This window comes from Bradyrhizobium sp. AZCC 1577 (genome assembly GCF_036924575.1).
Taxonomy (GTDB): domain Bacteria; phylum Pseudomonadota; class Alphaproteobacteria; order Rhizobiales; family Xanthobacteraceae; genus Bradyrhizobium.
The window spans coordinates 4944973-5001102 of record NZ_JAZHRQ010000001.1 but is presented as its reverse complement, the minus strand read 5'-3'; the positions used below and the strand labels follow the sequence as shown (position 1 = coordinate 5001102).

Below are 56130 nucleotides of genomic sequence, written 5' to 3'. Positions count from 1 at the left end.
CTTCGGATGAGCTGGACACCAAACGCGAACTTCAGAAGCGCAATCCCGGCATCGTCCCGCAGCGTGACATCGAAAAGCTCGAGGTGCTGCTTGCGGGTCGGCAAGGGGGCCTTGACTCCGCGACAGCTTCGAAACAATCAGCAATGACTCGCGTGAGCGCGCTTCTGCCCGCGGAGAAGGCAAGCGCGGAGGCGGCGTTGGCCGATGCGCAGGTGGATATGGACAAATCATACATTCGAGCCGGTGTCGCCGGCCGGGTAGAGCAGTTCACGCTGCGTGTGGGAGATGTCGTCAATCCTATGATGCGATCGGCTGGCGTTCTCATTCCGGAGGGGGCAGGACAACGCGCGCTTTTTGCGGGCTTTGGACAGATCGAGGCGCAGGTCATGAAGGTTGGAATGGTCGCCGAGGCCACATGCATCTCGAAGCCCTGGACTATCATTCCGATGGTGGTGACCGGTGTGCAGGATTACATCGCAGCAGGTCAGGTCCGCGCCGGCGAGCAGTTGGTCGACGCGCAGCAGGTGATGCGTCCAGGCACCATTCTCACCTACCTGGAGCCTATCTATAAAGGCGGCCTTAACGGCGTGACACCCGGAAGCAGTTGCATCGTCAACGCCTATACCAGTAACCACGAGCGGATTGCCTCGAACGAGACTGGCGTATTCAAGCGGCTTGCGTTGCATGCCGTTGACACCGTCGGCATCGTGCACGCGATGCTGTTGCGCATCCAGGCCCTGCTGCTTCCGATCAAGACACTTGTGCTGAGCGGACACTGAGTTGCTCGTTTTGAAACGCTTTTCGTGATCCCGCTGGCCTTCACCGGCCAAACCTAGCGATTGTGGCCGCGTTGGAGATGCAATTGTAGGAAGGGAGATCGCACGTGCGCCAGACGCTTGGACATCCTCTTGGCTGCGATTGCCTGGGTCGCCGTGGTTTTCTCAAGCTGGCTGCTGGAGCTGCTGTAGTCGGCATTGGCGGCGGCAGCGTCTTCCGTGCAGATCGCGCACGTGCAGACGCGCTTACCAAGGAGCTGCGCGACAAGCTGACGCCGGAGCAAATCATCCAGGCAATGAAGAACGGTAATAAGCGTTTTCGTATGGGAATAAGGAAGGAACGCAATTACCTCCGCGAACAGAAAGCGAGTGCAAAAGGTCAATACCCGGCGGCCGTCTTGCTGACGTGTATAGATTCGCGCGCGCCTGCCGAGGTGATCATGGATCTTGGACTTGGCGACATTTTCAATTGCCGGGTTGCGGGTAACGTTAGAAACGCGGACATCTTGGGCAGCATGGAATTCGCCTGCAAATTGGCGGGGGCAAAGGTCGTACTCGTAATGGGCCACACGGCATGTGGCGCCATCAAGGGCGCCATTGACAATGCCGAATTGGGAAATTTGACGGGCTTGCTGACCAAGATCAAACCAGCAGTGGAGGAGACGACCTATACCGGCGAGCGCCTGGCAAAGAACTACGCCTTCGTCGATGCTGTCGCTCGAACGAACGTAGAAAAGAACGTTGCGGGTATCCGGAAGGACAGCCCCGTACTTGCCGAGCTGGAAGCGAAGGGTGAAATCAAGATCGCCGGCGCAATGTACAGTCTCGAAACAGGTGCGGTGGAGTTCTTTGACTGAAGCGCGTGCAGGTCGCTTGTCGGGTAAAGCTGATGGATGAAGCACCTTTTACGACGGCTCGAAGCTTGGTCGCCTTCTCGGCCAACCGCCTCCCGACGGCGTAGCCGGACGGGTAAATTTGAGAGCCGCTATCTGATTGTAATATCTGCCGGTTTGCAGTAGGCCTCCTGCTGAGATAGTTCTGGCATAATGGGTGCCAGACCTAGAGGGGCCTGGTTTTATCTGTGAAAGAGAGAGTATGGCGCGCAACATTTTGATCCTCGGGGCCTCGTATGGCTCCTTGCTGGCGACGAAGCTTTTGATGGCCGGTCACAACGTGACGCTGGTGTGCCGGAAGAAGACGGCCGAGCTCATCAACCGCGACGGCACCGAAGTACGCATCAAGCTGCGCGACGAGGCGGTGCACCGCGCGATCTTTTCGCGCGACCTGCCGGGCAAGCTGGACGCGACGACGCCCGCCGAGGTCGATCTTTCCCGCTATGACCTGGTCGGTCTTGCGATGCAGGAGCCGCAATACACCAACCACACGATCCGCGTTCTGATGATCAAGATCGCCGAGGCGAAGCTGCCTTGTCTGTCGATCATGAACATGCCGCCGTTACCTTATCTCAAGCGGATTCCGGCGCTGGCGGACATGGACCTCGAGGAGGCCTATACCAACGCGCAGGTGTGGGAACGCTTCCAGCCTGGGCTGGTGACGCTGTGCTCGCCCGATCCGCAGGCTTTCCGTCCGCCGGAAGAGGCAGCAAACGTGCTGCATGTCGGCCTGCCGACCAACTTCAAGGCCGCCGCCTTTGCCGACGAGAAGCACAACAAGCTGCTTCGAGAGCTGGAAGCTGATATCGATGCGGTGACGCTGGATGGCCACGACGTCCCGGTGAAGCTGAAAGTGTTCGACTCGCTGTTCGTGCCGCTCGCCAAATGGTCGATGCTGCTGACCGGCAATTACCGCTGCATCACGCCGAACGATCCGCAGTCGATCCGCGACGCCGTGCACGGCGACCTGAAACTGTCGCAGTCGATCTACGATCACGTCGACGGTATCGCACGGCGCCTCGGCGCCGATCCGCAGGACCAGGTGCCGTTCGCGAAATACGCCAAGGCGGCCGAAAGCCTGCTCAAGCCGTCATCGGCGGCCCGCGCGGTTGCCGCCGGCGCGCCGTTCATCGAGCGCGTCGACCTGCTCGTGAAGCTGATCTCGCACCAGCTCGGCGCGCCGAGCGCCGAGATCGACCGCACGGTCGAGACCGTCGACCAGAAGCTGAATGAGAAGATCGTGGCGGGCGGTTCGGGTTCGCAGTAGGCGGAAATGGCGCGTCCGCTTCGGCGCAGCAGAACTCGACATCGATCAGCGCCAACCCAACCCTTCTGGTGCGGATCATGCCTCTACGGCAACTTGTTTCACCAATTCGGGAATAAGTTGTCTGAGCTTGCCGTGACTGATCAGCGGCGTAGCGGCGATCTCGGCAAGCCGTTGTTCGACGTGCGGCCATTGATTGGTCTCGCGCGGGTCGGTGTCGCCCTTGGCGAGATTGCAGGGGTAGCAGGACAGCACGCGGTTGCTCCTGCCATTCTGGCCTCCCTTGGAGAGCGGGATGAAATGGTCGATGCTGGCCTTGACCTTGCCGCCCGTCTTTTGCCGGGGCAGTCCAACGTCGCAGTAAGCGCATCGTCCGCCCCAATCGAAATAGCAGCGCTTGTAGATCACGTCGGCCATTAGCCTTGGCTCTTTCCCCGAATCTCTTCGTCCAAGTCTCGCCCTTTCATACATCAGTTGGCATTGAAAACGACGCCGCAGGAGGGAGGCTTGCGCCTTGTTTATCCCGACAGCGCGCGGCGGACCATGTTCGCCAACTGCGACTTCCGGTACGGCTTGGTCAGCAGCAGCACGCCGGGATCGAGGCGGCCCTGGTGCACGATCGCGTTGTCGGTATAGCCGGACGTATATAGCACCTTTATGCCGGGCCGGAGCTTCAGCACCTTGTCCGCGAGTTCGCGTCCGGTCAGGCCGCCGGGCATGATGACATCGGTGAACAGCAAATCGAACGCCTGACCGCCTTCGATCAGGTTCATCGCCGCCGGTCCGTTGGCAGCGGCCACCGTCCGGTAGCCGAGGCTCTGCAATTGCGCGGTGACGAAGTTGCGCACGAGCGCATCGTCTTCCACCACCATGATGGTCTCGTTGCCATGCGGCAGCGGCGCTGCCGCCGGCGGCGCGGCCTCGGCCTGGCCGCGGGCAGGAGGCAGATAAAGCTTGATCGTGGTGCCGTGGCCGACCTCGCTGTAGATCCGGATGTGCCCGCCGGACTGCTTGACGAAGCCGTAGACCATGCTCAAGCCGAGGCCTGAGCCCTTGCCGACCTCCTTGGTGGTGAAGAACGGCTCGAACACCTTGTCCAGCACGTGCTGCGGCATGCCGGCGCCGGTGTCGCTGACCGCGAGCATCACATAGGGACCGGGCTTTGCGTCCGGGTTGGCCTGCGTATAGGCCTCGTCGAGCACGACGTTGCGCGTCTCCAAAAGCAGCTTGCCGCCGTTCGGCATCGCATCGCGCGCGTTGATCGCCATGTTGAGCAGGGAGTTGGCGAGCTGCGATGCGTCGATATGGGCAATCGCCACTTCCTGTTCGAGAATGGAGTTGACCTCGACTTGCTCGCCGAGCGTCGGGCGAAGCAGTTTTGCGATATCGAGCACGGTCGCGTTGATGTCGACATTGCGCGGCTGCAGCGGCTGGCGGCGGGCGAAGGCGAGCAGATGCTGGATCAACTCACTGCAGCGCTCCGCCGCCTGGTCGATCAGTTCGGCGGTCTTCTGCAACGCCGGCTCATGCGCAAGGTTGGTTACCAGCGTTTCGGTGGTGCCGGTGATCACGGTCAGCATGTTGTTGAAGTCGTGCGCGACGCCGCCGGTGAGCTTGCCGATGGCGTCGAGCTTTTGCGCTTGCTGCAGCTTGTGCTCGGTTTCGCGCGATCCCGTGATGTCGTGGTAGACCAGCGCCGCGCCGCTGATGGCGCCCGAGGCATCGCGCAGCGGCCGGCCGCTGATCACGAGGTGAACCGGCGGATCGCCGCTAACCGGGCGCAACACGATTTCGCTGGCGTCGAACGCTTCGCCGCGCAGCGCGCGCGAGGCGGGCATGTCATGGAGAGGCAGCGGCGTGACGCCGTCGGCATGGAAAACCGCGCTGAGCGACCGTATGTGCTCGACCGTCATGCCCGGCCGGTAGCGCAGCATCTTCTCGGCGGCCGGGTTCGAGAGCAAAACCTCGCCCCTGGTGTCGATGACGAGCACGGCCTCTGCCATGCTGTGGAAGGTGCTGCGCAAGACGGCGGCCGAAAGCCTGAGTTCCTCATGCGCGGCGACCAGATGTTCGGTGCGCTCAGCGACCGCGGCCTCCAGCGCCTCGTTGGTGGCCTTGGTGGCGCTCAGCGAATCCTGCAGTTCCCGGCGCGAGCGGCGGGTTGAGACCGTCAGCAGAGTGGCGAGGAACAGAATCAGCAGGACGCCGGCGAGATCGATCGCCAGCAGGAGCGTCCCGTTGGTTTCGGATTCGGCGCGTCTGGCAAAAAGCAGCCTGCGCTCTTCCGCGACCGCTTTCTCGAGGTTTCCGGTGATTGCGGCTGTCGCCGCACGGTCCTCCTGGTTGACGAGCGCCGCGACAGCGGCGCCATCTCCCGCGGTCCGGAGCCTGATCAACTCGCCATTGACGGCAATCTGCCGCTCGACCAGTGCCTTGGTTTCCTCGATCAGCCGCTTTTCGGTGGGATTGTCCTTGACCGCCTCGACCAGAGCCGCCAGCGCCGGCACGGTCGCGTCGCTGGCCTCGCGGTATTCCCTGGCGAATTCCTGATCGCCCGATAGCGCAAAGGCACGCGCCGCGCTTTCCGTCCGGCGCAGCAGCGGGCGCATATCCGAGATTTTGCTGAGAATTCCAAGCGCACGGTCGACCGAGGCTGCGTCGGACCGCGACTTGAGGTCGAGACCGATCGAGGCAGCGCCGATAATGAGGAGGATAGCGAGGCCACTTCCAAGAATGATACGCTGCGAGGGCATTGCCAGTTGTTTACTTCACGATTTCGACTGCTGCGCGGAAGCTTTCGGTTTGGTGATGCATTGATTGACCGAGGTCAACAACGCGTCCGGCGTGAACGGTTTGCGCAGGCAGCATGCCGCGCCGAGCTGGATGGTCATCCGCAGGAAATCCGGTGCGCGTTCGGTGTTGGCGAAGGCGTAGCCCGACATCGCGATAACAGGTACGTCCGGCTTGCGCTCGTGGAACATCCGGATCGATTCGAAGCCGCGCATATGCGGCATGAACACATCGATCAGCATGACGTCGAAATCGGAAGTTTCGAGCGCGCGCATTCCCGCTTCACCACCGTCGGCAACGGTGACCTCGAAACCCTTGCGCGTCAGACAAACCTCGATGGCAACGCACACCATCGGGTCGTCATCGACCACGAGAACGCGCGGCACGATGATTCCTTCTTCCTCGGGGCGGCGGCAGGTCGCACGTCCCATGTGACGATTAAGTCGAAACGCCGACAAGTCGTCTACATGGCAGAGTGCCCATAAAAGTTGCCGAGGGCAATTCCGTTTCGCCGTATCAGAACGATAACAAGTTCAACCGCCGGTTCCGGACCCAATCCCGTCATGTCGCCGATCAACCATGGCGCGCATCGTCGGCGCCGCGGCATTGGCGCTGTGCGCGCTCGTGCGGCGGCAGAAACTTGAGCGTGCTCTGGCAGGCGCGGTGTGCGTTGGGCTTGGCTCCGTATTGACCAAGCATTGCCTGCGCGAGGTCGCGGCACTGACGTTTACGCTTGGCGGCGTCGCGGTGGCGTTGCGCGCCTGGCAAACGCTCTAACTCTGGAACGAAAAAGGGCGGCACACTGTGGAATGTGCCGCCCTTGAACTCACGCTATCGTGCTACTGCGCCGGGCAGGGGTGACGCTGCCCGTCATAGCCGAGATACGTTCCCGATGCCGGATCGTAGGATTTGTACCGCCGCATGCAATACGCCACGGCATCATCGTCGGCCACGGGCGCTGCGGCGACTACGGTGTCGTCGTAATAATAGGGGTCATCGTAATAGGTGCTACCGTAATAGCCATAGGCCGACCCGATACCGGCACCGATCGCGAAGCCCGGCCAGAAGCCGTGACGATGGCGATGAAAATGACCGCCGTGCCAGCGGCCAGCATAATAATTCCCCCGACCGCCGCCGCCCACGACGGCTGGGCCGCCGATGCCTGGACTGGGGCGGAATCCAGCAGAAGGTGCGCCTGGGGCGACAGCTCTACCGCCCCCAATCGCGGGGCCGCCGGCTTGAACGCCACCGCCACCGACCGCCACGCCGCCACCTCTGATGCCGCCGCCACCGATGGCTGCACCGCCACCGCCGCCGCCCCTGGCGCCACCGATAGACGGAACGGCACCGCCTCTATCCTGCGCCTGAACGGCGCTGAGGCTTGGCGCGACCACCGGCAACACAAGCGCCATCGCTGCCGCGGCACTCAAAACCTTTAGACTGATCATTCTAGGCTCCATTTGCGGGATATAGGCCCTAACCCGCTCAAGGGGCGGACGTTCCAGAGCCCGCGCGTTGATTGCATGCGGATTCAGCCTGCCGGATCGGAACCGTATCCGGGATGAACGGATTGCGCCGATTCCGCGACCATGGACGGGCGGCAAGCCGCTGTCCGGCAGGGCCGCAGTGTCAGCCTCTGCTGGACAATCCGTCCGGCCGGTGGCATCAGAGCGGCACGATATCTCGAACCGGCCGAGCCCTCATGAAGCTGTTTCTGCTGAAATTTTTCACTTGGTGGAACGGCCAGACGTTCGGCACGCAATTGTGGACGTGGCGGTTCGGCGAATTGGTCGGCCAGGACGAGCAGGGCAACCGCTACTACCGGACCAAGGGCGGCAAGATCGATCCGACGCTGGGTTTCGAGCGGCGCTGGGTGATCTACAACGGGCTTGCCGAGGCGAGCCGGGTGCCGCCGTCATGGCATGGCTGGCTGCATCACGTTGTCGATACCGCGCCGACCGAAGAGAGCTACACGCCGCGCGAGTGGGAGAAGCCACACGTTCCGAACCTGACCGGCACGCCCGCGGCCTACCGCCCCTCCGGCTCGACGCTGGCCAGCGGTCGCCGCCCCAAGGCGACCGGCGATTACCAGCCCTGGACGCCGGGAAGCTGATTTCACGTTTATTTTAGCGGGAACAGCTTCGGGTTGCGCTTGCGGATGCAAATAGGTGTAGATACACTTATATCATGAAGCAAGCAAGCGACCCCGACACCGCTCACTACATGGCCGCTGCCGGCTGTTTCTGTCTGGCGTCGCGGCAGGCTGCACGAAAGATCACGCGGCTGTACGATTCGTACATGCAGGAATCCGGAATTCGAATCACCCAATTCACCATCCTGTCGCAGTTGATGCTGCGAGGGGAGATGCCGATGGGCAGGCTGGCCGGCATTCTCGGCATGGAGCGCACGACGCTCACGCGAAATCTCGCGGTGCTCGAGCAGCAAAAGTGGATTTCGATCAAGGCCGGCGACGACCCGCGCGCGCGGATGATCGGCATCACCGGGCAGGGCAGGAGCGTGGTGCGCCGCAGCTTTCCGTTCTGGTCGAAGGCGCAGGCGCATATCGGCAAGCTGCTCGGCGCTGACGGCCAAGCCGCGCTGAAGCTGCTGGAGTCCCGGAATTTGGGATGAGACGCACGGGCTTTCGGCCACCGCTTCGTTCATCTCGATAGGTGTAACTACACACAAGGAGAGATGTCATGCTCGATTTCATCGGAACTATCGTGCTCGTTGCCGCCATCATCGTTAGCATCAATGCGCTTGCCGGAACGATGCCGATCAGCACATCGCAGCGTGTCGCTGTTTCCGTCGGCGCCGGTCTGTGGACGGGGCTGGCTGCCGCACTCGCGGCCGCCAACCAGTTCCGCGGCACCAGTCCGCTGGGGCCGCTGATGATCGGCGCAGTCATCGCGCTCCCGCTGGTGGCGACTGCGGTTGTCACCGCGATCTCTGCGCCGGTGCGCGCGTCGCTGCTTGGAATGTCGATGCCGTTTCTGATCGGTCTCAACGTCTGGCGCGTGGCGGGAGGATTCTTCATCCTGCTCGCGGCCGAAGGCCGGCTTGGCGGACCATTTCCATATTCGGCAGGCTGGGGCGACATCATCACCGGCGTGCTCGCGTTGCCAGTGGCCTGGCTCGCGCTACGCGGGCAAGGCAAAGCGCTGGTTTGGGCCTGGAACGCATTCGGCATGCTCGATCTCATCGTCGCGATCGCCCTCGGCGTCATCTCGGCGAATGGCTCGCCCCTGCAGGTGATCCACGCAGGACCAGGCTCGGAAGCGGTGCAGATGCTGCCGTGGTCGCTGATTCCGACGGTGTTGGTGCCGATGTTCCTGATCGTGCACGCTGTCGTGTTCGCACAACTGGCCCGCGCCCGCGCGGGCAGCGAGGTCTCGCAACCGTGATCGTGCGCCTGGAATCCGGTGGTCCGCGCATGCGCGGCGAAGTCTGGTAGTGTCTCAGCGATAAGCTTGGCAAGGCAGTGACGGAACCGAATAAATGAAAGACGCCTGGATTCCAGTTATCGGGGTTGCAGCAGTGGCGATCATTTCGCTAGCGGGTGCGATCTACTTGAGAGGCAAGACTGAAAGCCCGATACCGCTGTGGTGGAATAGAATCACTGCGATCGTCATTGGCGTAGCGGTTGCCATTATCGCTGACCGTTTCGGGCACCTCGACTGGTATTTTGCGATCCCGCTAGGCGCACTGGCCTATGCCTGCGCCCGCTTCCCGGCGTACCGCCGCTATTTGAAGGACGAGGCGGCAGAACGCTCCAGCTCTCGCAAGCAAATTTCAAACTGAGAGACTACCGGAAGTCCGATTTGGTCGTGCTGGGGTCTGTGGATAACGGGATCAGCGGGGACATCCGCCGCAGCCGTCTTGCGCCATCCGCGTTATCGCGGCTCAATGTAGCCATCTTACGGAGATGGGAAACCATCGCGTCGGTGCCGGGCTCCAGTTCGCGACTGCCCCGGCGAGCAGCGGCCACCGAGTAGGACACGGCCGGGAGATAGGCCCCCGGTGCAGAGGTTCTGAAATCGCCCGCTAATGTGTGGCTGCCGTAGGACAGGAAAGGCCGTCTGGGAAACCAGGCGGCCTTTTTCTTGTTGCTGCCATTTGCTCCATGTTCCGGACGCGGTGCAGCGTTCTCCCGGCGATGCGAAGCATCGTCCGGTACGCTGCGCCGCAGAGCCGGGACCTATTCCGGTGGGTCCCGGCTCTGCGTCGCGTCACCATAGCGCGTCGAAGACGCGCGTAAACGCGCTGATGGTGCCGCGCCGCGTCCGGGACACGATTGCAGAGGCGCAGCGCTACCCCAGCCGTGCGGCGGCGCGGTCGATCATCTCGCCGCGGCGGATTTGCGCTGGCGCGATCCTGTCCTTCATGAAGGCAAGCACTTCCGGCGGCGCGGTGTCGGGTGAGCCGGAATTGAATGGCGGCGCCGGGTTGTATTCGAGCCGGAGCTGGATCGCCTCCGCGGTCTTCTGATCGTGCAGTAGCGAGACCAGCGTCAGCGCGAAATCGATCCCCGCGGTGACGCCGCCGCCGGTGACGCGGTTGCCGTCGACGCAGACGCGCGTCTTGGTCGGGATTGCGCCGAACGCGCTCAGAAAATCCATCGCCGTCCAGTGCGTCGCTGCGCGAAAACCCTTGAGCAGGCCGGCGGCGCCCAGCACCAGCGATCCCGTGCAAACCGAGGTGATGTATTTTGCACCTGGCGCCTGCTTGCGCAGGAAGGCCAGCATCTCCTCGTCGTTGATCATGTCGTCGGTGCCGAACCCGCCGGGCACGCAGATCACGTCGAGTTGCGGACAGTCGGCAAAGGTCGTGGTCGGCGTCAGCACCAGCACGGAATCACTCGTCACCGGCTCAATCCGTTTCCAGATCAAATGCACGTTGGCGCCGGGCAGGCTGGAGAACACCTGCAAGGGACCGGTGAAGTCGAGCTGGGTGACGTGCGGAAACAGCACGAGACCGATCTGAAGTAGCGTGGACGGTTGAGATGGCGCGGACATCGTGACCTCCGGAAAATTTGGCTTGACGAGGGGCATCCTGCCATGGTCGCTTCTTGTCCGAAATGGCATAATTCCCTCATTTCAGGACATCTCATTCATCGGCCCAAAACAGGCAAGCATAAGACAGGCGAGCATCATGATCGGCGTTCTCGTGTTTCCGGATTTCCAGTTGCTCGACGCGGCCGGGCCGATATCGGCGTTCGAGATCGCGGCGCGCTTTGCCGAGGGGGCGTCCGCGATCCGGGTTCTGGCGGTGACGCCGGGGCCGGTACGCTCGTCGTCGGGCGTCGAGATCGTTGCGCGAGGATTAAAGTCGGCATCTGCGATCACGACGCTGATCGTCGCCGGCGGCGAGGGCGTGCGGCAGGCCGCCGCCTGCGAGAAGACGATCGGCTTCGTGCGCACGATTGCCAAACGCGGCATCCGCATCGCCAGCGTCTGCTCTGGCGCCTATGTCCTCGCAGAAACCGGCCTGCTCGATGGCCGCCGCGCCACCACGCATTGGCAGCGCACGCGGCATTTTCTGAAAACCTATCCGCAGGTGAAACTGGAGCCCGATCGCATCTTCGTGCGCGACGGCGACGTCTGGACCTCGGCGGGAATATCGGCCGGCATCGATCTGTCGCTGGCGATGATCGCGGAGGACTATGGCGACGAGATCGCGCAGAAGACCGCGAAGCAGCTCGTGCTCTATCACCGCCGCAGCGGCGGCCAGTCGCAATTCTCCTCGCTTCTGGAATTGAAGGCGCCGAACGGCCGCTTCGGGCCGCTGCTGGCCTGGGCGCGCGAAAACCTCGATGCGCCGCTCACCGTCGAGGATCTCGCCGAGCAGGCCGGCATGAGCTCGCGGCATTTCACCCGCGCCTTCATGGCCGAGACCGGCACCACGCCGTCAAAGGCGGTGGAGCGGCTGCGGATCGAGGTGGCACGGCAACGCGTGCAGTCCTCCAGCGAGGCGATCGAGCGCGTCGCGGAAGCCACCGGCTTCCGCGACCCCGAGCGGATGCGCCGCGCCTTCATCCGCGCCTTCGGCCAGCCCCCGCAATCGCTGCGTCGCGCGGCGCGGGCAGGGTAGGTGAACGGAAGCCGCTACCTCCGGAAATCCACCCGGCCTTGCGCAAAGTAACCGTCGATTCGCTGATCGCTCACCACCAGGCCGACCCAGGGCACCGTGATCTCCGGATTGTTCAGGTTGATATACTTGCCCACCAGCCGCCGCGGACCTTCGCGCCGTGCCTCGATCAGCCCCCGGCGCGCGCCGGAATTCCAGTCGAACAACAGGTACACGCGGTCTCCCACGGTTCTTGCTTCGCCCCGGCCCTGTTTCCATTTTTCGGGGGCATCGCCCGGTATGGTGGGGTCTGCGGCACCCTTCCAGCGGCTCGACCACTCACCGTCGATCGTGCCGCGCTGGTAGCTCGCATCTCCAGGACTCCATGGCTTTGCATTCTCGTCGGTGGCGGATTCTTCCGGCATCGTGATGCGGGCGAACTGCATCACGTCGTCATCACCGGGATTTGGAACGTCCATGACGCCGAACGGATTTCGGGTCGTCAGATCGCTTTCGGCTTTCATTGGCTTCTCCAACTGCAATCGCCTTGCCTTGGTTCAGCGGCACGGCCTGGTTCGAGCGTTCGGGATCGCAGGATGAAGGCGTCGCCGCCACCCGATTCCCGAAGGAACCGTGGTGACGATGCTGCCAGAGCCGATTTCGAACAGTGCCCGGCTGCAAGGCCCAGGGTAACCCTCACACGGAGGGAGCGGCGCTGATTTCCAGATCGGCCACGACGCCGAAATGGTCGCTGGGCCAGATGCCGTCGACCGCCAGGTCGAATGCGAGCGAGGCGGCCTGAACCTCGCAGCTCGCCTTCGGGTGGGCGTCCCAGGAGCCCACGAAGACGTAATCGACCCTGCGCCGATGACGCGACTGACGGACGATCCTGCCGATCTCCGACTGTGCATTTGGATTGTCGACGCTCCAGGTGTACCCCTGACCTTCGCCTGCGACTTCCCAAGCGTCGTGATACTTGACGCTTCGTCCGCCGAGCGACTGCAGTCCGGCGAGGTAGCGAATGCTGGCCGCGTCAGGCGTTGCGTTGAAGTCGCCGGCGATGATGGTGGGAAGCGGCTGCCGGTGACGCGCGTCGAGATCCGTCAGCGCAACGACCTGCCGTTCCCGGGCCGATTCCGCGGCGAGCCGCCATGAGGTCGTAGCGGCGATGAACAAAAGATCGCCTTCGCCGGGTAGCGGCACCGTTACTGCCAGCGAACACCACGGGACATCGTTCGCATCCGACATGCGCAGATCAAGGACTTCCTCGACGCGATGCGGCCATCGCGTCGCGACGGCGCTTCCGCCAAAACGATCGGCATCGGGCGGTACGGTGCGCAGCACGTCAGCCTGATGTGTTCCATGCAGACCGGTGTCGTGGATCAACTCGTCGAGTTGCGAATGGTCCGGCGATTTGACCACTTCCTGGAATGACACGAGATCGGGAGCCAGCCGGCGCAGTTCCAGATTGATCAGACCGATGCGTTTCGGATCGCCTTGCCGATTCCAGACGTTGAGCGTGACGACGCGTAGCCGCATCCTCGTAAGCCGGCTTCATGAACCAACCCGGACAACGTCCGCTGGAGCGGTTGGTTCAGCGCTTGTCGGCGGCCGTCTGCGCTGGCTCAGGCAACGTCGGCTTGGGCGCTCTGCGTTTCCTCGGTGAGCAAGGCATCCAGATCGACAAGCTGCGGATCGTCGTCCTGTGGTTCGCCGTTTCCTGCGCTGCCGTGAAGATGCATCAACGTCTGCACGCGGCGGGCATTGAGATGGTCTACATGCTGATGCTGCAGCGCTACCGGCAGCAGCGCCTTGGGCAGCCCGACCAACGCAAAGGCGGGAACTTTGCGCACCTTGCCGTCCTCGCGCCAACGCAGGGGATGGAGGGTGTACATCAATTGCCGCTCGGTCTCTGCCGATGGCGGCTCCTCCGAGAGGGATGGCGCGGGGTTGGCGAGGTTGGCGTTGCCCGCGCGCGTGCGCACCGCGGCGGAACGCAGCTCCCAGCAGATCAAGTCCGCCGCCGCGCGGACTTCACTACGCACCGCATCCACGCTGGCCGAGAACCGGGTGGCTTCGGGTATCGACAGCGAGCTTTTTGTAACGGCTTCGACGAGCGTTGTGGCGCCGGCTTCGAATCCGGGCGCAGCCCGCTCGATCGCCGCAGCCATCGCCTCGATCTCGTCAGCCAGCGCGTCGCGGTCGCGCTGGGTCTTGGCATCAGCGAGCGCGCGCTCGGCCGAGGCCACCTGATCGTCAAATTCCACCAATTCGGCGCGCAATGTCTTGGCGCGGTCTTCAACGGCGCGCATGCTGGCTTCGGCTCGATCGAGCCGGGAATTGTCGGCACCGGCTACCGCCAGCCGTTCGGCAGCGGCACGCTTGTCTGCAAGTTCCGATTCGGCGACGCTCAACCGCTCGGCCAGTTTCTGCCGCGCCGTCAGCTTGTCCTTCAGCGCAACCTCGAAGCGCTCGATCGGGCCGAGCTCGCGCCTGAAAAATGCCATTGCAATCACCTCGCGGATTGCTGCCGAATCACCGGCAGAGTTGTTGCGTGCGAGAGCTAGTCGGAAACTTGGATAACATTGCGGCCTGAGTCGGTACAGCCTCGCCAGCCAAATGGATGATCGCCGGCACGAGGCCGGCAATCCCCTTCGACCGCGCTAAAGCCGGGCGTCGGGGCGCCAGCCAAGGATAGCGAGCATCACCAGGAAACCGACGACGTAGGCCACCGCCACAGGCCAGCCATGCCTGAGCCAGCGCCCGACGGACTTCGCCTCCGGATACATGTTCGACAAGGCGACACCGGCCGATGAGCCGAACCAGATCATCGAGCCGCCGAACCCGACGGCGTAAGCCAGGAAGCCCCAGTCATAGCCGCCTTGTTTCAGGGCGAGCGCGGTGAGGGGAATGTTGTCGAACACCGCGGAGACGAAGCCCAGTCCAAGCGCGGTCGGCCATGACGCCACCGGCAGCCGCTCGACCGGCATAAGGGAGGCCGCCGTGACGAGGGCGAGCAGGAAGATGGTTCCCTTGAAGGTTTCCGGCATCACCTTCCAATCCGGCGCGCGTAATCCTGCCGTGAGCAGGATGGCCGCCCAGACCGCGAGGCCCAGAACCGGAACGGTATCGAGCAGCGCGGGAAATTTCAGGTTTGCCGTGACGTTTGCCACCAGCGCTGCAGCGAGGATGACCGCGACAATGAACACCCGGGTCGGGTCGATCCTGAGCCCCCTCGGCGCGTCTTTCTGAATTGGCGAATAGCGGTGCTGCTGGATCGACGCCGGCACCGCAAAAATCAACATCGCCACGATGGCGGCGATGTAGGCTTCGACAACGGCGAGCGGACTGACGCCGGCGATCCACATCATGGTGGTGGTGGTGTCGCCGACGACGCTGCCCGAGCCGCCGGCGTTCGAGGCTGCGACGATCGCCGCGAGATAGCCGATATGAACCTTGCCGCGGAACACGTGGCGCGCGACGGTGCCGCCGATCAGCGCGGCGGCGATGTTATCGAGGAAGCTCGAGAGCACGAACACAAGGCCGAGCAGCACGACGCCGCCCTTCCAATCGTCCGGCAGCAATGCCGGCATCTCGTCAGGAATCCGGCTGTCTTCGAAATGCCGGGACAGCAGCGCAAAGCCCATCAGCAGCAGGAACAGATTGCCGAGCGTAACCCATTCATGGGCCATGTGGTGGCCGAGGCCATTGAGACCCGCACCGTATTTGAAGCCGGTGAAGATCAGCTTGTAGATCACGATGGCGGCCAGTCCCGTCAGCGCAACGGGCAGCGTGTGATGATGGAACAACGCGACGCCGAGCAGCGTCAGCGCGAACAGCAGAAAATCGACGGGTATGCCAAATAGGAGGATTGGTTCGGTCACAGCGGCCCCAAATGTGCGCAGGAGAAATTCACGGTTTACCGATAGCGTTGCGCAATGTGCATTATTTCAAAGTTTTCAGCCAGCCGGCGATTTCGCTGACGGCGACGTTGGCCTGCTGCAGCAGCTTGCCCATGGTGAAGAAGCCGTGGAATTGGCCTGGGAAATGCCGGTAGGTCATCGGCACGCCGGCTTCCTTGAGCCGCGCGGCATATTCGGCGCCCTCGTCGCGCAGCGGATCGGCGCCTGCGGTCAGCACATAGGCCGGCGGCAAGCCGGCGAGCGTTTTCGCGCGCGCGGGCGAGGCTTTCCAATGCTCGATGTCGGCCGCGCCGTTCAGATAATGGTTGCAGAACCATTTGATCACGGAGTGCGTCAGCAGGATGCTGGTCTCTGGCTCGCTGTGCGAGGGATGCGTCATCGCAAAATCGGTGGCGGGATAAATCAGCACCTGGCCGGCGAGCTTCGGGCCGTCGCCGTCGCGTGCGGCGAGCGCCACTACGGCGGCGAGATTGCCGCCGGCGCTGTCGCCGCCGACCAGTAAGTGGCCAGCGTCGATGCCGAGCCGGCTGGCATTGGCGGCAACCCACTTCGTCGCCGTGATGGCGTCGTCGGCGGCGGCGGGAAATTTGTGCTCCGGCGCCAGCCGGTGTTCGACCGAGATCACGATCAACTCGCCCTCGTGGGCAAGCTTCTGGCAGACCACTTCATGGGTATCGAGATCGCCGATCACCCAGCCGCCGCCGTGAAAGAATACCAGGCACGGCGCAAGGCCGTTGCTCTTGCGCAGCGTCTTCGGCGTGTAGATGCGCGCCGGAATCGTGCCGTGCGGCGCGGGGATCGCGAGCGGTTTGGTCGATTCGAGCGCGGGCGGTTCGGGATTACTGACGACGCGGGCGCTTCGATAATATTCGCGCGCTTCCGGCGCAGTCAGCGTCTCATAGGCGGGACGGCCCGCCTCCTGGAAAGCCTTGTAGACGGCGGCGGCATCGGGATCGAGCGTGACGGGCATGAGACCTCTCGTTTTGAGTTGTCATCCCGGGGCGCGCAGCGAACCCGGGATCTCGAGATTCCGGACTCGGTCCTTCCGGACCGCCCCGGAATGGCGGTGCTAGGCCGCGGTGCGGCCGCCATCGACGGTATAGGCCGAGCCGGAGACGTAGCTGGCCTCGTCGGAGGCGAGGAACGCCACGATGGAGGCGACTTCTGAGGCTTGTCCGAGCCGCCGCGCCGGAATCCGGTCGACGATCTTTTCGGTCGGCGGCGGCTCATTGCCGGGATTGCGGCCCTGCAGGATCGTGCTCAGCATCCGGCTGTCGATCAGGCCGGGGCAGACGCAGTTCACCCGCACGCCGGTGCCGGTGCACTCCCATGCGGCGCTCTTGGTGAGACCGATCACGGCGTGCTTGCTGGCGCTGTAGACGGCGATCATCGGCGAGCCGATCAGGCCGGCGATGGAGGCGGTGTTGATGATGCTGCCCTTGTTCTGCTTCAGCATCACCGGCAGCACGTGCTTCATGCCGAGAAAGACGCCGACCACGTTGACGTCGAGCACGCGCCGAAAACTCTCCAGCGAATATTCCGGGATCGGCTTGATATCGCCCTCGACGCCGGCGTTGTTGTAGAGGACATCGATCGTGCCGAACCGGTCGACGCTGGCGCGGACATATTCCGTGACTTCTTCCTCCCGGGTAACGTCCGCCGCGACCGCGAGCGCTTCGGCCGAGGCCGGCAGGTCCTTGATGGCGGCCGCAAGATCCTGCTTCTTGCGGTCGATGGCGACGATGCGGGCGCCGCGCTCGGCCAACAGCCGGATGGTCGCGGTTCCAATGACACCGGCCGCGCCGGTCACGACGGCAACCCGGCCATCGAGGCGAATTCGATCGGGCATAGCTTGAGGTTTCCTCTGGCTCGTCCGGTTATCCCGGATTTTGGTGGTTTTCGCGCGTGGCCGCGCGATCAGGCCACTATTCCATCTGCAGGCGGGGCTGACTAGATCATGGAGCGATGTTCCGAAAACCGGCTTCCGCCTTCCAGGCCCATGATATTCACTGCGGCAGGATGAGGGCAAACCGCCCTTTCCCCGCCGTATTCACCGTGTTAACCGGGAGGGACGCGAGCGGCGGACAAGTCTGTACTATGTCGCGAGCCCGATTCGCCTGTTAAAGCCGCGCGAGATGCTTCGAACCATTGCCATGACCGGTCTTGCGGCCCTGATTGCCGCCACCACGACCTCGCTTGCGCCGCCAGCGCAGGCGCAGATCGGCAATATCTTTTCCGATCCTCCGCTGCGGCCGCCGGGCGCCATTCCCCGCGGCAATCAACAGCAGCAACAATTCCCCGACGACGACGAGGAAGTGCCGGAACTGCCGCGCGGCCGGCTGCTGCCGACCCCGAACCGTCCGCCGCCGGGGCAGGGCGCTCCACCGCCGGGAAGCTTCCAGTCGCAGCCGCTGGCGCCGCCGCCCGGCACCACCGCTCCTCCGCAGGGGACGCAGCCGGGCGTCGCGGTTCAGCCGCCGCAGCCCGGAGGTCCAGGCGTCGCCAACGCGCCATCGGGTCAGCGGCAGCCCCCGGCCAAGGGCGTGCCCAATTCGCCGGCGACCCTGCAGCCGGGCGACGAGGTCGTGTCCGAACCGCCGGCCACCAAGATCACCAACAAGAAGGCGAGCTTCTCCGGCCTCGACAAGATCACCGGCCGCATCATCAATTTCGACGAGGACATCGGCGAGACCGTGCAGTTCGGCGCACTGCGCGTGAAGACCAGCGCCTGCTACACGCGCCCATCGACGGAAGCTGCCAACACCGATGCGTTCGTCGAGGTCGACGAGATCACGCTGCAAGGCGAGGTGAAGCGGATCTTCTCGGGCTGGATGTTCGCTGCCAGTCCCGGTCTGCACGGCGTCGAGCACCCGGTCTACGATATCTGGCTCACCGACTGCAAAGGCCCTGACCAGACCATCGTCAGCGCGCAGCCCGATCCGGCCAAGTCGGCCGCGCCGCCGCAGGCTGCGAAGCGTCCGCCGCCGCCGAAGCAGGCGGCGCCGCGCCCGCCAGGACCGCCGCCGCAGCCGCAATTCCAGCAGCAGCCGCAGCAGGCCCCACCGCCTCCGCCGCAGCAGCGGCCGGGCGGGTTGTTTGGTGGATTGTTCGGGAATTAACGGCGTCCATGCCCCGCGGGGCACTTCTACACCTAGCATCCGTATCCGCCGTGCAGCTTCCACTTGCCGTCGGCCGTGCGCCTTAGGGTGGGGTCGCCCATCCGGATGTGCGTTGCGAGGAAATCGATGAAAGTGCGCACGCGCGCCGGCAGCGGTCCGGCGTGGCCGACGTAGATCGCATGAATGTCTTCGCGGTCCCCGGGATTGTAGTTCTGCAGCATCGGAACGAGGCGCCCGGCCTCAATGTCGGGACCGATGTGGAATAGAGCCAAGCGCGCGCAGCCAACGCCGCCGAGAGCGAGCCGGCGGACCGCTTCGCCGTCGCTGGCGCGCGCGGCTGGCGGCGGCAGCACCTCCTCGATCCGCTCGCCGCGCCGGAACGGCCAGCCGCGAATGCTGCGCGGAAAAGTCCAGCCGATGCCGCGATGACTGGCGAGTTCGGCCGGCGTCTTCGGCTCGCCGAAACGGGCAAGATAGGACGGCGCGGCTACGACCGCCATGCGGCTGGTTCCGAGCTTGCGCGCGACGAGGCGCGAAGCCCCCAGCGGCCCGACGCGGATGGCTACGTCGGCGCGCTCCTGCATCAGGTCGATGATTGTATCGGTGAAGACAATGTCGACCGTGATCTCCGGATGCTCGACGAGGAAGCGCGGCAACAGCGGCATCACGTGCTGCATGCCAAAGGGGATGTTGCTGTTCACCATCAGATGCCCGCGCGGCGCTGCGCCGGAGCCGGCCTCGCGCTCGGCCTCCTCGATCTCGCCGAGGATGCGCAGCGAGCGCTGGTAGAAGGCTTGGCCTTCCTCAGTCAGTTGGAGTTTGCGCGTCGTCCGGTTGACGAGCCGCGTGCCGAGCCGGGCTTCCAGGCGGGATACCAGCTTGCTGACGCCGGATGGGGTCAGGCGAAAGCTCTTTGCCGCGGCGGTGAACCCGCCGAGGTCGACGACGCGGACGAAGACCTCCATCTCGGCGGAACGATTGGTGTCGAGTCGAGCCATGTTGATTTCACGTCACAAATGATTGGACTACCGGCACTCTAATTCTTCTGCCGCCCTTTCGCTATTTGCGTTGCAGCGACCCTGTCCTGATCCGGAGCAACGCATGCCTGCCGCCGTCCTTGCGCTGACCGCCGGTGCCTTTGGCATCGGCACCACTGAATTCATCATCATGGGTCTCTTGCTGCAGGTCGCCGCCGACATGCAGGTCTCGGTCCCCGCGGCAGGTCTCCTGATTTCCGGCTATGCGCTCGGCGTGTTCGTGGGTGCGCCGATCCTGACGCTGGCGACGCGGCGGATGCCGCGCAAGGCGGTGCTGCTTTCTCTGATGGCGATCTTTACCTTCGGCAACGCCGCCTGCGCGCTGGCGCCGGACTACGGGCTGTTGATGGCGGCGCGGATCCTCACCTCTCTCGCCCATGGCACATTCTTCGGCGTCGGCTCGGTGGTGGCGACGAGCCTGGTCACTGAGGACAAGCGTGCCTCCGCAATTGCCACCATGTTCATCGGATTGACGGTGGCTACTCTGCTCGGCGTGCCCTTTGGTGCGTGGTTCGGCCTGATGCTGGGATGGCGTGCCGCGTTCTGGGCGGTGACCGTGATTGGGCTGGTCGCCTTCGCTGTATTGGTCGTTCTGGTTCCCGGCAACGTGGGCGGCAATGAGAAAGCCACTTCGCTGCGCGAGGAGCTGGCGGTGGTCGGCCGTCCGCGAGTCCTTCTCGGCCTCGCCATGACGGTGTTCGGTTTTGCCGGCCTGTTCGTCGTCGTTACCTATGTCCAGCCGATCCTGACGCGGCTGACCGGCTTCTCTGAAGCGGCGGTCTCGCCGATCCTTCTCGTGTTCGGCGTCGGACTGTCGATCGGCAACGTTGCAGGAGGGCGGCTCGCCGACCGTGGTCTCGGACGCGCCCTGATCGGCACGCTTGCCGCGCTTGCGCTCGTCCTCGTCGCGCTTGCGGCGGTGCTGTCGATCAAGGGTCTCGCCGTGGCCTTCATCTTTCTGCTTGGCACCGCCGCCTTCGCCACCGTGGCGCCGCTGCAGCTTCGCGTGCTCGAAGCGGCCGGCGCGGAGGGGCGCACGCTCGCATCCAGCCTCAACATCGCGGCCTTCAATCTTGGCAATGCGCTCGGCGCCTGGGCCGGCGGGCTTACGATCGATCGCGGCTTGGGCCTTGCCGCGCTTCCGCTCGTCGCGGCGGCGATCACCGCGGCGGGACTCCTGCTGGCGCTATGGAGCATGTATCTGGACCGTCCGGTACCTTCCGCCGCGGCGTGCCCGGCGGAATGAAAGCAAAGGATCAAAAGGGAGCACTGATGGAATATCGCAACCTCGGCGCCTCGGGCCTGAAGGTCCCCGTTATCAGTTTCGGTACTGGCACGTTCGGCGGACAGGGGCCGCTGTTTTCGGCCTGGGGCCGGAGTGGCGCCGAGGAGGCGAGGCGGCTAATCGACATTTGCCTCGAGGCCGGCGTCAACCTGTTCGACACCGCCGATGTCTATTCGAACGGCGCGTCGGAAGCGATTCTGGGCGCCGCGATCAAAGGCCGCCGCGACAGGGTGCTGGTCTCTACCAAGACGAGCTTGCCGACGGGTGACGGTCCATTCGACGCCGGCTCATCGCGACATCGCCTCGTGTCGGCGGTGGACGCCGCCTTGCGGCGGCTCGGAACCGACTACATTGACTTGCTGCAGCTCCACGCCTTCGATGCCTTCACGCCAATCGAGGAAGTGCTGTCGACGCTTGATGGGCTCGTCCGTGGCGGCAAGTTGCGCTATGTCGGCGCCTCCAACTTCTCGGGCTGGCAGTTGATGAAGTCGCTCGCCATTGCCGAGCGTCACGGCTGGACGCGCCATGTGGCGCACCAAGTTTATTATTCGCTTGTCGGCCGCGACTATGAGTGGGAGCTCATGCCGCTCGGCCTCGATCAGGGCGTCGGCGCGCTGGTCTGGAGCCCGCTGGGTTGGGGGCGTCTCACCGGCAGGATACGACGCGGCCAGCCGCTGCCGGCTGGTAGCCGCCTGCGCGAGACGGCGCAGTTCGGTCCGCCAGTCGACGAGGAGCGGCTCTATCGCGTCGTCGATGTCCTGGATGCCGTCGCGACCGAGACCGGTCGCACTGTGCCGCAGGTTGCGATCGCATGGCTACTCACCCGCCCAAGCGTGTCGTCCGTGATCATCGGCGCGCGCGACGAAGCGCAACTGCGCGACAATCTCGGCGCCGTCGGCTGGTCGCTGACCGCCGAGCAGGTCGCGCTCCTGGACAAAGCGAGCGCGGTGATGCCATGCTATCCCTATTATCCTTATCGTGTCCAAGAAGGCTTTGCGCGATTGAACCCGCCGCCGGTTTGAGCCAATTGGAAGCGGGCGACACAACGAGCCAGTAGCTCTCGATTTGCCCGGCGCCGCGCGCACAAGGTTTAGACCAAATCAACTGCGTTTGGCGATGATCGCGAGTGCGTCGGCACCGCTGACGCTGAGCGGCAAACGCATAAAATCCGCTGGCTCTCCCGCAATCGCCTTGTCGAGCAAGGTGCGATAGCGGCGCCTTGGAATTTCAACCGCGCCGAAGCTGCGCAGATGTTCGGTGACGTATTGCGTGTCGAGCAGCTCGAACCCGCCTGCGATCATTCGCGCCACCAGATGCACCAGCGCCACCTTGGAAGCGTCGCGGGCGCGGTGAAACATGCTCTCGCCGAAGAAGGCCCGCCCCAGGCTGACACCGTAGAGGCCGCCTGTGAGGTCGCCGTCCTGCCAGACCTCGACGCTGTGGCAGTGTCCGAGCTCGTGGAGCCCGAGATAGAGATCGCGGATGCGCTTGTTGATCCAGGTGTCGTCGCGGCCCGGCTGGGGCGCCGCGCAGCCCGCGATGACCGCCTTGAAGGCGGTATCGACGGTAACACGGAAAGTGTCCGAACGCACGGTGCGGGCAAGCCGCGAGGCGATGCGGAAGCCGTCGAGCGGAATGACCCCGCGCATTTCCGGCTCGACCCAGAACAGTGTCGGATCGCCGGCACTCTCGGCCATCGGGAAGATGCCGCAGGCATAGGCCCGCAGCAGCACTTCGGGCGTGATTTCGGAAGCAGCAGACTCGCGCGAGGTCATGTGTCGATGATAGCAGGACACACGGGGCGTATGCTACGTTCCATAACAAATTGGTGCGCAGCATAGCCGCATCCATACGAAGCGGATGACGACGGGGTATTCGCCCGGCCGAATTTCCAAGATGAGTGCGGCATGAGCGCAGTATTGATCGTCGTTCCGGTGTTCGCCTTGATTGCGGCGGGTTATGCGGCAGTCGCGCTGCGTTTCATCTCGCCGACGGCGCATAAGGGCATTGCCGAGTTCGCCTTTAGCATCGCCATTCCGGCGCTGCTGTTCCGGATCGTGGTTGTCGCGGAATTCCCCGCCGTGAGCGCCTTCTCGGTGTGGGGCGCCTATTATGGGGCAACGGCGGTCACGTGGATCGCCGCGCTGCTGGCGTCATCGCTTCTCCGGCAATCCCGGGCGGATGGCGTGGTGCTTGCGATCGGCTCGATCTACGGCAACATCGTGATGCTCGGCATTCCCCTGACGTTGTCGGCGCTGGGAAGTCAGGCCGCCGGCTCGATGGCCTTGATCCTGTCGGTCAACACGCCGCTGCTCTGGCTCTGCGGCACGCTGCAGATGGCGTGGGCGGAACGAAAATCTTCCGAGACGGCGCCGCTGCTGGTGCTGCGGGCCGTGCGCGAAATCGCGCGCAATCCGATCATGCTCGCGCTCGGCTTCGGCTTTCTCTGGCGCCTCACCGGCTTGGGGCTGAACCCTGTCGCGGACAAGACTCTGGAACTGCTGGCGCAGGCGGGCTCGCCCACGGCCCTGATCGCGCTCGGCATCAATCTCTTCGGATTCAGGATCAAGGGCCAGGCGCTCGGCATGGCGGTGATGTGCGCGCTCAAGCTCTTGGCGATGCCGGCCGTTGCGGCGGTCCTCGCGTTCCATGTTCTGGCGTTACCGCCGATTTCCGCGGCCGTGGTCGTTGTTTTCGCCGCGATGCCGACCGGCGCCAATGCCTACATCTTCTCGGCTCAGTACGGACGGCTCACCGAAGCCGTCTCGGGCGCCGTCGCGCTCGGCACGACGTTGGCGGCGGTGACGTTGCCCGTTGTCGTGTTATTCGTGACGGCCGCCCCGCGCTAGTCCTCGTAGCCGAACAGCATGGCCGGGTTGGTGACCAGGATCCTCTTCAGTTCCGCTTCATCGGCCACATAGCGGTAGAGAAGTTCGAGCAGGTCGGCATCGTTGGGCGGCTGCACCACCGAAACCGGGTGCGGCCAGTCGCTGGCCCAGACGCAACGGTCCGGCGCCGCCTCGATGTAGGCGCGCGCGATCGGAATGACGTCGTCCCAGGGCGGGCCCTTCTTCGAGGTCTTTTCGCCGAGCGACAGCATTACCCAGAAATTGCCCTTGGACAGGAGCTCCAGCATCTTCTGCAGGTTCGGGTCGTCCTTGCCGCGCGTCGGGTCGGGCCTCGCCATGTGATCGATCAGTAGGGGGACGTCGAGATTTTCGTACTTCGCGACGCTGGAGACGATACCGTCCTTCTCCGGCTGGATTTTTGCATACCAGCCGAGTTCACGAATCTTCGCGATGGCGCGGGCAAAATCCTTGTCCGAGAGCACGGCGCCGAGTTCCTGGCGGAAGCTGAAGCGGGCGCCGCGGACACCGGCATCGTGCAGCTTGGCGAGATAGGCGTCATCGGCTTCGGCAAACACCAGCGCGTTGGCACAGCCGCGATAGTTCGGTCCCATCGCGGCGAGGCCATCGAGCACCACCGAATGATCGGCGCCATAGGTCGTGGTCTGCACGATGATGCCGCGCTCGATGCCGAGCGCCTTGTGGACGCGAAGCGCGGCCTCCCAGGTCGCAGTCGGCATCTGGTAGGCGGCACCCGGCCGCACCGGATATTTTTCCAGCGGCCCCAGCACGTGAAACTGGCTGTCGACGCTCTTCGGCGGCGGCAGTTTTGAGGGACGGCGCGGGTTCGGATCGAACGGAAGATAGGTCGGCATCTCGGGTTCCTTGTCTGATCGCGGTCAGCCGATTACGGCGGTGAAATCGCATTGCACGAGCGCGCCATTCTCCATGTCCATCTGCAGCGCATGGCGGGCAGGGCGGGAATGCTCGTCGGGAAACATCTTCAGCCATTCGGTATTGACCGGCGCGCGCTGCTTTCGATCTTGCAGCCATACCGTCATCTTGATGATGTCATCGGTCGTACCGCCGCCGGCTTCGACGATTGTCTTCATATGCGCGAACATGTTGGCGCACTGGTCCTCGATGCGCTCGGGCATTGCGCCGGTCGCGGGATCACGGCCGAGAATGACGCCGGACATCAGGAGATGGCCGATACGGCAGGCGTTCGGAATGGGATTGGCGTGCTTGAATTCGCCGATGTGAATGCTCTTGCGCCTTGTCATCACTGCTCTCCCTCCGGGATGCTCTCGTTCAGACGAACTGGCAGGACACCGATCCGAACCGGCCGTAATCGGCATGAAATGTATCGCCCCTGATGATCTCGACCGGGCGCGTAAACGATCCCGCCAGCACCACTTCGCCGGCCTCGAGATACTCGCCTTGGGCAGCCAGCCGATCGGCAAGCCAGGCCACGCCGTTGGCAGGGTGGTTGAGCACGCCGGCGGCGATGCCGGTCTCCTCGATCTGGCCGTTGCGAAACAGCAGCGCGCCGATCCAGCGCAGGTCGGCGTCGAGCGGACGAATGGGCCGGCCTCCGACGACCAGCGCCGCATTCGCGGCATTGTCGGAGATCGTATCCATCACCTTGCGCGGCGCCTTCGTCTCGGGATCGACGCGATGCATCCGGGTTTCCAGGATTTCGAGCGCCGGCGTGACGTAATCGGTGGCGTTGAGCACGTCGAACAGGCTGCAATCCGGGCCCTTCAGCGGCGTCTTCAGCACGAAGGCCAGTTCGACCTCGATGCGGGGCGCACGGAAACGGTCGAACGGGATCGGCGATGCATCGGGGTAGAACATGTCGGCGAACAGCACGCCGTAATCCGGCTCGGAAATGCCGACGGCGTTCTGCATCGCTTTCGACGTCAGGCCGATCTTGTGGCCCCTGACAATGCGGCCGCGGGAGAGCTGCAACCTGGTCCAGGCGCGCTGAACGGCGTAGGCGTCCTCGATCGTCAGATCAGGAAATTCGCGCGTGAACGCCGGGATCAACGACTTGCTGCATTCGGCGTCATCGAGGCGCTGCGCCAGCCGTTCGACGGTTTGTTGATCGAGCATCTTCTATTGCTCCGCCGCCACGGTGTTGCGAAGGATGCCGATCTTTCCGGACTCCACCTCGACGACGTCGCCGACCTTAAGCCAGCGCGGCGGCGTGAATCGGGCGCCGGCCCCGGTGGGGGTACCGGTGGCGATCATGTCGCCGGGTCTTAAGGTGGCAAAGGTGGAGAGGTAGGCGATCAGGTAATCGAACGGGAACATCAGCCGCTCGGTGGAGTCGCTCTGGCGCACCTCGCCGTTGACACGGGTGATGATGTCATGCGGGCCACGCGGATCGCATTCGTCTGACGTGACGATCCACGGCCCGATGCTGCCCGAGCGGTCAAAATTCTTGCCCTGGGTGACGTTGAACTTGCCGTGGTGCAGCCAGTCGCGAACGCTGCCCTCGTTGCACAGCGTCATGCCGAAGATGTGCTCCCACGCGCGCTCGCGGGGAATGTGCCGGCCTTCCTTGCCGATGACGATTACCAGCTCGCCTTCATAGTCGAGCTGTTCGGAGACCTTCGGCTTCTCGATCGGCTGGCCGGAGCCGACGACGGAGGAGGGGTTGCGCACGAACAGGCTCGGATATTTCGGCAGATCCGAGTTGTCCTTGTACTCGGCGTTGCGATCCCTGTAGTTGACGCCGATGCACCAGAGCTTTTCCGGAGCCGGGATGGGCGGCAGCAGCACGAGGTCATCGAGCGCATGGTCCGGCTTCTGCCCGGCAATTGCCTGGCGCGCGATGTCAAGCCCGCCTCCGGCGATCAGCGCCCGCAGGTCGGCAAACTTCGTCCGTTCGGTCAGGTCGACGACCCCGCTTCGGATGCGCGCGCCGAAGCGCGGCTTGCCGTTTGCAAGATAGCTCAGAAGATGCATGCGATCGGTCTCCGGATCAGCGCGGCGCGCGATGGCGCGGCACGCTTCAGGATTCAGTTTTGGACGTCTGGAATACGGGTTTTAAGGTGACGATCTCGCCGAGCTTGGCGTAACGCGGGCCGGCGATGCGGGCGATCGGGTCGAGCGCCTCGGTTTCGATCTTGCCGTTGTTCAAAAGGCCATCCCTGATGTGGAAGACCAGTACTTCGCCGACGATCAGCCGGCTACGGGTCTCGCCGAATTCGAGGCACTGCCGGAAGCGGCATTCCATCGCAATCGGTGCGGCCGCGAGACGAGGCACCTTGATGCGCTCTCCCGGCAGTGTCGAAAGCCGCAACTCCTCGACCTCGCTGACGTCGGGCGGATGTTCGGTGGAGCTCTCGTGCACTGCCGTCATCAGGCTGGAGTCCGCGATGTGAACGACATATTCCTCGTTGTTGAGGATGTTCTGCGCGGTATCCTTGTAGATTCCACCCTTGCGGCCGACGCTGATGGCCAGCATCGGCGGCTTCGGGGAGACGAACGTAAAGGCAGAGAATGGCGCGAGGTTGAGCACCCCGCCGCTCGACAGGCTGGTCACCCAGGCGATCGGGCGGGGCACCACGACGCCGGTGATCAGCCGGTAGGCCGTTTCAGCGTCGAGATATGCAGGATCGATCCGCATCGGGATACGCTTCAATCAGCCTTGATGTTCGCCTTGCGGACGACGGGAATCCACTTCGCGTCCTCGCGTTCGAGGTAGCTCGTGAACTCTGCCGGCGTCATCGATACGGCCTCGGCGCCGAGCGCGTTGAACTTCTCGACGACGGCGGGATCTTTCAGGATCTCCGCGAGGGTATCGTGGAGCTTGGTCACGATTTCGGGCGGCGTGCGTGCGGGCGCGAACAGGCCGGTAAAGGTCTGGCCGTCAAATTCCTTGTGGCCGAGTTCGGTGAAGGTCGGGACATCCGGTAGCCAGGAGGCGCGGCGGCTGCCGGTGACGGCGAGTGCACGCAGCATGCCGCTCTTGATCGAAGGCAATCCGACCGAGATCTGGTCCAGGGCAAACTGCACCTGTCCGCCGATCAGGTCGTTGAGAGCGGGCGCGTTGCCGCGGTAGTGCACCGTCAGCCATTGCAGGCCCAGCGTCGACTGCATGAGCTCGCTGAGCAGATGGTTGGTGGTGCCTTGGCCGGGCGAGGCCATCGTCAGCTTGCCCGGATCGCGGCGCGCGAGCTCGATGAATTCCTTCAAGTCCTTAGCCTGAACCGACGGATGCACTTCGAGCACCAGCGGCGTCATCGTGATCGAGGTGATGGGAACGAAGTCCCGCTTCCAGTTGTAGGCCTCGCGCTTGGCGATCTCGGGTGCGAACAGCACGGGACCATTGGCGCCGACGAACAAGGCGTAGCCGTCGGCCGGCATTTTCGCGAACGCCTCGCCGGCGATCAGTCCGCCGGCGCCAGCCTTGTTTTCCACGATGAACGGCTGGCCCAGCTTCGCCTGCAGCCTGTCGGCGATGACGCGCGCGGCGCTATCGACATTGCCGCCTGCCGGGTAAGGGACGATCAGCTTAACCTGACGCGCCGGCCATTGCTGGGCGCCTGCCGGTGCGTTCAACGCTGCCGTGAATAGTGCCGACAGAGCGATGCCTGCGATCGCGAAAAATTTCATCGCATTCTCCCGAAAAGCGGCACATCTGCCGCTACATTCTTGTTTTGCGCGAGCCCCGTCCCGAGCGGCATGCGCATGTATTGTTCCGCGGCAGCGATCTTGCGCGCAGCCCTTCCGCTGTCGACCAAATTGTGGTGTTTTTGTCCACATTGTGGACAGCGGGCGGGGCGTATGACGAATGGTCGGTTAAAGACAGGAGGGCCGCGGCAGGGTGGGCAGGCGATCCGCCGCGCGTTGGCCGTGCTGCGGACGCTCGCGGTTGGTGGGGAACGAGGCGTACCGTTGGCTGAAGTCGTGCAGGCGACCTCGCTCGCTCGCCCGACGGTACATCGCATCGTGCATGTGCTGATCGAGGAGGGGATTGTCGAACGCAGCGAGCGGACGGGAAATTATGTCGTCGGCCGCCAGGTGCCCGAACTGGCGCTGGCGCGTCCATCGCGTTCGCCCCTGATGGTTGCAGCCGAGCCGCATCTGGCGGCAGCATCGGCGCAACTCGGCGATACCTTGTTTCTCACGGTGCGCACCGGCCTCGATACGCTGTGCGTGGCGCGCCGCATCGGTAGCTATCCGATCCAGGTGTTGTCGATCGAGGTCGGCGTGCGGCGTCCCTTGGGCGTCAGCAGCGCTGGCGTGGCGATCCTGGCCGCCATGCCGTCAGCGGAGGCGCGCAAGATCGTGCTCGCCAACGAAACGCGTTTTGGCGCCTACCGGACCGATACAGCCACCGTGCTCGGACAGATCCAGCTCGCGCGGCGCCGAGGCTACAATCTGCGTGATGTCGGCCTCGTGCAGGGAACGAAGTCGCTTTCGGCCTGGATCCGGACTCCTGACGGCCAACCCGCCGCCGCGATTACGCTCTCCGCCATGCGCAACAGATTGGGCCCACGCCGTGCGATCGAGGTGGCGGACGTTCTTGTCTCGGCTGCGCGGGCGATCGAAGCGGCGACGGCGAGGGACTAGCCTAACTCGCCGCGGCGTTGGTCGACTTCGGCACCGCTGCTGGGATGCGGCGGAAACGCAGTACGATCCTGGTGCCGTGGTGGTTGGGATCGCGCTCGGCACTGGCATCCAGTTTGGCGGCCATGGCGCTCACGATGCGTTGTCCCATGCCGGTGGAGCGCGGGTCCGACTTGGCGTTGAGGCCGACGCCGTCGTCCGCGATCGAGACCACGAGGTCTTCGCCCTCGGGCTTGAGCTCGACGTGAATGGGACCGGCGCCGTCGGGATAGGCGTATTTGACGGCGTTCATCACCAGTTCGTTGACGATGATGCCGATCGCCACTGCGCGGTCCGGGTCGATCTCGATCGGTTCGGCCTTGAGCGTCAGCCGCGACATCCTGTTGCCCTCGGCCGAACGGCGGAGATCTTCCAGCAGAGCTTCGAGATACTGGTTCAACAGCACGCTCTTGAGATCGTGCGAGGTGTAGAGACGGCGGTGGACCTGGGCGACCGCCGCGACGCGTCCCATCGCATTGGTCAGTGCCGCCTTGACGTCGTCCTGGGTCGCCGAATTGGCCTGCAAGTGCAGCAACGAGGCGATGATCTGCAGGGAGTTGCCGACGCGGTGGTTGACTTCGCGCAGCAGCACTTCACGTTCGGCGGCGAGCGCCGCATAGCGGTCGCGCGAGGAGTGAACCTCGGCTTCGGCTTCGTCGCGGGCCCGTTGAAGCTCGGCCTGCCTGAGCGCGCCGGAAATCGCGACCTGAAGCAGCGGAATGAAATCGCCCCGCGTGTCCTTGACGAGATAGTCGGCAGCGCCGGCCTTCAGCGCCGTGACGGCGATCGCCGAATCCTGCGCGGCCGTGACAAACACCACCGGCGGGGCGTCCGGTATCGCCATGATGCGTTCGAGCGTTTCGAGGCCGTCGAGACCCGGCATGTACTGGTCGAGCGCAATCACGTCGATACCGCCTTGCGCCAGCCGCGCCAGGCCTTCTTCGCCGCCCGCCGCGTGCACGACCTTGAAGCCTGCCCGCGTCAGGCCGCGGTCGACCAGCCGGGCGAGGCCGGCGTCGTCGTCGATATAGAGCAGCGTCGGCGTCGCGGGTTTCATACGGCGGCCGGAGGGACCTGAATGACGGAGAAGAACAGACCGAGTTGGCGAATGGCGTTGGCGAAGCTTTCGTAGTTCACGGGCTTGGTGATGTAGACGTTGCAACCGAGTTCGTAGCAGCGCTTGATCTCGTAGGAGTCGTCGGTCGTGGTCAGTACCACGACCGGCGTGGTCTTGAGATACTGGTTTTCTTTCACCCGCTTCAGAATGTCGATACCGGACGTATCGGGCAAGTTGAGATCGAGCAAGATCAGGAGCGCGCCGCCCTTGTGGTCGAGGCCCGTCCCGTCCTTGCCGAACAGGTAGTTCAGCGCTTCTGTACCGCTGGTGAACGGTACTATCTCATTGTTTACGCCGGATCGGCGTATATTCCGTTCGATCAGGCGAGCGTGGCCCTCGTCGTCCTCGATCATGATGATGGTGACTGGATTACTCATATCCGTATGTTCCGGTTACCTGCTGGCCAATTAATGGGCAGTGTTATCGTGAACGTGCTGCCCTGGTGAAGTTCCGATGCGACCGACATGGTTCCCCCCAAGCGGCGCACCAATGCGCGGACATGAGCAAGCCCGATGCCTTGTCCCGGCTTGTCCTGGGTTCCCGCGCGGCGGAACAAATCGAAAATGCGCTGATGGTCCTTGGGATCGATGCCGCGGCCGTTGTCTGATATCTCGAATACCGCAAAGCCGAGCTTGGTGCGACCGCGAATCGTGATTTCGCCAGGCACGCCGGTTTTGAGATATTTGAGCGCATTATCGATCAGATTGGAGAATATCTGCTCCAGCGCAAGGCGATCGGTGACGATATTCGGCAATGCGTCGATCCGGATCTCGGCCTGGGCCTCCGCGGCCTGGTGCGCCACGGTCGCCGCAATGCCCTCGATCAGTTCTTTGGTATCGATCCGGACCGGCTCGAACTCGCGCCGCCCCTCGCGGGTGAGATTGAGGATCGCCGATATCAGCCGATCCATCTTGCCGATCGACGATTTGATGAAGCTGAGCGCTTCGGAGAAATCCTCCGAGAGCTTCTGGTCGGGACCTTCGAGTACGGGCTCGGCGGTATCGGTGGCATTTTCCGGGGCGGGCGGCGCTTCGGATTGCACGCGGGAAAGCGCTGCGATCCGCTTGAAGATGTCGCCGCGCAATTCCTCCAGCTCGCTCGTGAAGCCCATTATGTTCACCAGCGGCGAGCGCAGATCGTGGCTGACGATGTAGGCGAAACGCTGGATCTCGTCATTGGCTTCACGCAGATCCGCCGTGCGCTCGTCGATGGTGGCCTCGAGGTTGAGGTGGCTGTCGCGCAGCCTGGCGTCGGCCTCGTCGCGTGCGCGCGACGAACGGCGGACCAGGAAGATCGCAATGCCAGCCAACACGACCACGAAACCCGAGCCGATGCCGGTGATCGAGGCCGCCAAGGTCTGGCTGCGATCGGCGTTGGTCGTGCGCTCGACAAACAGACGGTCCTCCTCGGTTCGCATCCGCACGGCTAGATCGTCAATGTGTTTCATGGTGTCGCGCCCGATGCCCTCGCGCACGATCTTGGAGGCATCGTTCAGGCGCTGGGACCGGGCCAGCTCCATCGTCGTACGGAATTCATCGATGCGCTGGTCGTAGAGCGGCATCATCTCGTTCATGAGCCCCCGTTGAACCGGATTGTCGCTGACAAGCCGGCCCAACCGCGTCAGCGCCGGCGCCAGTTCGGACATGGCTTGCTCAAAGTCGGTCCGAAAGTCGGGGCGCAATGTTGCGAGGTAGCCGCGCTGTGCGCTTTCGGCACGCCGCAATTGCAATTGGACGAGCGATATCTGGTTCTCGACCTCGACGGTGCGTTGCACCGCGCGCGCGTCCTCGCGCGCCTTGTTCACCAGATGGACCGAACCCGCGCTGATGGCGGTCAACACCAATAGCCCCGCCGCAAGCAGCAGGATGTGGCCCACGGCGCGCTTGCGCTGGACATCAGCGATCACGGTGATCTCGCGTCATGGACAAGCGGAATACGCGCCCCCGGCAACCCCCTGTACATCCCAACGTGCGATGGAACCCATCGGTTCCATCGGCCGTCGAAAATTTCAGGCAATCTTCGCGCCCAGAGCTCTAGCCGTCCGCGGGTTGGCCGGCGAGGTACTGCTCGAGCCAGTGAATGTGGTAGTCGCCGTTGATGATATCGGCCTCCCGGACCAGTGCCCGGAACAGCGGCAGGGTGGTTTCGATGCCGTCGACCACCATCTCGTCGAGCGCCCGGCGCAGCCGCATCAGGCATTCGGCGCGAGTCTTGCCGTGCACGATCAGCTTGCCGACGAGCGAGTCATAATAGGGCGGAATGACGTAGCCCTGATAGACGGCGGAATCGATCCGCACGCCGAGCCCGCCGGGCGGATGGAATTGCGTGATCTTGCCGGGCGAGGGGCGGAAGGTCTGCGGGTTTTCCGCATTGACGCGGCATTCGATGGCATGCCCGATGATAGCAATCTCTTCCTGCTTCGCGGGCAGGTCGCCGCCGGCGGCGATGCGGATTTGCTCCAGCACGAGGTCGATGTCGGTGATGCTCTCGGTGACGGGATGCTCGACCTGGATGCGGGTGTTCATCTCGATGAAATAGAACTCGCCATCCTCATAGAGAAATTCGATGGTGCCGACGCCGAGATATTTCATGTCCCGCATCGCCTTGGCGCAGGTCTCGCCGATCTTGGCGCGGGCGGCGGCGGCGAGAACCGGCGAGGGGCCTTCTTCCCAGACCTTCTGGTGACGGCGCTGCAGCGAGCAATCGCGCTCGCCGAGATGGATCGCGCCGCCGCGGCCGTCGCCGAGAATTTGGATCTCGATGTGGCGCGGCTTCTGCAGATATTTTTCGAGATAGACCGAGGCGTCGCCGAATGCGGATTTCGCCTCGTTGGAGGCGGTGGACAGCGCCAGCATCAGGTCGTCGGCGGTGCGCGCTACCTTCATGCCGCGTCCGCCGCCGCCGGCGGCAGCTTTCACCAGCACCGGAAAACCGATCGCCTTGCCGATCGCCAGCGCGTCGTCGTCCGACGAGACCGCGCCGTCGGAGCCCGGCACCACCGGAATGCCAAGCCGCTTTGCGGTCTTCTTGGCCTCGATCTTGTCGCCCATCAGGCGGATGTGTTCGGCCTTCGGGCCGATGAAATGCAGATTGTGCTCGGCGAGGATTTCGGCGAAGCGGGCGTTCTCGGAAAGAAAGCCGTAGCCGGGATGCACGGCATCCGCGCCCGTTATCTCGCAGGCCGCGAGCAGCGCCGGGACGTTGAGATAGGAATCCTTTGAAGGCGGCGGCCCGATGCAGACGCTCTCGTCGGCGAGCCGCACGTGCATCGCGTCGGCGTCGGCGGTGGAATGCACGGCAACGGTGGAGATGCCGAGTTCCTTGCAGGCGCGCAGCACGCGCAGGGCAATTTCGCCGCGATTGGCTATGAGGATCTTGTCGAACATGTTTTTCCAAGCCGCGAGTAGCGAATGGCGAATAGCGAATAGGGAAACACTCTCTTCACCATTCGCTATTCGCTACTCGCCATTCGCCTCTATTCAATGATCACGAGCGGTTCGCCGAATTCGACCGGCTGGCCGTCCTCGACGAGAATTTGCGTCACCGTGCCGGCACGCGGCGACGGGATCTGGTTCATCGTCTTCATCGCTTCGATGATCAGGAGAGTCTGGCCGGCCGAAACCTTGGTGCCGACCTCGATGAACGGCTTGGCGCCGGGCTCAGGCGCCCAATAGGCGGTGCCGACCATCGGCGAGGGGACCACGCCCGGATGCTTGGCCAGGTCGGCAACCGCCGCGCTACCCGCAGCGATGGCTGCCGCCGCGGCCGGCGCCGGCTGGAAGCTCGCCGGCATCGCCGCCGACACGCTGATATTGCGCGCGACACGCACCCTTAAGCCGGCGCGCTCGATCTCGATCTCGGTCAGGCTGGTCTCGTCCAGCAACAGCGCGAGTTCGCGAATGAGCGCGCTGTCGTCGCTCTTTAGATTTGCGGCTGATTTGTCCGCTGATTTGTTGTCGGGCTGGCGGGCCATGCTCTTGATCCGGAATTCTCGATGTGGGTGACGGCTTAAGCGTCAGGTGTCGTTCGACGTCAGATGTTTGATGTCAGTTTTTTGAAGTCAGTCTTTGGCCTTGGCGCCGAGTTTGGCGGCCAGGCCTGATATTGCGAGCCGGTAGCCGTCGACGCCGAAACCACAGAGCGAAGCAAAGGCGGCCATGGCCGTGAAGGAGTGGTGACGGAAGCTCTCGCGGGCGTGGATGTTGCTGATGTGCACTTCCACCGTCGGGATTTTGACCGCGACCAGCGCATCGTGCAACGCGATCGAGGTGTGCGAATAACCACCGGCGTTGATGATGATGCCGGCCGCCTTCTTCGCATGCGCCTCATGGATGAAGTCGATCAACTCGCCCTCGCGGTTGGACTGGCGGCAATCGGCCTTCAGGCCGAACTGTGCCGCCGTTTCGACGCACAGCTTTTCGACGTCGGCGAGCGTCGCATGGCCATAGGTTTCCGGCTCGCGCGTCCCCAACATGTTGAGGTTCGGGCCGTTGAGCACATAAATCGTCGCGGCAGAGGCTTGGGCGCTTCCTTGGGCCATCCGGATTCCAGCAAAAAGGGGCGGGCGGGTCGCGGGGTTATAGGTAACAACGCGGCCAAGGGGAAGCCTTTAGGCCGTCCTGGGAGCCTTTCAAGGGCCTTACCCTGTTCATAAAAAGGCGGATATAACCCGCTGAATTTATTCATTAACCAATGGAGTGAATCGATTGCCTGGTCTGCTGCGGCTTGGTCATGCTCTTGATCAGCGAAAAGGGCGGGCATTGCTGCCCGCCCTTTTCCTTGCGAAAGGCCGCTGTCAGGCGTCCAGAATCGCCACGATCTCGTAGGTGTTCGGATCGACGATCACGATCTGCTCCCTGACGAGGATGTACTTATACCTGCGCCATTCCGGATAGATCGTCACCACGCGCGCGGGCAGCGTGTGGAAGGTCACGTCGCGCGGGATGCGGGTGCCGACCGAAACCGAGAAGTTCACGTTCGTCACCGGCTGAACGCGTGTCTCCTTGATCACGTTGGTGATCTGGGTGCGCTGCTCGGTCGAGAGCTTGGCGCCCGCGCCGGCCTGACCTGTTGTGGTCGTTTCGCCCGCGGCTCCGCCCTGGGTCTGCGTGCGGTCGCGGTCCTGCTGGCCTTGGACCTTCTGGTCACGCTGCATTTGGTCACGGCCCTGCGTCGTGGTCCGGTCGCGGTCACGCTGGGTCGTGCCCTGTTCACGCTGCATGCCTTGGCCCGTCGTCTGGCCCTTGTCGCCCTTCATGCTGCCGCGGTCCTCTTTGCCCTCGGCCTTCATGTCCTTGCCGCCCTTCATGCGGTCTTCGCTGCGTTGGGCCTTTTCACCGCCCATCGACTTCTGCTCGGACTGTCCCATGCCGGTGGTGCCGCGGGGTTCGCGCTGCTGCATAGTGCCGGCACCGCCCCGCTCGGAAGCGGCACCGCCCCGCTCAGAAGGCGCGCCCTGCTGCGCCGCAGAACCGGCCGACCCCGCGTCGCCGCGTCCCATGCCGGTGCCCTGAGCATTCGCAAAGCCGGTTCCGGCGATCAGGGCCGCTGCCGCGACCGTCATCAGAAAGCGATTACTCATTCGAATGTCTCCTCACGTTTCTGCATTGCCCGCGCCGACAACGAAAGGAATTAGCTGATGTTCCTGATACTTGCCGGTTCCGCCGGCTTTGTTTTGTGAACGCGGGATGAACCGCTGCGCCACATAGTGCTGCAACGAAAACGAAAAGGCCGGCTGTCGAGCCGGCCTTTTACGCCATGCGCGAAGGAAGCGTCGCCTCAGCAGGTCGCCTTGCCGCAGCGGGCGTTGCTGATCTTTTCGCGTAAGGCCTCGACGCCGACCGCGCCGATCACGACCTGCTTGCCGATCACGTAGCTGGGCGTGCCGTTCATGCCCATGGCCTCAGCGAGCTTGAAGTTTTCCTCGAGCGTGCTGCGCACCTCCGTGCTGTTCAGATCCTTCTCCAGCTTCGCCATGTCGAGGCCGACTTCCTTGGCAACGGCCATCGCGCGTGCCTTGTCGGCGGCGCCGCGGCCGGTGAGCAGCTTCTGATGGAAGTCGAGATATTTCTTGCCGGTCGGATCCTGCATGCGCACGGCGACGCCGACCTGAGCAGCTTCGACCGAGCCCGCGCTCAGCACCGGAAATTCCTTGAGGACGACCTTGAGCTTCGGGTCGCTCTTCATCAGCTCCATCATGTCCATCATCGCGCGTTTGCAATAGCCGCAATTGTAATCGAAGAACTCGACGAAGGCGACGTCGCCATCCTTGTTGCCGAGCGTGACGTTGCGCGGCGAGTTGAAGATCGCGTCCGCATTCTTGGCGACGCCGGCTTCGTGCTTGGCGGCTTCGGCTGCGGCCTGACGCTTGCTGAGTTCTGTCATCGCCTCTTCGAGCACCTCGGGATGCGCGATCAGGTAATTGCGGATGATGGCCTCGATGTCGCCGCGCTGGGTGTCGGTAAAACTCTGCGCGGAGGCGGACAGCGGCGCGCCGCAGAGCGCCAAAGCGAACAGTGCGGGGATGAGAAGACGGAACGAGGGCATCGGTAAATCCTTATGCGGCGAGTTCCCGGGCAATTCTGCTGAAGGCCGGCTCCTCGAGAATATCTTGGTTCGGGTTGGCCAAATCCTTGATAGCGAAGTCCTTGATGATAGCGAAGTCCTTGATGATCAAGTCTTTGGTGACCAAGTCCGATTATAGCCGAATGCGGCTTAATTCTAGTTGCCCTTCTGGCCGGGCAGCGGCTTGGTGTTCACGATGTCGTCAGCCTTGACCCATCCCGGCGTCCCGATCGCGAAGCGTGTTTTTGCCCGTGAGGCGAGATCGCGCGCCGTCTTGCTGTCGCCGCGCAGGTAGGCGGCCTGGGCCGACGCCAGATCGGCCTGCGCATAATCTCCTTTTCGGCCATAGGCCATCGCAAGCTGCATATAGCCGATCGGTGCCTCGCTCTCGCGCGCTACCGCCGCGCGCAGGATGGCAATCGCCTCGTCGGTGTAGGCGTTGTTGCCGGTTGCCACGAGGGCCTGCCCAAGCAGCATCTCGATGAGTGGCGAGTTGTTGGAAAGTGCTACGGCCTTGCGAAGCGGCGCGATAGCCTCCTGCGGCTTGCCGCCCTCCAGCAGCGCCTGGCCGCGCACCTCGTGGAAATAGGGATTGTTGGGCTGCTGCTGAATCAGCGCGTCGATCTGTGCGAGCGCGCTGCGCAGGTCGCCGTGCCGATAAGTCGCGATCGCATGGGCGTAGCGCGCAGGCAGGCTGTTGTTGGACAATGGATAGCGCCGGTACACAGTATCCTGCCGCTCCATGAAGGCCGAGATCTTGGCGCGCACCATGTCGTGGCGCAGTTGCAGGGCTGGGTCGTCCTTTTTGTCCCAGTAAGGGCTCGACCGTGCCAGCTCTTCCAGCGCGGCGACGCGCTGGGCCGGCATCGGATGCGACTGAACGTAAGGATCTGAGCCGCGCGCGGCAAACAGGCTCTCGTCGGTGAAGCGTTTGAAGGTCTCGTGCATGCCCCTGGCGGACTGGCCTGTGGCGGTCAGAAACTTCACGCCGGCCTTGTCGGCGTTCTCCTCTTGCTGACGTACATAGGAGAGCAGGTTGCGGCGGATCATTTCTCCCGGCGCGGAAAACATCGCCGCGCCGGCGTTGGCCAACCCGCTGTTGCTGCCGCCTTGCGCGCCCGCGACCATCGCGCCGGCGCCAAGCAGCATGGCGATGATCATCTGCGTCTGGGCCCGCGCCATCTCCTCGCGCATCTTGGCGAGATGGCCGCCGGCAAGATGGCCGGTTTCGTGCGCCATCACGCCGATGATCTGATTCGGCGTCTCCGACTGCATGATCGCGCCGTAGTTCACGAAGATGCGTCGGCCGTCGGCAACGAAGGCGTTGAAGACGCCCTGGTTGATGATCACCATCTGGATGTTCTGCTTTTCCAGACCGGCGGCGCGCAGGATCGGGCGCGTATATTCGCGCAGCAATTGTTCCGTCTCGGTGTCGCGGAGCACCGGTGGGCCCCTGTTCTCCTGCGCCAGCGCAGCCATCGGCGCGACGGCAAGGGCGACCGCAGTCGTCAACGTGGTCAAATTCAGTGATTTCTTGCGTAGGGCGATGCGGAGCAGCATGAGCGGTCTTTGGCGATTGGCGGTGCATCCGGATTTGCCCGGACGCCGGTTCGGTTTCCGATTGGATCAGAAACGGGTCCCAGTTTGTTGTTTCAACGCGTTTCTTCACCGAGCCGGTATCACTTCGCTTGAAAACGCTATAACAAGCCATCGAATACGGCCAGTCTGGGGCGCTTACCGGCTCGGGAACCCGAATTCGGAACGGCGCCCGTGCAATAGCAGAGATCGATGCTGGAATCGACACTTAGAGACCGCGCGACAGCGCTGCTGACCCCCTCGGAGCGGAGCGACGTTCCGCCCTTCATGGTGATGGACGTGATGGCGGCTGCAGCGCGCATTGAGGCGGCCGGCGGCCATGTCATTCACATGGAAGTGGGGCAACCGGCGGCGCCCGCGCCCAGAACCGCGATCGCGGCCGCGCACGCGGCGCTCGATGAGGCGCGGATCGACTACACCTCCGCACTCGGCATGCCCACGCTGCGTGCGCGGATTGCCAGGCACTACCGCGACACTTACGGCTGCGCGGTCGACACCGACCGCATCGTGATCACGACCGGCTCGTCCGGTGGATTCATTCTGGCGTTCCTGTCGATGTTCGAGCCGGGGGATCGCGTGGCGGTCACGGTGCCGGGTTATCCACCCTACCGGCATATTCTGACCGCGCTCGGTTGCGAGCCGGTGCTGATCGAGACCTCGAGCGCGACGCGCCATGCGCTGACAGGAGAGGCGTTGCTGGCGGCGCACTGCAAGGCGCCGCTGAAGGGGGTGCTGGTCGGCAGCCCAGCCAATCCGACGGGAACGATGATGTCGCGCGAAGCGCTCACCGGCCTGATCAACGCGGCAGAAGGCGCGGGCATCCGCTTCATTTCCGACGAGATCTATCATGGGCTCGACTATGCGTTTCCGGCGGTGACGGCGGCGGAGCTTTCGCCGCATGCGCTCGTGATCAATTCGTTCTCGAAATATTTCTGCATGACCGGCTGGCGGGTCGGCTGGATGGTGGTGCCGGAGGCTCTGGTGCGCCCGATCGAGCGGTTGCAGCAGAACCTGTCGATCTCGGTGCCGACGCTGTCGCAGATCGCGGCCGAAGCGGCATTCGAAGGCCGCGAAGAGATGGAGGCGATCAAGCGCGGCTACCAGGAGAACCGCGGCATCCTGATCGAGGGATTGCCGAAGGCCGGTCTCACCAAGTTCCTGCCGGCCGATGGCGCGTTCTACCTCTACGCCGATGTTTCGGATTTCACGTCCGACAGTTTCGAGTTTGCCGGCCGCATCTTGGAGAAGGCGCACGTGGCGGCGACGCCGGGCGTCGATTTCGATCCGATCCACGGCCGCAACTTCATTCGCTTCTCCTATGCGCGCTCGGCCGACGAGATGCGCGAAGCGGTGACGCGCATCGCGCGTTGGCTGCGATAATACCTCCGGCCTGTCGCACACTTCATCCGCACCTATAACCAACCGGGAGCTATCCGTGTCCAGAACCATGACTGAAACCGTCGCGCCATCGCATTTCCCGCTCGCCGCGCTGCTATGGCCGCATCGCGCCGATGGATCGTCGGGCCTGTTGCGCAGCGTGATCCTGGTCGCGCTGGGAACGGCGCTGCTGACCTTGTCGGCGAAGGTCAATTTGCCGTTGCCCTACGTGCCGATGACGCTGCAGACGCTGGTCGTGCTGGTGATCGGCGCAGCCTATGGCTGGCGGCTCGGCAGCGCTACACTCGTGGCCTATCTGGCGGAGGGGGCGATCGGATTTCCGGTATTCGCAGGCCCGGTCGGCGGCCTCGCACCGTTCGTCGGTCCGACGGCCGGATATCTCGTCGGCTTCGTAGCAGCGGCCTTCGTGACGGGATGGTTGAGCGAGCGCGGCTGGGACCGATCGGTGCTCCGGTTATTCGTGGCGATGGCGTTCGGGCACGTTCTCATTCTTGCCGCCGGATTTGGTTGGCTTGCGTTCGGCATGAAGCTCGGCGTCGAAAAGGCGTGGCTGGTCGGCATTGTGCCATTCATCGCGGCATCGCTGATCAAGAACGCGCTCGGCGCGGCGCTCGTGCCGGCCACCCGGCGGATGTTCGACGCGCGCGGTTAAGCCATCGCGTCAGACAATAAAAACCGCCCGGTTTTCGCCGGGCGGTTTTCTTTTTGAGTTCGATTCCTTACTCGCCGCTGCCGAAGCGCCGTGACCACCAGCCTGCCTTGCGTGGCGCGGTTTCGCCCGATGAGGCCGGCGCAGGTTCGGCTGGAGCGGGCGCGGGCTGCGCGCTCGGCTCTGGCGCGTTCTGGCTAAAGGCGGGCGCCGATTCGGCCGGAGCGCTGGTCACGAAGCTGACTTTCTCGCGCACGGTCGAGCGCCGCCGCGCCGCGGCGCGCTCGGCTTCTTGCCTGGTTTCCTCGGCGGTTGGCGCCGGCGCACTCGCAACCGGCTCCGGCTGGGCATCGGCAGCAGGCTGCATCTCCGCCGGCGGCGAAACCGGTTCGGGCTGGGCGTCGGCCTGCACCAGTGATGGCGCGGGCTCGGACGAGGCGCCCTCGAAATCGGCAACCGCGCTGGTCGCCTCCGGAACTGGGGGCGGCTCGAGTTCGTCTGCGATCGACCCGGCAAGACCATCTTCCAGTCCGGTACCGCGCCGGCGGCGTCCGCCGCGACGGCCGCGGCGGCGCGGGCGCCGCTCGCCACTGGCAAGTTGATCGCCACGGACCGTGCCGGCCTGTTCGTCGCCTTCGTCCTCGTCGGCTTCGCCGTCCTCGGCGATCGCGCCTTCGATGGTCTCGCTTGCGACGCGCATCGCGTCACCGTCCTCGCGCGGGGCACCACTTTCACGCGGCTCGCCACGGCCGCGCCGGCGCCGGCGCCGCTTGCGGCGGTGACCGTCTCCTTCGCCTTCGCCCGCCGCTGTCTCGGCGGCATCGTCGGTCAGCCCTTCGGTCTCCTCGGTTTCGATCTCGGACTCGGTCTCGATGTCGAACGCCTCGTCGTCGTCATAAGCTTCCTCGACCTGCGGCGGGAAGGCGGCAGCCTGCGCTGCCAGCAACGCCTTGGCGGCTTCCAGCGTGTGGACCTGCTCGCCGCGGTCTATGACGTATGATTGCTGGCCGCTCACGGTGGCGTCGGCGACGACGGCGAGCGTGACCTTGAAGGCGTTTTCGAGATCGCGCAGGTGGCCGCGCTTGTGGTTGAGCACATAGAGCGCCACGTCGGTGCGGGTGCGCACCACCAGATTGTGGGTCGCGCCCTTCATCAGGATTTCCTCGATGCCGCGCAGCAATTGCAGCGCGACCGAGGAGACCGAGCGCACATGGCCACTGCCGCCGCATTGCGGGCAGGGCTCGGTCGAGCTTTCCAGCACGCTGGCACGGATGCGCTGGCGCGACATTTCCAGAAGACCGAAATGCGAGATGCGTCCGACCTGGATGCGCGCGCGATCCTGCCGCAGGCAGTCGGAGAGCTTGCGCTCGACCGCGCGGTTGTTGCGCTTCTCGTCCATGTCGATGAAGTCGATGACGATCAGGCCGGCGAGATCGCGCAGACGCAACTGCCGCGCCACTTCCTCGGCCGCCTCGAGATTGGTCTTGAGCGCGGTATCCTCGATGTGATGTTCGCGGGTCGAGCGGCCGGAGTTGACGTCGATCGAAACCAGCGCCTCGGTCTGGTTGATGACGATGTAGCCGCCGGAGCGTAGCTGCACGGTCGGCGAGAACATCGCGTCCAACTGGCTCTCGACACCCATCCGTGAGAACAGCGGCTGGCCATCGCGATACTGCTTCACCGCCCGCACGTTCGAGGGCATCAGCATCTTCATGAAGTCGCGCGCTTCCTGGTATCCGGACTCGCCGGCGACCTGGATCTCGTCGATTTCCTTGTTGTAGAGGTCGCGCAGGGAGCGCTTGATCAGCGAGCCTTCCTCGTAGACGAGGGTAGGGGCCTGCGACTTCAGCGTCATGTCGCGCACGGTCTCCCACATCCGGATCAGATATTCGAAGTCGCGCTTGATCTCGGGCTTGGTCCGCGAGGCGCCGGCCGTGCGCAGGATGATCCCCATGCCCTCGGGCACGTCGAGGTCCTGCACCACTTCCTTCAGCCGCGAACGGTCCTGGGCCGAGGTGATCTTGCGGCTGATGCCGCCGCCGCGGGCGGTATTGGGCATCAGGACGGCATAGCGGCCGGCCAGCGAGAGGTAGGTCGTCAACGCCGCGCCCTTGTTGCCGCGCTCTTCCTTGACCACCTGAACCAGCATCACCTGGCGGCGCTTGATGACTTCCTGAATCTTGTACTGGCGGCGTGGCCGGAACGGGCGCTCCGGAACTTCCTCCAGCACGTCGTCGCCACCGACGGATTCGACGACTTCCTCTTCGGCGTCCTCGCCATCATCCTCATCGTCATGGCCGTCATCGGCTTCCAGAGCCGCGGCGGGTTCGTCGGGAGGGGGAGTATAATCGCCGACGTGCTCGACGTGCGGCACGTCGTCGGCATGGGCGGCGTTTTCCTGCGCGCGCTCCTCGTCATGACGGTGGTCATGGCCGTCCTCGGCCTGCACCTCGGCAGCTTCGACCGAAGCAGGGGCAGGCGCATCGGATTGCACCTCCGCGGCCGGCGCTTCGCTCGCGGCGCGAGCCTGTTCGGGCTCGTCGTGATCATGTGCGGGGCGGTCGCCATCATGCGCCCGCTCGTCACCATGCGCCTCATGGTCGTGCGCATCACGATCGTGAGAAGCCGCTTCGGCGTGATGTTCGGCGTCATGGGCCGGCGTATCGCCGGCCTGCTGCGCGGCCTCAGGCTCGTGCAGATGTTCCTGAAAATCCTGATCTTGAAAATTTTCTTGGCGCTCATAGGGCTGGGTGGCCTGCGAGGGATCCTCGCTGGTACCCTCGACCACGTCGCTCTGGACGCGGTCGCCATGGCCGCGGCGGCGCGCATTGCGGTGGCGCGAGCGGCGGCGATGGCTGGAGCGGTTCTCGCTCTCTTCCTCGGCCTCGCGATGGGCGCGCTCGTCGGCCTCGATCAACGCCTGACGGTCGGCGACCGGGATCTGGTAGTAATCCGGGTGAATTTCGCTGAACGCCAGGAAGCCATGGCGGTTGCCGCCATATTCGATGAACGCCGCCTGCAGCGACGGTTCTACGCGCGTGACCTTGGCGAGATAGATATTGCCGCGGAGTTGCTTGCGCTGGGCGGTCTCGAAATCAAATTCTTCGACGCGGTTGCCGCGGACCACAACGACCCGGGTCTCTTCCGGGTGGGTGGCGTCGATCAACATCTTGTTGGGCATTTTGGAACTCTTGACGGGGGCGGGCGCGGTGCATGGCGCGCGCAAATTGCGCGGCCCGGTGACGCGACGGTCCACCTGATTCGGGGGTGAGGGGAAGGCCAAAACGCACTTCTTGGCGCCGCGCCGAACGGGGGCCCACCAGAGCGATACGACGCGCGAAGCTTCCGCCTCGCGTCGTTGCGATCGTTCCGTGGATCTTGGTCGGCAACACAGTCTGGCGCATCAAGCGTCGGCCCGTCTGAACATGTTGGCGGAAAGGGATACCGCCGCATTTATCGCTGAAGGCCCGGTTCGGCGCCTAAACGCCCGCCGGCCATCGCATATCGGACCGATAGGGTCCGGATAATCAGTTTTGCCGTGTCTTAAACCGCCCCTGGAAAAAGTACCTGGGACCGGACGCCGCTCGGGCTCGAAACCGCCGCTCCGTGTCAGCCGCGCGCGGCGCTGGCTGTGGAGGGATCGGGAAAGACGCAGGTTCCTCCGGGCTTCGGAGGTTCCGGCGCTGCACCGGGAGGCTGAACGCGACACAACCGGGAGTATTAGCCGTCAGCACCTCGTACATACGTGGATCGGGGGCTCCGTGCAAGGGAAGCGCAAGGGAACCCGCCGCCGGGCGTCGCTGCACGGCAACACTTGCTGTTTTTTCGGTGATCAAATGTTAAGGCCCAATTAACCCTGCGGTTCTAATGCGGTAAGGGAAGGCTCCTCCGGAGGCACCGAATCGTTGGCGAGCCGCGCAAATCACCTTGTTTTGCTGGGATGTGGGCTATTGTGCACCGCAGCATTGCTGTGCACCCAGATGATTGGCTCCTGCGCGGCCCAGGGAGGAGCTTCTCAACCGCCGGCTTCCGTCGCCGCCGTCCCCGGCCCGGCGGCCGTGTCGAATTTCCCGATCGCGTCCGATGCCCGGCTGGCTGGCGATGCCAGGCAGACCCGTTTCATCCTCGATCTGGACAAGCCGGTGCAGTTTCGCGCCTTTGCGCTGGCGGACCCTTATCGCGTGGTCGTCGATCTTCCCCAGGTCAGCTTCAACCTTCCCGCCGGGATCGGAGCCGGGGGACGGGGGCTGGTCAAGGCGTTCCGTTATGGTCTCGTCATGCCCGGCGGATCACGGATCGTGTTCGACCTGACGGGGCCGACCAAGATCGCCAAATCCTATGTACTGGAAGCGGCCAACGGCCAACCGCCGCGGCTGGTGCTCGAATTCGAACAGGTGGACCGCACCGCCTTTGTCCAGTCGCTGCCGCCGGAAAGCCGCCCCGAACTGCGGCCCGCGATCGCCGAAGCCAACGCCACCGCTCAACCGGATTCGCCAATCGCCCAGCCGCCGCAAGCGCCCGACAAGCGGCCGGTGATCGTGATCGATCCCGGTCATGGCGGTGTCGACAACGGTACCCAGGCCGGCGGCGGCGATATCATGGAAAAGAACTTGGTGCTGACCTTCGGCCTGGCGCTGCGCGACCGGATCGAGAAATCGGGCAAGTATCGCGTCGTCATGACCCGGACGGACGACACTTTCATACCGCTTGGCGACCGCGTGAAGGTCGCGCGCAACGAGGCGGCGGCACTGTTCGTCTCGATCCATGCTGACGCTTTGCCGCGCGGCGAGGGCGACGCCCATGGCGCCACCATCTACACGCTTTCCGATAAGGCCTCCGACTCCGAAGCCGAGCGGCTGGCCGATACCGAAAATAAGTCGGACGCTATTGGCGGCGTAAACCTCGTCGACGAGCCGACCGAAGTCGCCGACATCCTGATCGACCTGGTGCAGCGGGAGACCAAAACCTTTTCAAACCGGTTTGCACGGATCCTGATGAGTGAAATGAAGAATACCGTGCGGATGCACAAGCATCCGTTGAAATCGGCCGGTTTCCGGGTTCTGAAGGCCCCGGACGTGCCGTCGGTGCTGGTCGAGCTCGGCTATGTCTCGAACAGGGGCGACCTCGAGCTTCTGGTATCGGAAACTTGGCGGAACAAGACGGTCGGCGCGATGGCGCAGGCAATTGATGCGTTTCTGGCCAAACGGCTGGCAACTGCCGGACCGGCCAAGTGAAAAGCCCGGTACGCGTGGCGTAAGGGTGGATTGAAAAGGGGCCGTCCGATGGACCAAGCCCTAGTTTGGCCACAGCGGCAACGGTATAGAAAACGGACTGCTGGTCTTCGGAATCGGTCAATATTGTCCGCCGGACCTTTTATTGTTCGACCGCGTAGCGGCAACCCGTCCGGCGGGATTGCCGTATCTGGATAGGCGCCGCGATGACGGCGCACAGGGTTGGAACGGAACTTCGATAATGCGCTTGCTGGTCCGGTTTTTGGGTTTCCTGTTTGCGGCCGGCACCGTGGTGTTCCTGGTCGGCGTGGCCGGCGTCGCGGGTGCGATCTGGCATTTCTCCAAGGACTTGCCCGACTATTCGCAGCTTCAGGATTACGAGCCGCCAGTGATGACGCGCGTGCACGCGTCTGACGGCGCGCTGCTCGGCGAATATTCCAAGGAGCGCCGGCTCTATCTGCCGATCCAGGCGGTGCCAAAACTCGTCATCAACGCGTTCCTCGCGGCCGAAGACAAGAATTTTTACGAGCATGGCGGCATCGACTTCACCGGCATGGCGCGCGCGGCCGTGCTCTATGCGCAGAATTTCGGCTCCAACAAGCGTCCGCAGGGCGCGTCGACGATCACCCAGCAGGTCGCCAAAAACTTCCTCCTGACCAACGAGGTCTCCTTCACCCGCAAGATCAAGGAAGCCTTGCTGGCGATGCGCATCGAGCGCGCCTACTCCAAGGACCGCATCCTCGAGCTCTATCTCAATGAAATCTATCTCGGCCTTGGCGCCTACGGCATCGCGGCGGCGTCGCTGGTCTATTTCGATAAATCGGTGAATGAGCTGACGGTTGCGGAAGCCTCCTATCTGGCGGCGTTGCCGAAAGCGCCAGCGGCGCTGCACCCGGTGCGTAACCGCGATCGCGCGGTGGAGCGGCGCAATTACGTGATCGACCGCCTCGTGGAAAACGGCTGGATCAAACAGGCCGACGCCGACAAGTCCCGCAAGGAACAGCTCAACGTCACCAGCCGCGGCAACGGCGCGCATATCTTCGCCGGCGAATATTTCGCCGAGGAAGTCCGGCGCGACATCTTCGAGCGTTACGGCGAAAAGAAGCTGTACGAAGGCGGCCTGTCGGTCCGCGCCACGCTCGATCCGAAAATGCAGGTGATGGCGCGCAAGACCATGGTCGCCGGTCTGGTCCGGTATGACGAGGCCAGCGGCTGGCGCGGCGCGGCCTCCAAACTCGATGTTTCCGGCGACTGGGGCGTGAAACTCGCCGATGTCAAATCGCTTTCCGATATCTCGCCCTGGCGTATGGCCGTGGTGCTGGAGACATCCGACCAGTCGGCGCGGATCGGTTTCCAACCGGGCCGCGAACTCGGTGGCGCCGTCAGCAAGCAGCGGCAGACCGGCATCATCACGCTCGATGGCGTGCGCTGGGCCAAGGCTGCATCCGGACCCGCCAAGGGCAGGACGCCGAGCTCCGTGGCGCAGGTGCTGTCGCCGGGCGACGTGATCTATGCCGACCCGCTGTTCGACAAGGAGGGCAAACCGGTCGAGGGCCAATACCGGCTGCGCCAGTTGCCGGAAGTGTCCGGCGCGTTGGTCGCCATGGATCCGTGGACCGGCCGCGTGCTGGCGATGGTGGGCGGCTTCTCGGTTCGACCAGAGCCAGTTCAACCGCGCGACACAAGCCTATCGACAGCCGGGTTCGTCGTTCAAACCGCTGGTCTATTCGGCGGCAATGGACAACGGCTATACGCCGTCGACCGTCGTGGTCGACGCGCCCATTGAAATCGACCAGGGGCAGGGCGCCGGCGTATGGCGCCCGGAGAACTATTCGTCCGGCAAATACGGCGGGCCGACGACGCTGCGCAACGCGCTCCGGCAATCGCTGAATACGGTGACCGTGCGGCTCGCGCAGGACATCGGCATGCCCTTGATCGGCGAATATTCGCGGCGCTTCGGCGTGTATGACGAATTGCCGAATTACCTGTCCTATGCGCTCGGCGCGGGTGAAACCACGGTCATGCGCATGGTCACGGCCTATTCCATGTTCGCCAATGGCGGCCGCCGCGTGAAGCCGACCCTGATCGATCGCATCCAGGACCGCTACGGCCGCACCATCTTCAAGCATGACGCCCGCGAATGCCGCGGCTGCGACGCGCCGAGCGGCTGGAAGAACCAGGCCGAGCCGCAACTGGTGGATCGCCGCGAGCAGGTGCTGGACCCTATGACGGCCTACCAGATCACCTCGATGATGGAATATGTGGTGCAGGCCGGCACCGCGACGGTGGTCAAGGAAGTCGGCAAGCCCATTGCCGGCAAGACCGGCACCACCAACGATGAAAAAGACGCGTGGTTCATCGGCTTTTCGCCGGACCTCGTGGTCGGCATCTATGTCGGCTTCGACAAGCCGCGCAATCTCGGCCGCGGCATGACCGGCGGTCATCTCGCCGCGCCGATCGCCAAGGATTTCCTCAAGCTCGCGCTTGCCGACAAGCCGGCGGTCCCGTTCAAGGTGCCCGCGGGCATCAAGCTGGTTCGCGTCGATGCCAAGAGCGGCATGCGCGTCGGTCCGGGCGAGGGCGGCCGCACCATCCTCGAAGCGTTCAAGCCGGGTACCGCGCCGCCGGACAATTACTCGGTTATCGGTGTTGCCGACATGGACGGCCGGGCGCCGCAGGGATACCCGCAAGGCTACCAGCCTGATGCTGCGGGCAACATCATGCGGCCCGGCACCGGCGGGCTTTATTGATCCGGGCGAGCCGTCGGCAATCTCAGGATGTATCCTTGGACATTGCGTGATACACGCGTCTGGACCCGGGTGGGTCCCGATAGTTGGTATCGCGGCAGAGTGAGATGCCCGAGGTCGAGATAGGCGTCCGAGGATAGCGCAAAGCCCTCGCACGAGGGCCAACGCTGGCTGTCGCGGCGCAAGGGTTGGAATGGAATTTCGGTAATGCGCTTGCTGGTGCGGTTTGTGGGTTTTCTGTTTACTGCCGGCACCGTGGTGTTTCTGGTCGGCGTGGCCGGCGTCGCGGGCGCAATCTGGCATTTCTCCAGGGACTTGCCCGACTATTCGCAGCTTCAGGATTACGAGCCGCCGGTGATGACGCGCATCCATGCGTCGGACGGCGCGCTGCTTGGAGAATACGCCAAGGAACGGCGTCTCTATTTGCCGATCCAAGCGATGCCTAAACTCGTCACCAACGCCTTCCTCGCGGCCGAGGACAAGAATTTTTACGAGCATGGCGGCATGGACTTCACCGGCATGGCGCGCGCGGCCGTGGCGTATGTGCAGAACTTCGGCTCCAACAAGCGTCCGCAGGGTGCGTCGACGATCACCCAGCAGGTCGCGAAGAACTTTCTTCTGACCAACGAGGTCTCCTTCACCCGCAAGATCAAGGAAGCCTTGCTGGCGATGCGCATCGAGCGGGCGTATTCGAAGGACCGCATCCTCGAGCTCTATCTCAACGAAATCTATCTCGGCCTCGGCGCCTACGGCATCGCAGCGGCGTCGCTGGTCTATTTCGACAAATCAGTGAACGAACTGACGGTTGCGGAAGCGGCGTATCTTGCAGCGCTTCCGAAGGCACCGGGCACGTTGCATCCGGTGCGCAACCGCGACCGGTCGATCGAGCGGCGCAACTATGTGATCGATCGCCTCGTGGAAAACGGCTGGATCAAGCAAGTCGACGCCGACAAGGCCCGCAAGGAACCGCTGGTCGTGGCCAGCCGCTCCAATGCCGCGCATACTTTTGCCGGCGAATATTTTGCCGAGGAAGTCCGGCGCGACATCTTCGAGCGCTACGGCGAAAAGAAACTCTATGAAGGCGGCCTGTCGGTCCGCGCCACGCTCGATCCGAAGCTGCAGGTGATGGCGCGCAAAGCGATGGCCGCCGGTCTCGTGAACTTCGACGAGGCCCAGGGTTGGCGCGGAGCTGTGAGCAAGCTCGACATCTCCGGCGACTGGGGCGTGAAACTCGCCGACGTCAAATCGCTCTCTGACGTCTCGCCCTGGCGGATGGCCGTGGTGCTGGAGACATCAGATCAGTCGGCGCGGATCGGTTTCCAGCCCGGCCGCGAACTGGGGGGCGCCATCTCCAAGGACCGGCAAACCGGCCTCATCACGCTGGACGGTGTCAGATGGGCGAAACCGGCCTCCGGTTCGGCGCGCGGCAAGACGCAGGCCTCGGTCTCGCAAATTTTGTCGCCGGGCGACGTGATCTATGCCGACCCGCTGTTCGACAAGGAGGGCAAGCCGGTCGAAGGCCAGTATCGCCTGCGGCAATTGCCTGAAGTGTCCGGCGCCATGGTCGCGATGGATCCGTGGACCGGCCGCGTGCTCGCGATGGTGGGTGGGTTCTCGTTCGACCAAAGCCAGTTCAATCGCGCGACACAGGCCTATCGGCAGCCGGGATCGACTTTCAAGCCGCTGGTCTATTCGGCGGCGATGGACAATGGGTATACGCCATCGACCATTATGGTCGACGGGCCGATCGAGATCGATCAGGGGCCGGGCGCCGGCGTCTGGCGCCCGGAGAATTTTTCGGTTGGCAGCTACCGGGGTCCCATTACCCTGCGTGAAGCCCTCAAATGGTCGGTCAACACCGTGACGGTGCGGCTGGCGCAGGACGTTGGCATGCCCTTGATCGGCGAATATGCCAAACGTTTCGGCGTCTATGATGAATTGCCGAACTATCTTTCCTATTCGCTCGGCGCCGGTGAAACCACAGTGATGCGGATGGTCACGGCCTATTCGATGCTCGCCAATGGCGGCCGTCGCGTGAAGCCGACCTTGATCGACCGCATCCAGGACCGTTATGGCCGCACCATCTTCAAGCATGATGCGCGCGAGTGCCGCGGTTGCGACGCGCCCGGCGGCTGGAAAAACCAACCTGAGCCGCAACTGGTGGATCGCCGCGAGTTGGTGCTCGATCCGATGACGGCCTACCAGATCACCTCGATGATGGAAGGGGTGGTGCAGGGCGGCACAGCATCGGTGCTGCGGCAGGTGGGCAAGCCGATCGCGGGCAAAACCGGCACCACCTCTGACGGAAAAGACGTCTGGTTCATCGGCTTTTCGCCTGATCTCGTCGTCGGTCTCTATCTTGGCTATGACAAGCCCCGCAGTCTGGGCAGAGCCGCGCAAGGCGGCCATACCGCCGCTCCGATCGTCAAGGATTTCATGAAGCTTGCGCTCGCTGACAAGCCGGCGGTCCCGTTCAAGGTGCCTCCCGGCATCAGGCTGGTGCGCGTCGACGCCAAGAGCGGCATGAGGCCCAACCCGGGCGAGGGTGGCCGCACCATCCTGGAAGCGTTCAAGCCGGGCACCGCGCCGCCGGATAGTTACGCCGTCGTCGGCGTGGTCGACGACGGACGGGTGCCGATGCAGCCGGGAATCCCGCCTGACGCCACCAATGTCATGCGCCCGGGCGACCTGTATTAGCCCGCCGGCATCAAACAAAACGCGAGTTCACTGGCCTGAGCCGATTGCGCTTTGCGGCGTACGCCGCTACATCCGGCCCGTTGAACATCTATCCAGTAGCGGTTCCATCCGCAGACAGAAGAGACCATGCGCGCCGAAGTCGAACGCCTTGTTGAAGAGATCAAGCAGTCAGTCGGGCTGCTGAGGAGGCATCTTTGACGTCGAGAAATCGACGGCACGGCTGGCCGAGCTGAACAAGCTCGCCGAAGACCCCAACCTCTGGAACGATCCCCAGAAAGCCCAGAAGCTAATGCAGGAGCGCACCTCGCTGGTGGATGCGCTCGAGGGCATCGGCAAGGTCGAGCGCGAGCTCGACGACAACGTCGAAATGATTGCGCTCGGCGAGGCCGAGAACGATGAAGGCGTGGTGGTCGAGGCCGAGGACGCGCTAAAAGCCCTGAAGAAAGAGGTCGCCCGCCGCGAGCTGGAAGCGCTGCTGTCCGGCGAGGCCGACAAGTTCGATTCCTATCTCGAAGTGCATGCCGGCGCCGGCGGCACCGAAAGCCAGGACTGGGCCGCGATGCTCCTGCGCATGTATACGCGCTGGGCCGAAAACCACGGCTTCAAGATCGAGTATCTGGAAGAAACGCTAGGCGAAGAGGCCGGCCTGAAATCCGCCACCATCCAGATCAGCGGGCACAATGCCTATGGCTGGCTGAAGACCGAAGCGGGCGTGCACCGCCTGGTGCGGATCTCGCCGTTCGATTCCAACGCGCGCCGGCACACCTCGTTTTCTTCCGTGGCGATCTTTCCGGTCGTCGACGACAGCATCAAGATCGACATTAAAGAATCCGACGTACGCACCGACACCATGCGCTCGGGCGGCGCCGGCGGCCAGCACGTCAACAAGACCGAATCCGCGGTTCGCTTGACGCATATTCCGACCGGCGTCGCGGTGGTCTGCCAGGCCGGCCGCTCGCAGCACAAGAATCGCGCCCAGGCCTGGGACATGCTGCGTGCGCGGCTCTACGAAATCGAACTGAAGAGACGCGAGGAGCAAGCCGCCGCCGATCAGGCCGCCAAGACCGATATCGGCTGGGGCCATCAGATCCGCTCCTACGTCCTGCAGCCCTACCAGATGGTGAAGGACCTGCGCACCGGCGTGCAGACCTCGGATACGTCGGGTGTCCTCGACGGCGATCTCGACGAGTTCATGGCGGCGACGCTGGCGCAGCGCGCGTTCGGCACCGCGCCCGGCCAGGTCGAGGACGTGGACTAATCCATGACCAACGTCGGCTTCATCGGGCTCGGCCGCATGGGCCATGGCACGGCCGGCCGCTATCTCGATGCAGGTTTTACGGTTGCGGTGTGGAATCGCAGCAAGGCCAAGGCGGAAGACCTGATCGCGCGCGGCGCGTGCTGGGCTTCATCTCCGGCGGACGCCGCGAACGGTGCTGATGCCGTCGTCACCATGGTCGCCGACGACGACGCATCGCGTGCCGTCTGGCTCGGCCAGGATGGCGCTGCTGCAACGATGAAGGCGGGCAGCCTCGCGATCGAATGCTCGACAGTATCGCACCAGCATGCGCTCGACATGGCGCGCGAACTGCGCGGGCGCGGGCTCACCTATATCGATTGTCCCGTCACCGGCCTTCCGCAAGCGGCGGCGGCCGGCAAGCTGACCCTGCTCGTCGGTGCTGACGCGGCCGATCTCGATCGCGCAAGACCCTATCTCGCGCCGATCGGCGACGTCATCAGGCATTTCGGCGCAGTCGGCACCGGCACGGTCTACAAGCTGATCAACAATCTGATCGGCGCGGTGCAGATCGCGAGCCTCGCCGAAGGAATCGCGATGGCCGAGCAGGCCGGACTCGACATGAACCTGGTGGCAGAAACGATGGCGACCGGTGCGGTGGCGTCGCCGCAGGTGATCCGGCATTCGAAACGCATGGTGGCGCGCGATTTCTCCGGCGCGTCGTTCACGTCGGCGCTCCGCTACAAGGATGCGATCTATGCGGTGAAGCTGGCCGAGAGCCTGCTCGCGGATGCACCGCTACTCGGGCGTGCCGCAGTCGATGCCTACGCCCGCGCAAAGGCCGAGATGCCTGACGACGACGAAGGCAAGATGATCGAGATCGTCTCGCGGCCGAAATAGCCGCCGCACGATCGTATTCGGAAATCGGGTGGCAAAATCCAGCGCGACTTAATAGACGCGGCTGTCTTCTCGATTTGAGCAGCCATGACCGCCAACGACAACCGGATCGACGCCCGCGACTGGTCGCTGCTCGGCCTGCTCTCGATCCTGTGGGGCGGATCGTTCTTCTTCAACGGCGTGGTGCTACGCGAGCTGCCGCCGTTCACGCTCGTGCTGTTGCGCGTGCTGCTGGCCGCCATGATCCTGCTGCCGGTGCTGTGCGCACAACGACTGCCGTTTCCGAAGGGGTGGATGGGCTGGCGGCCGTTCTTCCTCGTCGCCTTGTTCAACAATGTGCTGCCGTTCTCGCTGATCGTCACCGGACAGATGTACGTCCCGAGCGGGCTGGCTTCGATCCTCAATGCCACCACGCCGCTGTTCACGGTGGCGGTGATGGCGGCGGCGGGCGAGGAGAAGCTCATCATCAGGCGTGTGGCCGGCGTGATCACAGGCCTTGTCGGCGTCGTGATCCTTCGCGGCAGCGGAGTAGGCTTTGCCAGCGGGCAGGGGCTCGGCGTCCTCTTGTGTCTCGCGGCGGCGCTGAGCTACGGCATCTCCGCGCTGATAGCGCGGCGCGCGCTATCGGATTCGCCGCCGCTTGCCACCGCCACGTTTCAATTGATGGCATCGAGCCTGATGATGACTGTCGTCGCCGGCATTTTCGAGCGTCCCTGGCAATTGCCAATGCCTGATACGGTGACATGGCTCGCGGTGTTCGGTCTTGCCGGCTTGTCGACGGCGCTGGCCTATATCGTTTTCTTCCAGGTGCTGCGGCGTTCCGGCGCCACCAACGTCATGCTGGTGACGCTGCTTGTGCCTGTTACGGCCATCCTGCTCGGCTCGCTCGTGCTCGGCGAGCAGATTTTGCCGCGTGAAATCGCGGGCGCACTGGTGATCGGGAGCGCGCTGCTGTTGATTGACGGCCGCGGTCTGAAGTTTCTCGAGCGTTAATCGCTCGCGCAGGCGACGCGAGCCGGCTTGACATTTGCCTATATAGCAATACGATTTGCCTTATAAGCAAAGCGGGAGAGCAGCGTGGTTTCGGCAGAAGCTGGCCGGCGCGCCCGCGAGGCGGCGCGCCTTGCCGCAATTGGAGCCGTCATTCGCAGGGCCCGTTCGGCGCGCAGTTTGACGCTCGATGAACTCGCCGGAATGGTCGGGCTATCAGTGACATTTCTCTCGCGGATCGAGCGCGGACTGATCGCGTGTTCGATCGGTAATCTGCTGGAGATTGCCGGCGTCCTTCAGGTGCGGCCGGCCGAATTGTTCGCCGACATCGAAGGAGAGGACCGGACGCGTGCGTATCGCGTGGTGCGGTCAATCGATGCCGTTCCATCGAAGGGCGCTGATGCAAACTATGCCTGGCGCAAACTCGCTTCGGGCGTGGGCGAGCAGCGGCTGGAAAGTTTCCTGCTCGAATTATCGGCAAAACCGCGCAAGCCGACGCTGGTCGCGCATCCCGGCGAAGAAATGTGCTTTGTCCTCGAAGGCAGCGTCGAATTTCAGGTGGGCGACGAAACTATCGCGCTGGAACGCGGTGATTCGATTCATCTGCGCTCAGACGTACCGCATATGGCGTGGGCGCGCGGGTCCGGCAGTGCGCGCCTCCTGATGGTGACATCAATCGAAAATCAGTCGGCCATCGCGGTCGAGTGGTGGAGCGATATTGCGGGCAGGAAAGGCGAACGAGAGAAAACTGCAAAAGGGAGAGCGAAATGAGCGTCAGGAGCAAGGAGATTCCCGATACCGCGGCCGCAAATGCGGGATTGACGACCGCGCGCGAAGCGTCGCGGAAGGACCACAAGCCTTACGAGGCGCGCCATTTCGACGAAGTCGAATGGGAGACGATCCGCTGGCCGGGTGAGACAGGCAAAATGCTTTTTCATCCGCGACCGGAACGCCCGACCGAACCGAATGCGGGAATTCTGCGGCTTGAACCCGGCGCTTATCATCCCGAGCACTATCATGGCTTCGCACAGGTCTGGCATATCCTGAAAGGCGAGTTTTCAATCGACGGAACGCTGCATGGTCCGGGAACGGTGCTGTTCCATCCCGACCCGCACTTTGAGGGTGAATTCCGCACCGAAACGGGCGGGGAGATATTCATCGTCCAATATCCTGGTCCGACGACCGGTGAGCGCCCAATCTATAGCGGCCGGTTCAACATGGCGGAACGCAAGGCGGTTGCGAGCGAACGCGTCGATCTCTGAGCCGGCGGATCACCCGATCTCAAGGAACAAGCGAATTATCGCGTAAGCTGACTGGAAGCTGATGTCTTCTTCCAGTCGGCAAGCCAGCTTTTGAACCTTCCGCTGTCGCGCTCGCCGCCGTGCCAGG

At 63.8% G+C, this 56130-nt stretch carries 53 protein-coding genes and 1 pseudogene (2 of these 54 cut by a window edge); 24 read left to right on the top strand and 30 right to left on the bottom strand.

Annotated elements, in window-relative coordinates; all coding sequences use genetic code 11:
* The 3 genes from V1278_RS23730 to V1278_RS23720 form a co-directional block, all read left to right on the top strand.
* Positions 1–779, top strand: the 3' portion of a protein-coding gene (locus tag V1278_RS23730) for an HlyD family secretion protein (RefSeq protein WP_334382374.1). 454 nt of this gene lie to the left of the window's left edge; 779 of the gene's 1233 nt are visible here — the last part of the coding sequence; the start codon falls outside the window, past its left edge; its stop codon occupies positions 777–779.
* A 104-nt stretch (positions 780–883) separates the two neighbouring features.
* Positions 884–1633, top strand: coding sequence for a carbonic anhydrase family protein (locus V1278_RS23725; protein WP_334382373.1), 750 nt, complete (start codon positions 884–886; stop codon positions 1631–1633).
* A gap of 238 nt (positions 1634–1871) precedes the next feature.
* Positions 1872–2936 carry a ketopantoate reductase family protein gene (locus V1278_RS23720; protein WP_334382372.1) on the top strand — a complete coding sequence of 355 codons (1065 nt, stop codon included), beginning with the start codon at positions 1872–1874 and terminating at the stop codon, positions 2934–2936.
* 75 nt (positions 2937–3011) lie between these two features.
* On the opposite strand, the gene V1278_RS23715 is transcribed toward V1278_RS23720, so the two are convergent.
* The 3 genes from V1278_RS23715 to V1278_RS23705 form a co-directional block, all read right to left on the bottom strand.
* A complete protein-coding gene (locus V1278_RS23715; RefSeq protein ID WP_334382371.1) occupies positions 3012–3350 on the bottom strand; it encodes an HNH endonuclease in 339 nt (112 codons plus the stop codon).
* A 101-nt stretch (positions 3351–3451) separates the two neighbouring features.
* Positions 3452–5686 (bottom strand): CHASE3 domain-containing protein, encoded by a 2235-nt coding sequence (locus tag V1278_RS23710; RefSeq protein WP_334382370.1) that lies wholly within the window; start codon positions 5684–5686, stop codon positions 3452–3454.
* A gap of 15 nt (positions 5687–5701) precedes the next feature.
* Positions 5702–6109: a response regulator gene (locus V1278_RS23705; RefSeq protein WP_334382369.1), complete on the bottom strand. Its 408-nt coding sequence runs from the start codon at positions 6107–6109 to the stop codon at positions 5702–5704.
* Between the two features lie 193 nt (positions 6110–6302).
* Here V1278_RS23705 and V1278_RS23700 point away from each other — a divergent pair, with 193 nt between their 5' ends.
* A complete protein-coding gene (locus tag V1278_RS23700; protein ID WP_334368699.1) occupies positions 6303–6500 on the top strand; it encodes a hypothetical protein in 198 nt (65 codons plus the stop codon).
* 62 nt (positions 6501–6562) lie between these two features.
* On the opposite strand, the gene V1278_RS23695 is transcribed toward V1278_RS23700, so the two are convergent.
* A complete protein-coding gene (locus tag V1278_RS23695; protein ID WP_334368700.1) occupies positions 6563–7171 on the bottom strand; it encodes a BA14K family protein in 609 nt (202 codons plus the stop codon).
* 254 nt (positions 7172–7425) lie between these two features.
* On the opposite strand from V1278_RS23695, the gene V1278_RS23690 reads away from it, so the two are divergent.
* The 4 genes from V1278_RS23690 to V1278_RS23675 all read left to right on the top strand — a co-directional run bounded on the left by V1278_RS23690 (position 7426) and on the right by V1278_RS23675 (position 9524).
* Positions 7426–7836 (top strand): NADH:ubiquinone oxidoreductase subunit NDUFA12, encoded by a 411-nt coding sequence (locus V1278_RS23690; protein WP_028346327.1) that lies wholly within the window; start codon positions 7426–7428, stop codon positions 7834–7836.
* Between the two features lie 74 nt (positions 7837–7910).
* On the top strand, positions 7911–8354 hold the full coding sequence (locus V1278_RS23685; RefSeq protein ID WP_334382368.1) for a MarR family winged helix-turn-helix transcriptional regulator: 444 nt from the start codon (positions 7911–7913) through the stop codon (positions 8352–8354).
* A gap of 68 nt (positions 8355–8422) precedes the next feature.
* Positions 8423–9127, top strand: a complete 705-nt coding sequence (locus V1278_RS23680) for a hypothetical protein (protein WP_334382367.1) — start codon at positions 8423–8425, stop codon at positions 9125–9127.
* Positions 9128–9221: 94 nt separating this feature from the next.
* Entirely contained in the window at positions 9222–9524 is a 303-nt protein-coding gene (locus V1278_RS23675) for a hypothetical protein (protein WP_334382366.1), read from the top strand.
* A gap of 509 nt (positions 9525–10033) precedes the next feature.
* Here the strand turns inward: V1278_RS23675 and V1278_RS23670 are convergent.
* Positions 10034–10738 (bottom strand): DJ-1/PfpI family protein, encoded by a 705-nt coding sequence (locus V1278_RS23670; RefSeq protein ID WP_334382365.1) that lies wholly within the window; start codon positions 10736–10738, stop codon positions 10034–10036.
* 136 nt (positions 10739–10874) lie between these two features.
* On the opposite strand from V1278_RS23670, the gene V1278_RS23665 reads away from it, so the two are divergent.
* Positions 10875–11813 carry a GlxA family transcriptional regulator gene (locus V1278_RS23665; protein WP_334382364.1) on the top strand — a complete coding sequence of 313 codons (939 nt, stop codon included), beginning with the start codon at positions 10875–10877 and terminating at the stop codon, positions 11811–11813.
* Between the two features lie 14 nt (positions 11814–11827).
* On the opposite strand, the gene V1278_RS23660 is transcribed toward V1278_RS23665, so the two are convergent.
* The 6 genes from V1278_RS23660 to V1278_RS23635 form a co-directional block, all read right to left on the bottom strand.
* Positions 11828–12313 (bottom strand): hypothetical protein, encoded by a 486-nt coding sequence (locus V1278_RS23660; RefSeq protein ID WP_334382363.1) that lies wholly within the window; start codon positions 12311–12313, stop codon positions 11828–11830.
* Positions 12314–12485: 172 nt separating this feature from the next.
* Entirely contained in the window at positions 12486–13328 is an 843-nt protein-coding gene (locus V1278_RS23655; RefSeq protein ID WP_334382362.1) for an endonuclease/exonuclease/phosphatase family protein, read from the bottom strand.
* Between the two features lie 86 nt (positions 13329–13414).
* Positions 13415–14296, bottom strand: coding sequence for a hypothetical protein (locus V1278_RS23650; RefSeq protein WP_334382361.1), 882 nt, complete (start codon positions 14294–14296; stop codon positions 13415–13417).
* A 156-nt stretch (positions 14297–14452) separates the two neighbouring features.
* Positions 14453–15673 (bottom strand): citrate transporter, encoded by a 1221-nt coding sequence (locus V1278_RS23645; protein WP_334382360.1) that lies wholly within the window; start codon positions 15671–15673, stop codon positions 14453–14455.
* Between the two features lie 61 nt (positions 15674–15734).
* Entirely contained in the window at positions 15735–16682 is a 948-nt protein-coding gene (locus V1278_RS23640; RefSeq protein ID WP_334382359.1) for an alpha/beta hydrolase, read from the bottom strand.
* Positions 16683–16781: 99 nt separating this feature from the next.
* On the bottom strand, positions 16782–17561 hold the full coding sequence (locus V1278_RS23635; protein ID WP_334382358.1) for an SDR family NAD(P)-dependent oxidoreductase: 780 nt from the start codon (positions 17559–17561) through the stop codon (positions 16782–16784).
* Between the two features lie 286 nt (positions 17562–17847).
* On the opposite strand from V1278_RS23635, the gene V1278_RS23630 reads away from it, so the two are divergent.
* Positions 17848–18831 (top strand): DUF2155 domain-containing protein, encoded by a 984-nt coding sequence (locus V1278_RS23630; protein ID WP_334368709.1) that lies wholly within the window; start codon positions 17848–17850, stop codon positions 18829–18831.
* Positions 18832–18863: 32 nt separating this feature from the next.
* On the opposite strand, the gene V1278_RS23625 is transcribed toward V1278_RS23630, so the two are convergent.
* On the bottom strand, positions 18864–19829 hold the full coding sequence (locus tag V1278_RS23625; protein WP_334382357.1) for a LysR family transcriptional regulator: 966 nt from the start codon (positions 19827–19829) through the stop codon (positions 18864–18866).
* A gap of 103 nt (positions 19830–19932) precedes the next feature.
* Here V1278_RS23625 and V1278_RS23620 point away from each other — a divergent pair, with 103 nt between their 5' ends.
* The gene (locus tag V1278_RS23620) at positions 19933–21114 is read left to right on the top strand and encodes an MFS transporter (protein ID WP_334382356.1); all 1182 of its coding nucleotides are present in this window, start codon (positions 19933–19935) and stop codon (positions 21112–21114) included.
* A 26-nt stretch (positions 21115–21140) separates the two neighbouring features.
* Positions 21141–22175 carry an aldo/keto reductase gene (locus V1278_RS23615; RefSeq protein ID WP_334368713.1) on the top strand — a complete coding sequence of 345 codons (1035 nt, stop codon included), beginning with the start codon at positions 21141–21143 and terminating at the stop codon, positions 22173–22175.
* Positions 22176–22253: 78 nt separating this feature from the next.
* On the opposite strand, the gene aat is transcribed toward V1278_RS23615, so the two are convergent.
* On the bottom strand, positions 22254–22928 hold the full coding sequence (gene aat / locus V1278_RS23610; RefSeq protein WP_334382355.1) for a leucyl/phenylalanyl-tRNA--protein transferase: 675 nt from the start codon (positions 22926–22928) through the stop codon (positions 22254–22256).
* A 132-nt stretch (positions 22929–23060) separates the two neighbouring features.
* On the opposite strand from aat, the gene V1278_RS23605 reads away from it, so the two are divergent.
* Entirely contained in the window at positions 23061–24002 is a 942-nt protein-coding gene (locus V1278_RS23605; protein ID WP_334382354.1) for an AEC family transporter, read from the top strand.
* Here V1278_RS23605 and V1278_RS23600 read toward each other — a convergent pair.
* Genes V1278_RS23600 through V1278_RS23575 form a run of 6 tightly spaced genes read right to left on the bottom strand, consistent with a single transcriptional unit; the run spans position 23999 to position 28625 of the window.
* Complete coding sequence (locus tag V1278_RS23600; protein WP_334382353.1) at positions 23999–24874, bottom strand: amidohydrolase family protein; 876 nt, start codon at positions 24872–24874, stop codon at positions 23999–24001. The two genes, V1278_RS23605 and V1278_RS23600, sit on opposite strands and share 4 nt — an antisense overlap.
* Before the next feature lie 24 nt (positions 24875–24898).
* Positions 24899–25282 (bottom strand): RidA family protein, encoded by a 384-nt coding sequence (locus V1278_RS23595; protein ID WP_334368719.1) that lies wholly within the window; start codon positions 25280–25282, stop codon positions 24899–24901.
* Positions 25283–25310: 28 nt separating this feature from the next.
* A complete protein-coding gene (gene hpaH / locus V1278_RS23590) occupies positions 25311–26114 on the bottom strand; it encodes a 2-oxo-hept-4-ene-1,7-dioate hydratase (protein WP_334382352.1) in 804 nt (267 codons plus the stop codon).
* 3 nt (positions 26115–26117) lie between these two features.
* Positions 26118–26972, bottom strand: coding sequence for a fumarylacetoacetate hydrolase family protein (locus tag V1278_RS23585; protein ID WP_334382351.1), 855 nt, complete (start codon positions 26970–26972; stop codon positions 26118–26120).
* A 46-nt stretch (positions 26973–27018) separates the two neighbouring features.
* Positions 27019–27636, bottom strand: a complete 618-nt coding sequence (locus V1278_RS23580) for a flavin reductase family protein (protein WP_171579794.1) — start codon at positions 27634–27636, stop codon at positions 27019–27021.
* Positions 27637–27647: 11 nt separating this feature from the next.
* The gene (locus tag V1278_RS23575) at positions 27648–28625 is read right to left on the bottom strand and encodes a Bug family tripartite tricarboxylate transporter substrate binding protein (protein WP_334382350.1); all 978 of its coding nucleotides are present in this window, start codon (positions 28623–28625) and stop codon (positions 27648–27650) included.
* A 171-nt stretch (positions 28626–28796) separates the two neighbouring features.
* On the opposite strand from V1278_RS23575, the gene V1278_RS23570 reads away from it, so the two are divergent.
* Complete coding sequence (locus tag V1278_RS23570) at positions 28797–29585, top strand: IclR family transcriptional regulator (RefSeq protein ID WP_334382349.1); 789 nt, start codon at positions 28797–28799, stop codon at positions 29583–29585.
* Position 29586: 1 nt separating this feature from the next.
* On the opposite strand, the gene V1278_RS23565 is transcribed toward V1278_RS23570, so the two are convergent.
* The 9 genes from V1278_RS23565 to V1278_RS23525 all read right to left on the bottom strand — a co-directional run bounded on the left by V1278_RS23565 (position 29587) and on the right by V1278_RS23525 (position 38862).
* Complete coding sequence (locus tag V1278_RS23565) at positions 29587–30678, bottom strand: sensor histidine kinase (RefSeq protein ID WP_334382348.1); 1092 nt, start codon at positions 30676–30678, stop codon at positions 29587–29589.
* Positions 30675–31115 carry a response regulator gene (locus V1278_RS23560; RefSeq protein ID WP_334382347.1) on the bottom strand — a complete coding sequence of 147 codons (441 nt, stop codon included), beginning with the start codon at positions 31113–31115 and terminating at the stop codon, positions 30675–30677. Before V1278_RS23560 ends, V1278_RS23565 begins: the two co-directional genes overlap by 4 nt.
* Positions 31112–32644 (bottom strand): sensor histidine kinase, encoded by a 1533-nt coding sequence (locus V1278_RS23555; RefSeq protein ID WP_334382346.1) that lies wholly within the window; start codon positions 32642–32644, stop codon positions 31112–31114. Before V1278_RS23555 ends, V1278_RS23560 begins: the two co-directional genes overlap by 4 nt.
* Positions 32645–32771: 127 nt before the next feature.
* The gene (gene accC / locus V1278_RS23550; RefSeq protein WP_057845234.1) at positions 32772–34124 is read right to left on the bottom strand and encodes an acetyl-CoA carboxylase biotin carboxylase subunit; all 1353 of its coding nucleotides are present in this window, start codon (positions 34122–34124) and stop codon (positions 32772–32774) included.
* Between the two features lie 89 nt (positions 34125–34213).
* The gene (gene accB / locus V1278_RS23545) at positions 34214–34711 is read right to left on the bottom strand and encodes an acetyl-CoA carboxylase biotin carboxyl carrier protein (protein WP_334368730.1); all 498 of its coding nucleotides are present in this window, start codon (positions 34709–34711) and stop codon (positions 34214–34216) included.
* A gap of 87 nt (positions 34712–34798) precedes the next feature.
* Positions 34799–35278: a type II 3-dehydroquinate dehydratase gene (gene aroQ, locus V1278_RS23540; RefSeq protein ID WP_057845236.1), complete on the bottom strand. Its 480-nt coding sequence runs from the start codon at positions 35276–35278 to the stop codon at positions 34799–34801.
* A gap of 255 nt (positions 35279–35533) precedes the next feature.
* Positions 35534–36319 (bottom strand): DUF1236 domain-containing protein, encoded by a 786-nt coding sequence (locus V1278_RS23535; protein WP_334382345.1) that lies wholly within the window; start codon positions 36317–36319, stop codon positions 35534–35536.
* 197 nt (positions 36320–36516) lie between these two features.
* Complete coding sequence (locus tag V1278_RS23530) at positions 36517–37284, bottom strand: DsbA family protein (protein WP_334368732.1); 768 nt, start codon at positions 37282–37284, stop codon at positions 36517–36519.
* 174 nt (positions 37285–37458) lie between these two features.
* A complete protein-coding gene (locus V1278_RS23525; RefSeq protein WP_334382344.1) occupies positions 37459–38862 on the bottom strand; it encodes a M48 family metalloprotease in 1404 nt (467 codons plus the stop codon).
* A 228-nt stretch (positions 38863–39090) separates the two neighbouring features.
* Here V1278_RS23525 and V1278_RS23520 point away from each other — a divergent pair, with 228 nt between their 5' ends.
* Positions 39091–40278 carry a pyridoxal phosphate-dependent aminotransferase gene (locus V1278_RS23520; protein WP_334382343.1) on the top strand — a complete coding sequence of 396 codons (1188 nt, stop codon included), beginning with the start codon at positions 39091–39093 and terminating at the stop codon, positions 40276–40278.
* A gap of 67 nt (positions 40279–40345) precedes the next feature.
* Positions 40346–40948, top strand: a complete 603-nt coding sequence (locus tag V1278_RS23515) for a biotin transporter BioY (protein WP_334384243.1) — start codon at positions 40346–40348, stop codon at positions 40946–40948.
* Between the two features lie 67 nt (positions 40949–41015).
* Here the strand turns inward: V1278_RS23515 and V1278_RS23510 are convergent, their stop codons facing one another.
* Positions 41016–44126, bottom strand: coding sequence for an Rne/Rng family ribonuclease (locus V1278_RS23510; RefSeq protein WP_334382342.1), 3111 nt, complete (start codon positions 44124–44126; stop codon positions 41016–41018).
* 724 nt (positions 44127–44850) lie between these two features.
* Here V1278_RS23510 and V1278_RS23505 point away from each other — a divergent pair.
* From V1278_RS23505 to V1278_RS23470, 8 genes and pseudogenes are all read left to right on the top strand, one after another.
* Positions 44851–46179: an N-acetylmuramoyl-L-alanine amidase gene (locus V1278_RS23505; protein ID WP_334382341.1), complete on the top strand. Its 1329-nt coding sequence runs from the start codon at positions 44851–44853 to the stop codon at positions 46177–46179.
* Positions 46180–46417: 238 nt separating this feature from the next.
* Positions 46418–48926: pseudogene (locus V1278_RS23500) on the top strand (penicillin-binding protein 1A).
* Between the two features lie 204 nt (positions 48927–49130).
* Positions 49131–51620, top strand: a complete 2490-nt coding sequence (locus tag V1278_RS23495) for a penicillin-binding protein 1A (protein WP_334382340.1) — start codon at positions 49131–49133, stop codon at positions 51618–51620.
* A gap of 126 nt (positions 51621–51746) precedes the next feature.
* Positions 51747–52878, top strand: a protein-coding gene (gene prfB / locus V1278_RS23490; protein WP_334382339.1) for a peptide chain release factor 2 whose coding sequence is annotated in 2 segments (ribosomal slippage) — positions 51747–51815 and positions 51817–52878 — 1131 coding nt in all. Because the reading frame shifts where the segments join, the coding sequence is not laid out codon by codon here.
* Between the two features lie 3 nt (positions 52879–52881).
* Positions 52882–53754 (top strand): NAD(P)-dependent oxidoreductase, encoded by an 873-nt coding sequence (locus V1278_RS23485; RefSeq protein WP_334382338.1) that lies wholly within the window; start codon positions 52882–52884, stop codon positions 53752–53754.
* Between the two features lie 84 nt (positions 53755–53838).
* Entirely contained in the window at positions 53839–54744 is a 906-nt protein-coding gene (locus tag V1278_RS23480) for a DMT family transporter (RefSeq protein WP_334382337.1), read from the top strand.
* Between the two features lie 84 nt (positions 54745–54828).
* A complete protein-coding gene (locus tag V1278_RS23475) occupies positions 54829–55512 on the top strand; it encodes a helix-turn-helix domain-containing protein (protein ID WP_334382336.1) in 684 nt (227 codons plus the stop codon).
* Positions 55509–56003, top strand: coding sequence for a cupin domain-containing protein (locus V1278_RS23470; protein ID WP_334382335.1), 495 nt, complete (start codon positions 55509–55511; stop codon positions 56001–56003). Before V1278_RS23475 ends, V1278_RS23470 begins: the two co-directional genes overlap by 4 nt.
* Before the next feature lie 35 nt (positions 56004–56038).
* On the opposite strand, the gene V1278_RS23465 is transcribed toward V1278_RS23470, so the two are convergent.
* Positions 56039–56130, bottom strand: the 3' end of a protein-coding gene (locus tag V1278_RS23465; RefSeq protein WP_334382334.1) for a carbamoyltransferase C-terminal domain-containing protein. Its footprint extends 2077 nt past the window's final position; the window shows 92 of its 2169 coding nt (coding positions 2078–2169); the start codon falls outside the window, past its right edge; it ends in the stop codon at positions 56039–56041.

Bases quoted from the DNA above. Each gene is read 5' to 3' on its own strand.
- V1278_RS23480 (WP_334382337.1), top strand. From the start codon at position 53,839: ATGACCGCCAACGACAACCGGATCGACGCCCGCGACTGGTCGCTGCTC.
- V1278_RS23515 (WP_334384243.1), top strand. From the start codon at position 40,346: ATGACTGAAACCGTCGCGCCATCGCATTTCCCGCTCGCCGCGCTGCTA.
- V1278_RS23700 (WP_334368699.1), top strand. From the start codon at position 6,303: ATGGCGCGCATCGTCGGCGCCGCGGCATTGGCGCTGTGCGCGCTCGTG.
- V1278_RS23720 (WP_334382372.1), top strand. From the start codon at position 1,872: ATGGCGCGCAACATTTTGATCCTCGGGGCCTCGTATGGCTCCTTGCTG.
- V1278_RS23605 (WP_334382354.1), top strand. From the start codon at position 23,061: ATGAGCGCAGTATTGATCGTCGTTCCGGTGTTCGCCTTGATTGCGGCG.
- V1278_RS23595 (WP_334368719.1), bottom strand. From the start codon at position 25,282: ATGACAAGGCGCAAGAGCATTCACATCGGCGAATTCAAGCACGCCAAT.
- aroQ (WP_057845236.1), bottom strand. From the start codon at position 35,278: ATGGCCCAAGGAAGCGCCCAAGCCTCTGCCGCGACGATTTATGTGCTC.
- accB (WP_334368730.1), bottom strand. From the start codon at position 34,711: ATGGCCCGCCAGCCCGACAACAAATCAGCGGACAAATCAGCCGCAAAT.
- V1278_RS23620 (WP_334382356.1), top strand. From the start codon at position 19,933: ATGCCTGCCGCCGTCCTTGCGCTGACCGCCGGTGCCTTTGGCATCGGC.
- V1278_RS23600 (WP_334382353.1), bottom strand. From the start codon at position 24,874: ATGCCGACCTATCTTCCGTTCGATCCGAACCCGCGCCGTCCCTCAAAA.
- V1278_RS23530 (WP_334368732.1), bottom strand. From the start codon at position 37,284: ATGCCCTCGTTCCGTCTTCTCATCCCCGCACTGTTCGCTTTGGCGCTC.
- V1278_RS23525 (WP_334382344.1), bottom strand. From the start codon at position 38,862: ATGCTGCTCCGCATCGCCCTACGCAAGAAATCACTGAATTTGACCACG.
- V1278_RS23585 (WP_334382351.1), bottom strand. From the start codon at position 26,972: ATGCATCTTCTGAGCTATCTTGCAAACGGCAAGCCGCGCTTCGGCGCG.
- V1278_RS23485 (WP_334382338.1), top strand. From the start codon at position 52,882: ATGACCAACGTCGGCTTCATCGGGCTCGGCCGCATGGGCCATGGCACG.
- accC (WP_057845234.1), bottom strand. From the start codon at position 34,124: ATGTTCGACAAGATCCTCATAGCCAATCGCGGCGAAATTGCCCTGCGC.
- V1278_RS23575 (WP_334382350.1), bottom strand. From the start codon at position 28,625: ATGAAATTTTTCGCGATCGCAGGCATCGCTCTGTCGGCACTATTCACG.
- V1278_RS23565 (WP_334382348.1), bottom strand. From the start codon at position 30,678: ATGAAACCCGCGACGCCGACGCTGCTCTATATCGACGACGACGCCGGC.
- V1278_RS23665 (WP_334382364.1), top strand. From the start codon at position 10,875: ATGATCGGCGTTCTCGTGTTTCCGGATTTCCAGTTGCTCGACGCGGCC.
- V1278_RS23685 (WP_334382368.1), top strand. From the start codon at position 7,911: ATGAAGCAAGCAAGCGACCCCGACACCGCTCACTACATGGCCGCTGCC.
- V1278_RS23655 (WP_334382362.1), bottom strand. From the start codon at position 13,328: ATGCGGCTACGCGTCGTCACGCTCAACGTCTGGAATCGGCAAGGCGAT.
- V1278_RS23630 (WP_334368709.1), top strand. From the start codon at position 17,848: ATGCTTCGAACCATTGCCATGACCGGTCTTGCGGCCCTGATTGCCGCC.
- V1278_RS23680 (WP_334382367.1), top strand. From the start codon at position 8,423: ATGCTCGATTTCATCGGAACTATCGTGCTCGTTGCCGCCATCATCGTT.
- aat (WP_334382355.1), bottom strand. From the start codon at position 22,928: ATGACCTCGCGCGAGTCTGCTGCTTCCGAAATCACGCCCGAAGTGCTG.
- V1278_RS23520 (WP_334382343.1), top strand. From the start codon at position 39,091: ATGCTGGAATCGACACTTAGAGACCGCGCGACAGCGCTGCTGACCCCC.
- V1278_RS23695 (WP_334368700.1), bottom strand. From the start codon at position 7,171: ATGATCAGTCTAAAGGTTTTGAGTGCCGCGGCAGCGATGGCGCTTGTG.
- V1278_RS23715 (WP_334382371.1), bottom strand. From the start codon at position 3,350: ATGGCCGACGTGATCTACAAGCGCTGCTATTTCGATTGGGGCGGACGA.
- V1278_RS23650 (WP_334382361.1), bottom strand. From the start codon at position 14,296: ATGGCATTTTTCAGGCGCGAGCTCGGCCCGATCGAGCGCTTCGAGGTT.
- V1278_RS23470 (WP_334382335.1), top strand. From the start codon at position 55,509: ATGAGCGTCAGGAGCAAGGAGATTCCCGATACCGCGGCCGCAAATGCG.
- hpaH (WP_334382352.1), bottom strand. From the start codon at position 26,114: ATGCTCGATCAACAAACCGTCGAACGGCTGGCGCAGCGCCTCGATGAC.
- V1278_RS23580 (WP_171579794.1), bottom strand. From the start codon at position 27,636: ATGCGGATCGATCCTGCATATCTCGACGCTGAAACGGCCTACCGGCTG.
- V1278_RS23560 (WP_334382347.1), bottom strand. From the start codon at position 31,115: ATGAGTAATCCAGTCACCATCATCATGATCGAGGACGACGAGGGCCAC.
- V1278_RS23670 (WP_334382365.1), bottom strand. From the start codon at position 10,738: ATGTCCGCGCCATCTCAACCGTCCACGCTACTTCAGATCGGTCTCGTG.
- V1278_RS23640 (WP_334382359.1), bottom strand. From the start codon at position 16,682: ATGCCCGTCACGCTCGATCCCGATGCCGCCGCCGTCTACAAGGCTTTC.
- V1278_RS23635 (WP_334382358.1), bottom strand. From the start codon at position 17,561: ATGCCCGATCGAATTCGCCTCGATGGCCGGGTTGCCGTCGTGACCGGC.
- V1278_RS23690 (WP_028346327.1), top strand. From the start codon at position 7,426: ATGAAGCTGTTTCTGCTGAAATTTTTCACTTGGTGGAACGGCCAGACG.
- V1278_RS23625 (WP_334382357.1), bottom strand. From the start codon at position 19,829: ATGGCTCGACTCGACACCAATCGTTCCGCCGAGATGGAGGTCTTCGTC.
- V1278_RS23570 (WP_334382349.1), top strand. From the start codon at position 28,797: ATGACGAATGGTCGGTTAAAGACAGGAGGGCCGCGGCAGGGTGGGCAG.
- V1278_RS23675 (WP_334382366.1), top strand. From the start codon at position 9,222: ATGAAAGACGCCTGGATTCCAGTTATCGGGGTTGCAGCAGTGGCGATC.
- V1278_RS23495 (WP_334382340.1), top strand. From the start codon at position 49,131: ATGCGCTTGCTGGTGCGGTTTGTGGGTTTTCTGTTTACTGCCGGCACC.
- V1278_RS23510 (WP_334382342.1), bottom strand. From the start codon at position 44,126: ATGCCCAACAAGATGTTGATCGACGCCACCCACCCGGAAGAGACCCGG.
- V1278_RS23535 (WP_334382345.1), bottom strand. From the start codon at position 36,319: ATGAGTAATCGCTTTCTGATGACGGTCGCGGCAGCGGCCCTGATCGCC.
- V1278_RS23710 (WP_334382370.1), bottom strand. From the start codon at position 5,686: ATGCCCTCGCAGCGTATCATTCTTGGAAGTGGCCTCGCTATCCTCCTC.
- V1278_RS23615 (WP_334368713.1), top strand. From the start codon at position 21,141: ATGGAATATCGCAACCTCGGCGCCTCGGGCCTGAAGGTCCCCGTTATC.
- V1278_RS23660 (WP_334382363.1), bottom strand. From the start codon at position 12,313: ATGAAAGCCGAAAGCGATCTGACGACCCGAAATCCGTTCGGCGTCATG.